The sequence below is a fragment of the Vagococcus penaei genome (assembly GCF_001998885.1).
Taxonomy (GTDB): domain Bacteria; phylum Bacillota; class Bacilli; order Lactobacillales; family Vagococcaceae; genus Vagococcus; species Vagococcus penaei.
In genome coordinates, this window is the sequence record NZ_CP019609.1 from 1,038,087 (window position 1) to 1,095,757 (window position 57,671).

Consider the following 57,671-nt stretch of genomic DNA (forward strand, 5'->3'; position numbering starts at 1 on the left):
TGATTTCTCGATTAAATAAATCAAGAATTAAACAGACATAGTGCCAACGATTGCCAACCTTGACATAAGTTAAATCGGCGACAACTTTTTCTAATGGCATAACGGAGTTAAAATGACGTTTTAATTGATTGGTTATTTTAGACTCATTCACATTAGAAGATACCACCTTAAAATAAGCTTTCGTATACACAGAAACGAGGTTTCTGTGTCGCATAATCCTTCTAATTTTTCTTCTACTGAGAATGATGCCTTCTAAACTAAGTGCTTTTTTTATTTTACGAGCGCCATAAGCTTTTTTATTTTGGCGAAAAATCATTTCCACAATTTCTTCTAGTTCACTTTCTAGTAATGGCTTCTTTTCCTGATAATAGTAAGTTTGTCTTGATATTTTAAGGACTCGGCACATCGCTGATATAGAATATTTATGTTTGTTGGCTTTAATTACTTGCCTTTTCGTCCGAATATCAGCGCCGCTTGCTTTAAAATATCATTTTCCATTTCAAGCATTTTAAGTTCTTTTCTGAGTTTGATTAATTCCTTTTGTTCAGGTGTTAAATTATCTTTTTCTTTGAATGAACCTGTGGTTGTTCCTTGTTTTACCCACCTATCAAAAGTTGAAGGAGTTAACTCATAGTCACGAATAATATCTATTCTAGGTTTTCCTGATTGGTAAAGATCTACCATTTGTTGTTTAAATTCTTTGGTAAAAGTTCTTCTTGGTTTACGTTCTAACATGACATTTCCTCCAGTGTGTTTTCTTATTCTCATCACACCTTATTTTTTCTGTCTAGTCAAGTGTAGCCTATCCATTACTTATCTCGAGTATAAACATAGCTAAATGTTCATTTACATTCTCCTATCCTTTAATGACCTGTTGACCTAAAAACTAGCCAAAAAAATACAGTCACTTATTCCGATAGGTTTATCGAAAAAATAACTGCTCAGTATTTATTGTTTCCTAATTCACAAGTTTCCAACTACCCTAAAAATTTTTGAATTGTTTCGCTCTATTTTGATATAAAAAAAACGATTATCCCTACCATTACAGTAGCAATACCAGATAAAAATTGGCCAATTCCAGAAGCTTGACCAGTTAAAATAAAATCAACTAGTCCTTTAATTTTTTTATTATTTTTAAAATCTGTTTTAATTCTATAAACTCCCCAAGCTGTTAATAAACTACCAAATAGTATTAAAATGATACTAGGCATTACAATCATTCCTTTCTTTTTTTAATATAACAAATATTTAATACTTTTAAATGGTACTAAAGACAGATTTTATTATTTTTTTTATAATAAATTATTTATTTTATAAATGCTATTTATTTATTTTAAATAACAAAATTAATTTAATTATGTACTCTAAACCTATCAAAATCCCCCTAATTATCATATACTATCTGACCTACTACCTATTAAAACTTAAACCAATACCGATTAACCCACTTATTAGCGACTACATCATATAGCTTGTTTTCTAACAGATCCCTATTCGTTAAAATAATGCGATTTGAGCCTATATTACTCTCATCACAAGTAACTAAAATTTGACTTAAATCTATCTTTTCCGCTTCTTTAAGTGTGGCCTTTAATATCGCTTTCCCATAACCTTTTTGTCTTTCAGACAAACAAATCACGTGCCAAATATACCCACCATCAGGAAGTTTAATAAGCATAATAGAATCTAAAATAGGACGTCCATTTAATCTATCATACTTATCTTTGGCAAGTAGATAAATAAAATTAAAATCTACATCTTTGTCCAATTCTTTCAAAAGAGGTTCCTTTGAAACTAAAGCCTCTAAAGAATAAAAACCGATTGAAGCACGTTTACTCACATCTTATTTTTTCCACATTAAAGCCAACTCTTTTACTGCATTTTACCAATAAAAAAAAGACAAAGTATCGAAATTAATCAATATTTTGTCTACAGTTTGAAGCACGTTTTATAAAACTTGATTTTTATTTATTCTAAACAATACTATCATTCACTATCATTTCTATTCATAAAATTCATCTTGCTCCCTCGCTTCTTCTAGTTCCCAATCATCTAATATATGATCCCAGTCTTCTACATTACCTTCTGTAATAATCACATCTTCTGGTTCTACCTTAGATGTAACAGACGGATTAGTGACTTCTTGTTTTACCTCACTACTTTCAATTATCTTTTCTTCTTCAGGATAAGCATCTTCATACTCGATATTATAATAAGTTCGATATGATTTTATTCCTATCAGATTATTTTCTTCAGACACTAGTTGCAGTCGAAATTCATCCTCTATCACAGTGACATTGTCTGAAAATTTAAGTTCTACAACTCCTGTCAACTCTCCTGTGGTCTCATCATAAGTAACTTCTTTTAATGGATAAAAATAAAAATAAACTTCATCTGCATTCACACGAAATCGATTTAATTTTAATTCTTTCTTTAGAGGATATTCATCTTCTTCTTCTGAGTCCTTCAAAAATAATTGAAAGGTTACTAAAAACTTCTGTCCATTTTTAAGACGATATCTTTTTTGTGGCTCTTCAGACTCATCAAGCTCACTTTTTTCTCGAATAATCTCATTTCCATCACTGTCTTTAAAAGAATATAATTTAGCAGCGTATTTTAATTTCTCTTGTTTCTTCGCATATTCTTCATTTTCTTTTTCTCGTTTCATAGCTTCTTGTTCTTCTGTTGTTGGTATACTACCCGCAGTTAACATGACAATCGTAAAAACAATCGCTACGAGCCACCCAATCCCCTTGTAACGTTCTGATTCACAAAACAGAGCATAAATAAAAAATAAGCCTAACGGTAAAAATGGATTCATTAAATACCCCGTGAACATATATATAAATAAAATTCCTACAAACATTAAAATAACAAAAAACCATAAACTATATAAAATGGCCATTGTATCAGCAATATTTTGGAAAAACTTCCTTGTAAAATTCATTCATAAACTCCCAACAAACATTTTTTTATAATTATAGAAAATAAGTGACACGTCTTAGCGTTTCACTTTTTGATCTTCCACAACTGCACCCATTTTATCGAAAGCGAGTGAGTTACCCTCCGAAATACCCAATGATCCGCCACCACCAAACTTAGTATCAACTATCCCATCCATTTAATGGGTCTTTTCCCTTAGCACGTAACTGAGCATTTTTAATACGAATTTCTTCAGATTTCAATAATTTTTTCCCGACCATAAAAATCCCTCCATTTCTTTTTAATTTACAATTACTCAGTAAAAAAGACGTCATACAATTAGTTAAATTTCATCAATCAAATCACTAAAAAAACATGGAATTTATTACAAACAATTCATACTTATACCAACCAAAAATAGCGAAATTTCTATGTTATTTACTACTTAACAGTAACTAAATAACTTTTCCCACTTTGGTTTTTATACATCAGTAATCCTTAAGCATTTTGAAAGTAGTAATCAACATATCATCCAACAAACCATTGACATTAATTTGAAAATATTACTTGTCGTTATCAAAAAAGTCTTCAAGATTAGCATAAAATGATAAATTTTATACTGATAGGCATAATGACTAATTGATTTTTTCCTAATTTTTGCTGACACATATAAAATTAGCAAATTCATTCAATGAGGTTCTTATTATAGACTGACTCTAAACACATCTATCATACGATTTCTCAACGTACCATCAGAATCGATAAAAGCTAACAATTAATGTTGCTTAAAAAAATACCTACCACTATACAACCATTGTCTAATCATTGGAATTACCTTTTAAATACGACAAAGTAGTTATAATTAAGACTATGTTCAAAATATCGGATGAATTCTTCGAATTTTAAGCAAGGGGCTTCAAATGATAGCATAATAGCGCACCTCCGATAGCGTCCAGTTTAATACTATAGCTATTTAATACATACTTTATTTCACTTATCATACCACAACCGAAACTTCTATCAGATAAATCATTCGATAAATGATATAATAATTGTACTATTAATAAAAAATGAAAAGAGGGATTTCTATGTCTGATAACCATGGTATAGTACCAAATATTCCGATACCAACACCCGATTCTCATCAGGACGTACCTAAGGAAATCATTTTAAAAGACAATTTTAATCAAGACCGCTTGAAGCACCTAAACGATGGTCCTATTGGGTTTATTTTACCTGACGAGATAAAAGTCAAAGATAAAAAAGAGAAAGGTCGTATTTAGTTAAAGCATTATAAGACAAAATCACTACTTTTTACATCATTTCACAAAAATAGTATGTCAGCCTAATATATTTTATCTAGTTCACCCTTACTAGTTTATTTTAGTTAAAGGTTTTGATGAATTAATTAATATTTCACTCAATGTACTACTAAATGAAAAGCATGCGACACTTGTTTAAACAAGTATCGCATGCTTCAGATTGAAGACAAACCAGTTGCTCATAAAGGGTAATTGGTTTGTTTTTTTGTATCTTATCATTATTTTTGATAAAATTCCCAAAATAGATAAAAAAATAGAGCCCTTCAGGTCTCTTAATTTAAGCATTTTTGCTAATTTTTTAATGTTAAGGCATGCGAAAGTGAGCCCAATTTTCATGTGCATTTTTTCTTTCCCAATTAAATTAGTGTAACGTAAGCCATGAAATTCTTTTGCCGTTCCAAATAATCGCTCAATTGTTTGTTTTCGATTATTATATATAGCTTTCATTCCAAGGGAATGACGTATGTCTTCACAACGTTCCATATCATTTTCCCATAAATGTCGTTGAATTAATTTCCTCTTTTCTTTTGACTCAGTACAATAGGCAATCAAAGGGCATTGACTACAATCAGACGTATTACTTTTGTATTCACGATATCCGTCTCTGTTAGTTGTTGTATAGCTTAAAATTTTCACATTAGGGCAGATATATTGATCGTAGTATTCATCGTAAACATAATCATGTTTTTTATAAAATCCTTTTTTGGTCATAGGTCTTTTATATGGAAAAATAGGTGTTAAATTATTTTGAAATAATAAATGGGCTATACCAGGTGTTTTGTATCCAGCGTCCATTACTAATTTATCTAAGGTAAAGTGACTTTGTAATTTATTATAGATATCGATGAATGTCCGACTATCATGTTGATTACCAGGATGAGTTGTATATCCTAAAACCCAACCATTCTTGTCACATGCTACTTGTGCAGCATAAGCAAAAACCTGTTTATGCTCTCCTTTATGGAACCAACCACTCTCATCATCTGTTTTACTAATTTTTTTATGTTTTACCTGATTTTCACTTTCCTCTCTTCTTTTTAAGGGCTTTTTTAATCTTTTTTCTCTATCTATTTCAACTTCTTTTTGTAGTGATTCCACATAAAAAAGAGTTTCTTCAGTAACTTCGTTACTTTCATATTTTTTATTATTTGCATGTGCTTTTATATGAGTACCATCAATAAATACTTCAGAAGTATCCACTAATTCAGCTTCAATACACTGTTCTAATATGCCGTAAAATATTTGTTCAAAGATATCTGTACCACGAAATCTTCTAGAATAATTTTTGCCAAAGGTTGAGAAGTGAGGAACAGCATCTTCGATATCCAAACCTAAAAACCAGCGATAAGCCATGTTAACCTCAACATCTTTAATAGTTTGTCTCATACTTTTTATACCATAAAGATACTGAATCAACGGAAGTTTAATTAATAGAACCGGATCTATACTAGGGCGGCCATTTGATTCATCGTATTTATCTTCAACTAACTTATAAATAAAATTAAAATCTACATATTTATCAATATCTCTTAATAGATGTTCCTTGGGAACTAAATCTTCTAGAGAATAAAAACCAATTTGATTACGTTTGCTCATATCTTGTTTTTTTAGCATGGAAGCAACTCCTTTTCTCTATTTTACCAAGAAAAAAAGACAAAGTATCAAATTTTTGATACTTTGTCTACAGTCTGAAGCATGCGACACTTGTTTAAACAAGTATCGCATGCTTTTTTTATTAAAATATTGTTAGTGTCGTATTTTTTCTAAATAGCTACTATCTATCGTTCATAATAACTACTTAACTGAACCTAGCATACCTTGAATAAATTGTTTTTGTAATACAAAGAAAACAATAGCAATTGGTAAAGTCGCAATGACAATCCCTGTCATTAACATGCCATAATCTGGGGTGTAAGAAGCACCCATTGCAGATAAAATTAATGGTAATGTTCGTTTTTCTGGCGATTGAAGGACAACTAATGGCCACAAGTAATTATTCCAACTTCCCATAAATGTAATAATCGCTGCTGCTGCATAGATATTTTTCGCTGTCGGCATATATATTTTAAAGAAAATTGCCAACTCCCCTAACCCATCAATCCGTGCCGCTTCAACTAGTGATTTTGGAAATGACTTAATATTTTGCTTAAATAGAAAAATATTAAAGGCGGTACATACGGATGGAACAATGACACTAAATAATGTATTAATCCCAAATGGTGATGGACTTAGTTTAGAAAACATTGTATAAAGAGGAATCATCATCGCCGAAAAAGGAACCATCATAGATAATAATAAAATGTTAAAAATCCGGTCTTTTTTCTTTGAACGAAAAATTTCGAACCCATATCCAGCCATCGAAGATAATAAAAGAGAAAAAACGGTCGTAATTACTGCAATAATTGCAGAATTAATAATAGCTTGTCTAAAGTCTAAATTATTTTCCAAAAGATTAGTAATATTTGTCCACAATTCGCCACCAATCATTAATTTACCGGCAGTAATATCGACAGTCTTATTCGTCATACCTAAAATCATCCAAATAAACGGAAAGATTGATACAAACGATGCAATAATTAAAAAGATATATTTGATGGTAAGATTAATTTTTTTCAACTTAATCATCTCCCGCTATTTTTTTCTGAATAATTGTTAATACAACAATACAAATAACAATGACAAACGAAACCGCTGCTGCATAACCAAAATTAGGTGTGAATTTGAAGCTCAAATTATAAATATACTGTGACAGAGTTGTGGTTGCGTTAGCTGGTCCACCACCTGTAATATTTTGAACTTCGTCAAATAATTGTAACGTCCCAATTGTAGATGTTATTGTTGTAAATAAGATGACCGGTTTTAAATTAGGAATTGTAATTTTGAAAAATTGCTGTAATCGAGAAGCCCCATCAATATCGGCTGCTTCATACATCTCTGGATCAATATTTTGCATGCCTGAAATAAAGAAAATCATATTGTATCCCGTCCATCTCCATGTAATAGAAATGATAATAAGTACTTTGGCCCAGAAAGGATCTGTTAACCATTGTATTGGTTCTGAAATAGCATGAATGTCCATCATTAACTTATTAACTAAGCCGTTGCTAGAAAATAAACTTTTCATGACTAATGAGTATGAAACCAAGGATGTAATACAAGGTAAAAATAAAGCTGTTCGAAAAAGTCCTTTAAATTTTAATTTCTTATCATTCAAAATATGAGAAAAAAGTAATGATAAAAATAACATCATAGGTACTTGAATAATTAAGTATAGAAAAGTGTTGCCAAAAGCCTTTCTAAAAGTTGTGTCATTAATCATGCGTTGATAATTACCTACACCATTAAAACTCATATTAGTTGGTGGTCCTGATTTAAAAGAGGTAATTAATGCCATAACCATTGGAATAAATACTAATAATGAGATCATAATAACTGGGAGGATAATAAACCCGTCTCCATTAGCAAATAAATGACGTTTCTTTTTACTTTTCATTGTGGTTCCTCCTTAACTAATTAAAAAAGTGAAGAGTCTGTATGCTCTTCACTTTAAACATGCTTAATTTGCTAATTGATCTTCAGCTTGCTTTTGAGCATTTTCTAAAACATCTGATACTTTTTTACCATCGATTACTTCTTGTAAACTTTCAGTCAATACAGACTCAATGGCATAAGTGTCTTTACCATAATTAACATTAATTACTTCTGAAGACCAATTTGAGAAATCTTCAAAAACTTTTTGATTATCGTAGAATGCTACGCCTTCTTGGTAAACTGATGATTGACTAGCAGCTTTTAATGTACTAACTAATCCTATCTCTTTAGCTAAAATATCCATTAGTTCAACATTAGAAGCAAATGTTTGTTTCAAGAAATCTTTAGCATTGTCTTCACCTGATACACCTTTAATGACGTACCAACCGCCTCCACCAATACTAGATGTATGTTTTGAGTTAGAATCTCCTTTGATAACAGGAATTGGTGCAATACCCCATTTACCTGATTGGTCTTCAGCACCTTGAATAGTACTTGAATACCAACAACCTTGAATAGCACTAGCAACATTACCAGATTGAACCGCATTTACTCCGCCATCCCAATCTGATACTTGTTCCGCTAAACCTTCTTTTAGAATAGTTGCTTGAATTGTCATTGCATACTCTAATGCTTTATTACCTTTAAGTGTCACTTTTTTACCACTTTCATCTGTAAACCATTTTCCTGTTGACTGCATAATAATTCTTGTTAAACCTAAATCACTAGGGTTCATTGATAGTAATGGGTGATTGGTTTTTTTCTTCACATTACGTCCAATTTCAATTAGCTCTTCCCAATTAATATCTGCTAAATCTTCTGATTTATAACCAGCTTCTTCTAGGTAATCACGACGGTAAAACACCCCTGCTACTCCACTATCAAAAGGAACACCATAAATGTCATCTTTTACTTTATTTACAGCAAATTTGTACGACGCAAAATCATCTTCTTTGACAATATCATTTAATTTAGCGAATGCATCAGGATAAGATGTTAAGTATCCTTGAATTCGATAATCTTCAATTAATACAATATTTGGTAAGCCATCTGTATTACCTGATGCCAAACTAGTATTTAATTTTTGAACAATATCATCTTGTGACATCGTCACAACGTCAACTTTCACATCATCATTTTTATAAAACTTTTTAGCTTCCTCAACTGCTTTGATATTAAAAGTTTCATCCCAAGCCCAAACTGTCACAACGTTATCAGTCTTTTTCTTATCTTTGCCAGATTCTTTTTCATCAGTTTTGCCACCACATGCTACAAGAACAAGTGCTGCCATCATCACTAATAAGCCACTAAAAAACTTTTTCATTTTTCTTCCTCTTTTCATTTTAGATTTCCTACTCAAACTATAACTTTTCAAGTAAGCGTTATCAATAGTTTTAAAAAACAGCTAGAATTTTTTCAAACTTATAAAAATAATACAAACAATCATTAACCCAACGTCTCTAAAAATCATAAAAATTATTTTTTAATTTACATTTAGACGTTAATTGGTATACTTTAGTTAGTTTATTGAAAATGATAAGGGATGAATCAATAATGAATTTAATTACTATTTTAATAGTCGATGATGAAAAAAGTATTCGTGATGGCTTAAAACTGCTTTTACCATGGGAAACACATGGCTTTAGAATCATTGGAGAAGCGGAAAATGGCTTAGATGCTATTAGCAAAATTAAAGAAAACCAACCAGATATTGTGATTACAGACTTGATTATGCCCGAACTTGATGGTTTAAAACTATCGGCAGTTATTCAAGAACAATATCCAGCAATTCACTTTTTAGTATTGAGTAGTTACGATGATTTTCCATATGTATCACAGTCTTTTAAAAATGGTGCGGTTGATTATATTTTAAAACCTACACTGACACCAGATAAACTATTAACAACTTTAATCAATATTTCAAAAAAAATGGCGAAAAAAGAGCAAACTATTTCTCACGAAGAACTACTATCACAGCAATTAAATCGTTTTCTTTCAGGATACGATATTGACAACCAACAAACTATAGAGCGTTATTTTAAATCAAATCAGTACTTTATTTTATATACTAATTTTCTTTGGTATAAAAACAAAGAGCATTTATTACAAACTTGTCAAACTCTTTTGCCCAATAACCTTTCATTAACCAGTCTGCCTTTTACAATCAATAACAACGAGTACGGTTTTATAATCAGTACTAATTTAACCCAAAAAGAATTACTTGATATGGTATCAAGTAATTTGGTCTCTTTACGTTTAGTCGAAAAAAAAGCCTTATTTATTTTAAGTTCACCTATTGATGACATGAGAGAACTAAAAAAACAACTAAATTTTTTAATTTCAGAAGGATACGAACAACGTTTTTATTTTAAACAACATAGTATTATAACACAACAAGAGTTTTTATCTTTAAATGATATGGAGCAATATGATACAAAAAAATATTTACGTTCACTTTTAAATGAAGATTATTTGATGAGTTTATCACGTATAGAAAAACAATTCGATCAGTTAATTATTAAGCTACCACGGCCTACACTCTTAAAACAACAAGCCAGTAGTATTTTTTACACCTTATTTTCCACACTAATTGATGTCTACACTGAAACAACTGAAATAAACAAATTAAAGCAACATTTTTTATTCTCTATTGGTGAGATAGATTACTTGGAGGATTTCTCACTATTTATTCTGACGACTATTCAGCAATTAAAGGATATTATTACTAGAAATAATACAGCAACTATCTATAACGATGAATTACTAAATAACATTGTTACATTTATAGGCAATAATTATCACACAAACTTATCTTTGATTACATTAGCAGAAACATTTCACTTTAATTATTCTTATCTATCAAGCTTTTTCTCTAATCACTTCCATACCAGTTTTTCAGAGTATTTAAATACCGTCCGGTTAAAAGAAGCAAAGCGATTATTACTGGAGTCATCATTTAATATGTCGGAAATAGCAACTGCTTGCGGTTATTCTGATTTAAGTTATTTTTCTAAACTATTTAAAAAATGTTATGGAGCAAGTCCTTCAAAATATCGTCGGGAGAACCAATTATGAATAAGTTAAAACAACGCTTATCATCAAGCGAATTATTTGTAAAAATATTACTAGTTGTTATTTTTTGCATTGTTATTACAAGTTTTTTTACACTATCTATCGTTATTAATCGCTCAAAAAAAACGTACATCGATACCTATCAAGCCTCAACTTTGATTTTACTAGATAAGATCCAAAAAGATTATGATTCTTTAAATGATAATGTCAATCGAATTTTTGATTTGGCAGACAATAGCCAAGTAGTAGAAGATTACCTAACTGCTCAAAATGATCATAGTGGAACTATTATTGAATTCATCAAACAAATGGAATCTACTCGCTCGATTTTCGAAGGAACCCCGTCAAACCTAATGTTAATAGGGAAAAACGGAAAAACATTTGTTCAAAATGGGGGGATCAAGAAACAATCAGCCGATAATTTTTTAACAAGTGAGCTTGTAAATAAACTAAATGAAAGTCAGTCAATTAGCCAGTATGTATATCAAAACTCTGGACCCACTACTGCAACAGAAGATCAGTCAGGCATATTATACGTTAGAAAATTAACACACAATAAGTCTGTTTTTGGTTATGCTATGATTTTTATTGCTGAAAAAGATTTTGGTGCAATTTATGAAGATTTATTAAGTGATACTTTTCATACTGTCTTTATCGTTAATCCCGATAATCAGGTGATTTCATCTACTAATAAAAAAGTATTAGGTCAAACATTGCCTAAAAAATTTTTTCAAGAAACAAATGAATCAGTGACTAAAGTCCCTTTGTATTCTTATCACTTTACACTCTATAATACAGTCGATTTAAATACTTTAATTGCTAATATGAACCTTATCAAACCAACGATTCTAATTGCCGTCTTTGCAATTATTTTAGTTAGCATATTCGCTTTTTTTATTATTCGTAAGGCGACTGCTCCAATTTATCAGCTAATTGAACATATTCCAGCAGTTAAGCAAGGTGATTTCAGTCAAAAAGTCGATGTTGCTGGAACCTATGAAACTCGGCAATTAGGGTTGGCTTACAATATGATGTTAGAAGACTTAGACAGTTACTTTCGCCATATTCTCGAAACAGAAGCCGATAAACGTCTCATTGAATTGCACTCACTTCAGCTACAAATCCAACCACATTTTATTTACAATACATTAACAGCGATAAAATTTTTAATTTGGCAGAATGAAAATGACCGTGCCCTTGAAGCCCTAGATAACTTTATTCATTTATTGCGCTACACTTTAAGTAATAAGGATGAATTCGTTCCTCTCAACCAAGAATTACATGAAATGACTGCATATATTAGCATTTTAAAACTACGTTACGGTAACCGAATTCAGTTTAGTCAATTTATCGATGAGTCCTGCCAAGAAGCACTCATCCCTAAAATGATTTTACAACCCATTATCGAGAATGCTTATCTTCATGCATTTCCTAATGAACAACCCGGTCTCATCCAGCTATTCGCTCGTCAGGTCAATAGCCAATTAATAATCGAAATAATTGATAATGGCATTGGATTCCAAACAACAGAAACGGATAGTTTAAATTCTGATACGCTAAAAACTGCACAACTTCACTACTCTGGGGTCGGACTAAACAATATTCAAGAAAGAATTACCTTAATATACGGGCAAAATGCTACAATAAGGATTGAATCAGTCTCAGAAAAAGGCACACAAATTACATTGAATATACCGTTAATGATTCCTTAAACTGAATGAAGCCTCTCATTATAAAACTATAGCCTGTTCGCCAAACAGCTGGCAAACAGGCTAGTTTATTATATCTCATTCGTGCTTATTTTCTATTCAATAATTGATAAAGCCTTTCTGTTCCCCGAGAAATTGATCGTTTCGCTCTTCGACCAGAGTTATCTTGTGAGCTCGTTACCTCTTGTAATTCATCAATCGATACGCCTAACTCACTACTAATGGCACCTTCGACTACTTGAGTTGCCTGTACTGAATTGGTTACTCTAACTTCAGATTCTTGGTACTTATTTCCTATCATATCCGAAAATTTTATTGCAGTCTGAACTGTTGCAGCTGCACCTGGTTCCATTAAGATATACAATTGATTTTGATGATCTTTGAACCAAAAAATATCATCACTTGCAGACTGATTTACTGGTGAAAAGCTAACCTCTACACTATCTTCTGTATTATCAATAAAAGCTCTCTCTGATTCAGGAATACCTGTTAACTGATCATCCACATAGGCAAATTTAATCTCTGACAGATTCTTAATTCTCATTATGGCTGGAATAGATCCAGTATTACTAATTTTACCCTCTAATGATGTCTCTAATCCAGGTTCAAAATTAATGGGATCATCAACTTGTGGGAAATCAGCCTCTACTTTTAAACTACCAAGTGATATAGTCTGTACAACGTCCTCTTTAACTGTCCACCATGCATAAGTTCCTCCCATTACTAGCGTAAATAAAATAGCTACAACTAAAACTATCTTAAAATAGCCGCTTTTTAGAACGGATACAATCTTATTCTTATTAATCATTGTCTTGTTCTCCTTTTTTTATAAATATATGTGCCAAGTAAATGATGTCCATATTTTTTAATTACAATCATTATCAAAATTACCATTATTATGAGGATTAAAATAGCAGGTTTCGCTAGCAGCACCCATAAAATACCAATATAGGGGATAACAAATTTGACTTTACCAACAATAGTGTCAGCCTCTGTTTTTCTAGAATCAACCTGACTATTTTGATCTCCCTTAGTGATTAAAGTTTTTGTTCCCAAACTGTCCTCGATCATTGCAATACGATGCGTAACAAACTCATCATTTACTTGAACGCTTACTATATCGCCAACTTGCAGTGGATTTTTATCTGCCACTTTAATGGCAATTAAACTATTTTTAGGAATCGCTGCACCCATACTATCACTTAAAACGAGTTTCAATTGATATCCGAAGTAAGTCTTTTGATCAGAAACCCTCACAACTATTACAAAAAATAATAACGTTAATAAACAAAATGTTATCACTAAAGATGCAACATGCTTAACTTTTTTTTGTTATCATTTTAATCCTCTTCATTTCTTACTTAGTGACTCTAACAATGAAACTAACTGTGCGACCATCATCTAACGTTGCCGTTACTTTAGTTAAACCAGCTTTTTTAGCTATTAATTGATTTGTAGCATCTACTTCAACAATCGCTGGTTTTTGAACTGCCCAATTGATGTCTTGATTTGCAAAAATAGTATCGCTTCCCACTTCTGATAATTCTAATAGCCGTGTTTTTCCTATTTTTAAAATCTCTAGTTGTTTGACATTTAGAGTTAACTCAGTACCTTGTCCACTAACTTTATGCTGCTCAATTGTAACAAGTTCCTGTTCCAATTGCATAGTCATCGTGTCCAATTCAGCTTGAGTTACTGCCGCATCATTAAGCATTGCTTTGGCTTTTTCAACGATTGAGTGTAACTGTTGCCAAGCTTCTTTTTGATAATTCGATTCAATTAAAGTCTCACTATTAGTAATTAAGGATTGTAGACCTTGTGCATCAACTTTAGAGCCATCTTTACTTTGTACAGCCAGCCAACTTAAAATTGGATCCTCATTACCTACTTTACTAATCACAACATCAATAAAACCATCTGCTTTCATTGAGAATTCTTGTTGATTTGTCACGTCTTTGTTATCCTGATTTAACGTAATCTGTGATTCGTTTAATCGCTCTTTATTTTTGTAGATACTAACGGTCATTGGACGTTGAGCATTCCACCATTCTTGGTAACCGGTAGTTAACTTATATTGGCCTTTCTTAAGGAATAATCGATAATCAATTGACTTCCCTTTATTAGCCCACCAACCAGTTTCAGCTAAATCCTTGCCTTCGTGAACACCTAAATCGTAGTCCGTATCATTATCAAAAATAGAATCGCCTATGTAACCTGCTTGATTATCTTCACTAAATTTTTGATTGGTTGATTCATTTAACAAGTTTGGATTTTGACTCTTTACAGATTCAAAAAAGGCGGATTTTTTTGTACCACTATCAAAGAAATACACTAAATCGCTTTTAACCACATGAACATCGTGACTAAACTCCCTATTAATTTCTTTTAATTTACCTTTTACTTTCACAACACCAATATCTGATTTTAATTGATTCGATAGCTCCCATTCGACTTCTAACTCTTGCTTTTTCGTTCCATAAGTTATCTCCACTCTCTTAGGTAATTTCGGTAGTATATCATCTGGTGATTGAACAGTTTTAACTAAGTCAGTTGTGACATCGAATAATCCTTTGTTCTCTAATTCTTCTAATGTCCAATTTTCTGCACGTCTAATCGCTAACCTATCTTGATCAAGGAATTCAATTGGTAACCAGACATATCGAGATTCACTTAAATCCCATGGTTGCCATCTGTCACCCATATAAATATATTTTCCATTTTCCGGATCAACTGGAATCACATTCGTACTTTGAGTGTCATATGTCGTATGTCCACCCCAATCAGCTGATGGATCTCCCATACCTGTCCACGGTCCCATAGGATGATCTGCAACAGCATATTGAGCAGGATTGGGCGCCCACCCTGTTAGACCAGAGTTAATTATGTAATACTTTTTCTTATATTTAAACATTGCTGGTGCTTCACGTGACCAGTTAACAAAATTTCTAGTAAAATCTTTGCCCTCAACGGCTTTATCTGGAGAGGTAATCAATTGAGTATAATCATCACTTAGTTTTGATACAAACGTCGTTTTATTTCCTTCTGATGAATAAACAACATAGGCCGTTTGATCATCATCTTTAAACAACGTCATATCTCGAACTGATCCCCGACCATTCCATCCATCAAATCCATAATCACCATTCGGATCATTATGATAATTTAATTTATAACTGCCAAGTAATTTGAATGGTCCTGTTGGCTTGTCACTAATAGCGACACCTGCTTTAGCTTTTCCATAATCGGCATCACTACCTGGAAAACGACCATCTGCATGAAACCAAATGACATATTTTTTAGTTTTTTCATTATAAAGCATTTTGGGTCTTTCCATCACAGTATTATTTCTGTCTAAATCAATAAAAATATCTGATTGTTTTTCTTTGGAATACTCTGCATATAATGTTTTAAAATAATCATCTGTCTCAAATTGTCTATCATCTTCCATAGTTTTTAGAACCACACCCTCATCAGTCCAATTATATAAGTCCGTTGAAGAATACATGTGAATGCCACCTACTGGACGATAATCGTAAGTTTTATCCTCGCCTATCCAATAGTATTTTTCGACACCATCGACTGTCAATTTCTGGATTTGTCCACCATGAGCTTGAATTTTGTTACCATTTGTATCGTACATCAAATCACCTTTCACACCTGTAAAAGCGGTGTAAGGTGATTGTTTTTCTTTTTCTTTAACAGTGGAAACTTTAATATAATTAATTAACGGATCTTGTTTTGAACTGTCTCTGCGTGGACTTTTTATCCCTACATTCAATTGGCCATCTGTTACTTCAGTGACAAATGTCTTACTTTCCCATTGTCCATTATTTAATTCAACATCAGCCGCTACTGTTTGCCCTTCTAACATAATATTAACGAGTCGATTGTCCCAAAAGTGTTTAAATCCAACTGTTACTTCGTACGTATTATCTGCCATATTAGTAAATTTTTGTTGTGGTACATCAAACGTATAACCAAGTATACTATCATATTTATTAAATAACACATCGTCTGCCATATAAAGATAACTTAATCCGACGTCATTGGTATCATCTCCATGCCTGACTCCTTTAGCATATTTTGTTGCTTGATCAATTCCCCAAGAAAAACCTGTTTTAGCATCTTCTCCATATGGTTGATCCATACTTGACTGTAATATTCCCAATTTCTCATTGTTAGGAATAACGGTTGGGTCTTTAGTTCCAGCATTAACAGTGTATAAAATATTGTCATTTTCTTTTAACATACTATCTGTGATGTCTTTCTTTTCTGCATGGACAGTACCATCAAAGCCAATCACTGATGTACCAACTGATAATAAAGAAATAAAACAGGCGGTTTTTAAACAAGTAGAATTAAAAAAAAGCTTTTTTATCATTGCGTTCTTCTCCTTTTATTTTATAAATAGGCCAACTGAAAATTTTTACCCTCCTCTCTCATTATTCATCATAACTTTACAGTTTAACTATTTAGATAGAAAGCGTTTTCTTGAAAACGATAAAATAATTGCAAATTTATAAAAAAAGTCCAAATTTATAACTTTTAATATATTAATTCCTAGAACTATTTCCAAGTAGTCAATACTCTGCTTGAATCTCTTTAACAAATTATTGGAATGGCAACACTTTTTTTGACAAATATTATAAGGTGTCAAAACATTGGTACTGTTATCCGATTACCCTTGACCATGAGCCTCTCAAACTGTGACTCTTTCGCGGTGTGTTGACTTATAAAAATCAACCCGCTATCTCACACGTATCACAGTTTGACTCATCCTCAAGGGAAGCTATCGCTAATCTCTGAGCTCTGATACTAAGCGGAGTGACATAATTCAATGCTCCGTGTATTCTGAAATGATTCCACCAATGAACATAGTCATAAAGAGCCACAGATAATTCTTTTAGTGTCTCAAACTGATTGGGATAAACGAACTCTGCTTTAAAGGATTTATAAGTTGACTCGGCGACGGCATTATCCCAGGGATTTCCTTTTCTACTCAACGATCGCTTGATATTAAATGTATTTAGTATGGTATCAATCACTTGGTTATCAAATTCTTTTCCTCTATCAGTATGAAACAACTGAATGTTTGTTAAGGCGTACGGAATCGTATAAAATGCCTGTTTAACTAATTCGGCATCTTTTGATGCCCCACAACTAAATCCAATGATTTCTCGATTAAATAAATCAAGAATTAAACAGACATAGTGCCAACGATTGCCAACCTTGACATAAGTTAAATCGGCGACAACTTTTTCTAATGGCATAACGGAGTTAAAATGACGTTTTAATTGATTGGTTATTTTAGACTCATTCACATTAGAAGATACCACCTTAAAATAAGCTTTCGTATACACAGAAACGAGGTTTCTGTGTCGCATAATCCTTCTAATTTTTCTTCTACTGAGAATGATGCCTTCTAAACTAAGTGCTTTTTTTATTTTACGAGCGCCATAAGCTTTTTTATTTTGGCGAAAAATCATTTCCACAATTTCTTCTAGTTCACTTTCTAGTAATGGCTTCTTTTCCTGATAATAGTAAGTTTGTCTTGATATTTTAAGGACTCGGCACATCGCTGATATAGAATATTTATGTTTGTTGGCTTTAATTACTTGCCTTTTCGTCCGAATATCAGCGCCGCTTGCTTTAAAATATCATTTTCCATTTCAAGCATTTTAAGTTCTTTTCTGAGTTTGATTAATTCCTTTTGTTCAGGTGTTAAATTATCTTTTTCTTTGAATGAACCTGTGGTTGTTCCTTGTTTTACCCACCTATCAAAAGTTGAAGGAGTTAACTCATAGTCACGAATAATATCTATTCTAGGTTTTCCTGATTGGTAAAGATCTACCATTTGTTGTTTAAATTCTTTGGTAAAAGTTCTTCTTGGTTTACGTTCTAACATGACATTTCCTCCAGTGTGTTTTCTTATTCTCATCACACCTTATTTTTTCTGTCTAGTCAAGTGTAGCCTATCCATATCTTAAATGATAAAGATATTTTTTAATCATAATGATATAGCCAAAAATATTAACTTATAATTATTAAAAATATCAAATTTCAATTGATGAACTTTTAAGGAACTTAATTTTTTAAAGCATTTACATTACGCATTCGCTAACTTTTGACTGTTGTTTTAAATTATTATATTAGAGTTTATGATAAATAATTTATCTATAAAAATATTGATTATCTAAAACTAACCAAACTATTTATTTCACTCTTCTATTTTTATATTTAAAATGGACAAAATAATAAAGTCTAATCTTCTTAAAACATTCTTCATAAAAAAAAGCCTAGATTAGCCATAAATAATTCATATTTTCAGACTAATATATAAGCATAACAACAAAACAACCCTAACAAACTTTTTCATTTTATTTACTCCTCCAAAGTAAATAAACAACTCCTTTTTCCCTTAGTTATAACTAAGGGTTTTTTTATATAAAAAATACAAATAAGGTGCATCCTCTATAGTAAAAATTTAGACGATGCACCTTATTTGTATTCATGCATTACTGAACTGCTACAACTGTTCGTCCTGTATGCGTTCCCGCTAACAATTCCGATACGGTATCTAAAATGGTTGTCAAATCACAATCATTCACACGCAAATTGGCCAATAATTCACGATTCACAGATTCGCTAATACGCGTCCATAAAGCTGCTTTAGTCTCGCCGCTTAGTTGCACTGAATCAACACCAACTAGTGCAATACCACGCAAGATAAATGGTAAAACCGTTGTTGAAAAAGCAATACCACTCGCGTTTCCACACAAAGCTACTGCTCCACCATAATTTACTTTAGGTAACACATTTTCAACTAATGCTCCACCAACCGTATCAATCATGTAGCTAACTTGTTGCTTTTCAAGTGGACGTTTCTTTTCTGACTCTAATTCTGCTGGTGAGATAACTTGTGTCGCACCGATACTCTTTAGGTAATCCACTGTTTCTTCTTTACGGCTAATAGCAATAATATTTTTGTAGCCCAATGAGGCTAATAAAATAATCGCTAAACTACCAACCCCACCTGTTGCCCCACTCACCATAACGGGAGTATCATAATTACCAGCCAAACCTTCCACTTCTAAACGTTGGATAGCATGCATTGCTGTAATCCCTGCTGTACCAAAAAACATACTTTCTTTTTCTGACAAGCCTGTCGGTAACGGTAAAATCCACTCGCTAGGAATGCGTGCGATTTCACTAAGGCCTCCAGTGTGTGATACACCTGTTCCTTGACCAGTCACCACAACTTTATCGCCTACTTTTAACTTATCTGAGGTTGTTTCGATTACTTCACCCGCTAAGTCAATCCCTGGAATCATTGGAAAATGACGAATAACCCCACTTTTTGTTTTTGTTGCTAAAGCATCTTTATAATTAATTGCGGAATAACTGACTTTAATCAGTGTATCCCCTTCTGATAACTGGCTAACATCACACGTTGTTACATCTGCTTGGACTTGACCGTCTGTTTTTGTTAATAAAAGCGCTTTAAATTTATCCATCTGCTCAATCCATTCCTTTCTATTTATGACTACTTTCTATTATATAGGAAATAATCAAAAATAGCATTGCTTAATTCAGAAGTATCTTGTATAATCGCAATGTTAGTAAACATTAAGTTTATTATATATAAACTTTTTCGTTGCAAGAGACTCACGGAATAGTTAAGAAATGAGGAAAATAATGTGTTAATTGGGAAAAAAATCAAGAATTTACGAATTCAAAAAGGCTTGACCCAAGAAGAATTAGGCGAACGAACAGATTTAAGTAAAGGGTATATTTCGCAGTTAGAGCGTGATTTAAGTTCACCTTCTTTGGAAACGTTCTTCTCAATCTTAGAAGTTTTGGGTGTGTCACCAAAAGAATTTTTTGACGAAAAAAAACAAGTTCAACAAGTCGTTTATCAGGAGAACGACTACACAAGTTACGCAGAACCTGATAAAGGCTACATCATTAATTGGTTAGTACCGGATTCAAATGAAAATGAGATGGAACCTATTTTACTGCATTTTGATGCTCATGGTGAATACAAAGAATTTGAACCATCGCTTTCTGATACGTTTGCTTATGTTTTAGTAGGACAAGTCTCGGTTGAGATTGGCTCCGATAAGTACTATGCTAGTAGTGGTGAGACAATTTATTATCGTGCATTAAAACGACACCAATTAAAAAATGCACACGATGGGATTAGTCGTGTTTTAATTATTGCAACAAACTCTTATTTATAAATTTAAAGGTGGGGATACTATGGCAAACAACATTATTCGTTTTGATAATGTTATGAAAGAATTTGATGACACTGTCGTTTTAAAAAATGTCAGTTTCGATATTGAACAAGGAAAATTTTATACATTATTAGGGCCCTCGGGCTGTGGTAAAACAACAATTTTACGCTTAATTGCTGGTTTTTCTGAGCCGACATCTGGCTCCATTTATTTTGGTGATCAAGTTATTAATCAGATTCCAGCCAATAAACGTAAAGTCAATACTGTTTTTCAAGATTATGCCTTATTTCCCCACATGAACGTGTTTGACAATGTGGCATTCGGCCTAAAAATTAAAAAAATGTCAAAACTTGATATTGAAAAAAAAAAGTCTATGAAACCTTACGAATGGTACAACTATCTGGTTTTGAAGAACGTGGTATTAGTGAAATGTCAGGTGGTCAACGTCAACGGGTGGCTATCGCTAGAGCACTGGTTAATGAACCAGAAGTCTTATTACTAGATGAACCATTGTCCGCACTTGATTTAAAATTACGGACTGATATGCAAGCTGAGTTACGTGCCCTACAACAACGTCTAGGAATTACCTTTATTTTTGTAACTCATGACCAAGAAGAAGCTTTAGCAATGAGTGATGAGATTTTCGTCTTAAATGCTGGAAAAATTGAGCAAAGTGGGACACCTGTTGATATTTACGATGAACCAATCAACCGGTTTGTGGCTGATTTTATTGGTGAAAGTAATATTGTACGTGGGACAATGATTAAAGATAATTTAGTGTCATTTGTTGGACATGAATTTGAATGTGTTGATAGTGGAATGAAGCCAAATGAAACGGTCGATATTGTGATGCGACCAGAAGATTTAACGATTGTTCCTGCTGACCAAGGCAAACTAAAAGCAACAGTTGAAACGGTCTTATTCCGTGGTGTCCATTACGAAATCTTTTGTATTGATATGGAAGGCAATGAATGGATGGTGCATTCAACTAGACGTGCTGAAGCTGGCAAGCATATTGGGCTAATGTTTGAACCAGAAGATATCCATGTCATGCGTTTAGGTGAGTCTGAAGAAGACTTTGATGCACGATTAGAAAGTTATGATGAAGATTAAGGGGGTCTTGGGACAGTGAAAACGAAAAAATTCTATGCAATTCCTTATATGCTGTGGATTTTATTATTTGTTATCGCACCAGTCTTACTAATCATTTATCAATCCTTTTTTGATATTAATGGTGCATTTACACTTAGTAATTACCAACAGTATTTTACATCAGGTACTTATTTAAAAATGACGTTTAACTCCGTCTTTTACGCGTTTATTATTACCGTTGTTACCTTACTAATCAGTTATCCAACGGCCTATTTATTAAATAAAACCAAACATAAGCAGTTATGGTTGATGCTGATTATTTTACCAACATGGATTAATTTATTATTAAAAGCTTATGCCTTTATTGGTATTTTTAGTATTAATGGTGGCATCAATAATTTCTTTTCATTTATTGGTATTGGGCCACAACAAATTTTATTTACCGATTTTAGTTTTATTTTTGTTGCTGCTTACATTGAAATTCCTTTTATGATTATGCCGATTTTCAATGCTTTAGACGAAATCAATCCATCTCTCGTCTCTGCTAGTCGTGATTTAGGAGCTAACAGTCTTGAAACTTTCCGCCGTGTCATTTTACCTTTATCACTAAAAGGGGTGAAAAGTGGTATCCAGGCAGTCTTTATTCCTTCCCTAAGCTTGTTCATGTTGACGCGCTTAATCGGTGGTAACCGGGTAATCACACTAGGTACTGCTATCGAGCAACATTTCTTAGTCACTCAAAACTGGGGTATGGGATCAACCATTGGTGTGATTTTGATTATTGCGATGATTATCATTATGTTCTTAACTGGAGAACGTCGTAAAGGAGGCCGCTTGAAATGACCAACCGCAAAAAAATTAAATGGGCGAATTTGTATTTAATTTTGGTCTTTGTTCTACTTTATATTCCAATTTTTTACTTAATTTTTTACTCATTCAATAGTGGTTCAACAATGTCGTCCTTTGAAGGCTTTACGTTAGATCATTATCAAACCTTAATGGAAGATACTAGGCTCTTAACCATTGCAATTAATACATTCTTTTTAGCCTTCTCATCGGCCTTACTTGCAACGATTATCGGAACATTTGGTGCGATGGGCATTTATTATACTAAAAAACGTCGGTCGCGTAATACCTTATTAAGTTTGAATAATATTTTAATGGTCTCACCAGACGTTATTATTGGTGCAAGCTTTTTAATTTTCTTCACCTTTTTAGGATTTAAATTAGGCTTTATTTCCGTCCTTCTATCACACATTGCATTTAGTATTCCGATTGTGGTATTGATGGTTTTACCAAAAATGTATGAAATGAATGAGTCGTTGATTGATGCGGCACGTGACTTAGGAGCTAATAATTGGCAAGTCTTACGTCAAATTATTCTTCCCTACTTAACTCCTGGAATTATTGCCGGTTACTTTATGGCTTTCACCTACTCATTAGATGATTTCGCTGTAACCTTTTTCGTGACTGGTAATGGTTTTAGTACCTTATCGGTAGAAATTTATTCACGAGCCCGTCAAGGCATCAGTCTTGAAATTAATGCCTTAAGTACCCTACTCTTTATTTTATCAATGATTTTAGTTGTCGGTTATTATTTCATTAGTAAAGACAATAAACCAAGACGTCACAAGAAACGTTTAGCTAAATCTTAAAGGAGGGACACAGATGAAAAAATTAAACTCACTGCTGATTGGGATTGTCGCAATCATCATTCTATTAGGTGTCACTTCTCTACGTTTAGAACGTTCACAAGGTGTCGCTAGTGGTAAAGTGTTAACCATTTATAACTGGGGTGACTACATTGACCCAGCACTCATCAAAAAATTTGAAAAAGAATATGGCTACAAAGTCATTTATGAAACATTTGATTCAAACGAAGCTATGATTACTAAAATTCAACAAGGTGGAACAGCTTACGACTTGACGATTCCTAGTGAATACATGATTCAAAAAATGATGAAACAAGATGTTTTAGTTAAACTAGATCATTCTCGAATTAAAGGATTAGAAAATGTCGATGACCGCTTTTTAGACTTGGATTTTGATCCTGGCAATCAATACTCAATTCCCTATTTTTGGGGAACATTAGGCATTGTCTACAACGATCAATTTGTAGATAAAGGTAGTATTAACCATTGGAATGACCTATGGAAACCTGAATTAAAGAATAATGTCATGTTAATTGATGGTGCTCGTGAGGTCATGGGCTTAGCACTTAACAGTGATGGTCATTCGCTAAACAGTAAGAACATTCATCAATTAAATTCTGCTGAAGAAAAATTAACTGGTTTGACGACTAATGTCAAAGCCATTGTTGCTGATGAAATTAAGATGTATATGATTAATAATGAAAGTGCAGCAGCTGTAACTTTCTCTGGAGAAGCCTCTGAAATGCTTGATGGCAATGAGCACTTACATTATGTGATACCTGACGAAGGCTCTAATCTTTGGTTTGATAATATGGTTATCCCTAAAACGGCTAAAAATATTGACGGAGCCTATGATTTTATTAACTTCATGCTTATTCCAGAAAATGCCGCAGCGAATGCCGAGTATATTGGTTACTCTACACCGAATAAAAAAGCTAAGGCACTAATGCCTAAAGAAATTACAGAAGATGAACAATTCTATCCAGATGATAAAACAATTGAAAATCTAGAAGTCTATGAAGATTTGGGTACTAAGTATTTAGAGATTTATAATGATCTATTCTTGCAATTTAAAATGTATCGTAAATAATAAAAATAAGCCCCGTAAAGGATTAAGCCAATTGCTCAATCTTTTACGGGGCATTCTGTTTATAAATAAATCAAAAAACTAGCAGCAAAGTCTATCTAATCCTTATCTAACTTTGGTGTATCTGTTAAAGTAATATAATTAGCTATTTTCCCTTCACTCTCAAAGACAATGATCTCATTTTGTCCTGTCTTCAACAATGGTCCAGGAATATATAATCTTTGTTGTGGCCCGATTTCCCAGAAACGACCAATATTAACACCATTAACAGTCACAAAGCCCTTACCCCAACCTGTTAAATCAATAAATGTGTCACCAACTTCATCAATTTCTACGTCAAATTGGTAGAAACCTGGTTGTCCAGCATGCCAAGCTTTTGAAAAATCTAATTGGTCTAAATTATCCATTGGTAGTGAAGAAATCTTCCAATCACTTTGGAATGCCCCATTGATAATGACCCCATCTTGAATACCTTTTTGTTGATGGTTCATTTTTACAGAGTAATTCACACGTCCCATATTTTCCACTAAAATACCTAATTTATTTTCCACAGCCGTTAATTCAAAGCTACGTTTATCGTTTAATTCTAAATCATATTGTGTGCATAACCACTCGTCATTAATGAACGTCAATGCTCGGTCATTTGCGCCAATCAGTCTGTAGTCTTCAATCTCACGAGCTGGACCAATGTGACTTTCATAATAAATATAGCCTGTTGCTTGATTAATTTGTTCCATCGTTAAAGGATAATTAGACGTAATTGTCTCACTTAAATTCGACAAGTTTTCAAATAAACTCGTTTGTTTTTGGACCGTCAATGAACCATATGCCCGCTTGTGGATAACTGTGGATAACTCTACTTTTGGAATATCTGTATACTTAGCGATAACTTTTTGGAATTCATGATATTTAGGGGTAATATCGCCCCATTCAGTGAGTAACGCATCGTAATCATAACTCGTTACGTCTGGTGTTAAACGATCATAATAATTAGCTCCATTCATGAATCCAAAATTCGTTCCACCGTGGAACATATAAATATTCACAGAGCCTTCACTTAATATATCATCTAATTCCGCTGCTGCAGTCGGGCCATCCATAGTATGATGTGCCTCATCTCCCCATGCATCAAACCAGCCAATCCAAAATTCCATTACCATCAATGGGCGTTTCTCACCATGGAATTCTTTGAGACGTTTAAAATATTGTTTGATTTTAGAACCACAGTTAATCGTTGGTAGCGCACGTTCTGGGATTGTTCCATTCTCTAGCATGTCGCCCCATGGTCCATCTGATGTCACGAGTGGCACATCAACACCATATTTTTCCATTAAATCAGCCATCTTATTCAGGTATGACCGGTCATTAGAATAGCTACCGTATTCATTCTCAACTTGCATCATGATGATTGGGCCACCATGTGTAATTTGCAAATCAACAACTTGTTTAAATAACTCTTGGAAATAAGTTTCAATCTTTTCCATAAAAATCGGATTATCAAAACGAATTTTTAAATCCGGATTTTTTTGCAACCAATATGGAAGACCACCAAATTCCCATTCCGCACAAATATATGGTGCTGGGCGTAAAATCACGTGTAATCCTAATTTGCCAGCTATTTGAATAAATTGGCGTAAATTGACTTGTCGCTCAAAATGAAATTCCCCTTCATGTGGCTCGTGTAAATTCCAAGGGACATATGTTTCGACAGTATTACAACCTAACGCTTTTAACTTTTCTAATCGATCTTGCCAATATTCTGGTACAACTCGAAAATAATGAATGGCACCTGAAATAATTTTGATAGGTTCGTTATTTAAATAAAATTCATCTTTAATATCAAAAGTCTGTGTCATTAGTTTTCTCTCCTTACAATTACACAATCATACACGGCTAACGGTTGATTGTTAGTTAAATACTTATCTGATAACATATCATATGCTCCGACAAATTCTTGTGGTAACATTTGGGATTGGTTGGTAAAATTCATGACAAAATAATACTGATGTGTCTCACTTTCACGACACGTGATTTCTAAATCTGTTGCATCATTAACCACTCGTTGTAGTGATAATTGCGCAATAATATCATTAACTAATTTATGCAGAGATGTGGTATCCAATTCTGTCCCAACATACCATGCTTGACCTTTCCCGAAGGAATGCTTTGTCGCAAAGGGGTATGTTTCATAAAAGTTGCTCGTATAGTGACCCAAACTGGTAGCTCCTTCTAAATGGATAATGTCACATAACAGATGAGCATGACCTGTCGTCCCATCTTCAAAAGCAATCGTATTGCTTTGCTCTGGTGCAAGGGCATCAATTTCTTCCACCCAAATACCTAACATTTCGCGTAACGGTCCAGGATAGCCACCTAAATGAACATTATCCGATTGGTCAACAATCCCACTCATAAAGGTTGTGATAAGATGACCACCTGAGGCAACATAGGATTGAATATTATTAGCTACCTCATCTGTCACCATATACAAGACTGGAGCGATTACTAGTGAATAGTTTGACAAATCTGCGGTAGGCTCTATTAAATCAACCCCAATATTTTGCTGATAAAACGCGGCATAATACTGATGAATTTGTGCCACATAAGTCAAATCTTTATTTGGCCCACTAGTATATTCGAGCGCCCAATAATTATCCCAATCAAAGATAATCGCAACTTTATTGCGTGATTGAGTACCCATTAATTCTGTCCCAATAGTTGCTAGCTCTTTACCTAATGCTTGAACTTCATTAAACACACGAGTTTTAGTCGTTCCACCAACGTGTTCAATTACCGCACCATGAAATTTCTCACAAGCACCTTTTGACCGTCGTAATTGGAAAAACTGAATGGTATCCGCCCCATGCGCAATCGATTGATAACTTTGAGCACGCATCTGCCCAGGTTTTTTTAATGAGTTATAGGGTTGCCAGTTTTGTTGACTCGGAGTTTGTTCCATTAACATAAATGGTTGCTGCTTTAACCCTCGCATTAAGTCATGTGTCATTGCAACCTGACTCCAAGGAGTGTCATAGGCAGGGTAATTATCCCAAGACACAATATCCATCTCTTTTGCCCACTTAAAGTAATCTAAGCCTTTATAAGTCCCCATTAAGTTGGTCGTAATTGGTGTCGTGGTATCAACCGCACGTATAGCATCACGTTCCAATTTAAAATTGTTTAATAGACTATCTGACATGAAACGGCGATAATCTAAAGAGATACCTGCAAATGCCGTATTTTGCTCGTCTAATCCTTCACTCAAATAATTGGGTACCACAATATCATCCCAGTCATAAATAGTATGGCCCCAAAAAGCTAAATTCCACGCATCATTGATTGACTCAATAGTTTGATACTTTTCTTTCAACCATACACGAAAGGCTTTTTGACAATTAGCACAGAAACACTCGCCACCATACTCATTATTAATATGCCAACAACTTACATAGGGCTCACCGCCATAGCGTTCTGCTAATTTAGAAACAAGTGCTTGTGCATATTTTTGGTAAACCAAACTATTGGGACACGCATTATGGCGCTGACCAAAAACATGTTGACGTCCATAAAAATCGACTCGGCCAACTTCAGGATAACGTTTAAACAACCAAGCAGGTAAAGCTGCCGTAGCTGTTCCCATCACAATTTCTTTTTTCTCTTGTTGCAATAAAGCCACAATTGCGTCTAATTCAGAAAAGTCGTAATCGCTTTCACTTTTCTGTAATCTTGCCCATGAAAACACGTTAATGGTTGCACTATTTATATGTGCGTCATTAAAGGCTTGCATGTCTTCTTGCCAAATCTCTTTTGGCCATTGATTCGGATTATAGTCTCCGCCATATAAAAATTGATTAAATACTTGCATTATCTGTCTTACCTCCTATTTTCCTAATTCACTAATAGTGTACCGACTTTTATCAGAAAGATGTATAATAGAGTAAACTAAAAAATATAAGATTATGAAACTAGGAAGGTGTTTCTATGCCTATTTATTTCCAACTCAATCAGCAACAACTGCCTTTCACTTTAGAAAGCGTTGGCCATAACTGGTACCAAGTCTACATTAATCGGCCCGAGGGCTATCCCTACTATCATTGGCTACAAACAGAATCCGGTATAGGTGAAGTCTGGATTCAACAAAAAAAATTCGTTTAACGTGTGGTGAAGGGATTTTGATTGCCCCTTTTATCCCACATATTTATTTTTCCATTGATAACTGGCAAACAAAATTCGCAACGTTTAATGGCGAATTTAGTCCTTATTTTTCTGAAATTACACAAGTCCCTACATTTGCGATTGCTAATGATACGTCAAACTTTAACTTTTCAAATTGGATTGATGAATTAATTCATGAACACTTAGCTAATCGACTAATTGAAACTAATTTATCAACAAAATGTTATGACTTTCTACTACAATTTCGACACTTGCAACAACATAATAAAGAACAACAACATCCGCTATTTCAACAATTTGTTTTTCCAACACTGATAGAAATTGAAACAAATTATGCTAGTCAATTAACTAGTCAACAGCTTGCTCAGAAACTTTTTATTACGCCACAATATTTAAGCCGACTATTTAAACGGTTCTTAAATCAAAGTCCTTATCAATACCTCACTGACTATCGTATGAATCGAGCGAAAGAATTACTAATAAATGATTTGTATTTAGATATTCAAGACATTGCGCTACGCGTCGGTTTTATGTCTACTAGCCAATTCATTCAGCTTTTTAAACAACGAACTAGCTACACACCAAATCAATTCAGACAACTATTCTACTCATCCTCAACAAAAAAAGGATAGCTTTTGGGCTATCCTTTTAAGATTCAGATAATCAAATTAAGTCATAGCGTTTGAACTAACGGTGAGTAGTAAACCAATTTTCAATTTCAGCTAAACGTGATAAGCGTAAATTTGGTAAACCATTACGTGACAATCCGTGACTTGATTCTGGATACATCACTAACTTAGTCGGTACACCAGCTTTTTTCAAGCCCACATAAAACTGTTGCCCTTGTTCCAATGGACAACGTAAATCGTCTTCACTGTGCATCACAAGTGTCGGTGTGTTGACTTTATTCACATAGGCAAGTGGTGATAAACGCCAAAGCTCATCGACTTTTGATAAATCACGTTGTAATTGGAATTCAACAAAGAAGGCACCCACGTCACTCGCACCATAAAAACTAACCCAGTTAGAGATAGACCGTTGTGTAATAGCTGCTTTAAAGCGGTTCGTATGGCCGACAATCCAGTTAGTCATAAAGCCTCCATAACTACCACCAATAACATAAACGTCCGTTTCATCTATTTCTGGGTGTTCCGCTAATACAGTATCCAATCCGTTCATTAGATCCTGATAATCTTTATTACCATAGTCTCCTAAAATAGCTGCAACAAATTCTTGTCCATAGCCTTGTCCGCCACGTGGGTTAAGTAAAATCACGCCATAACCATTCGCAGCATGCACTTGCATCTCATGGAAGAATGTCTCCCCATAACAGACTTGTGGGCCACCATGAATATACAACATGGCTGGATGTTTTGAACTTGATGTCACTGGTGGTAAATACCAGCCTTGAATTTTCCAATCATCGACGCTCTTATACCAAAACTCTTGCGGTTGGCTTAATGTGATGTCTTTAAGCCAAACAGTATTAGGATTATAGAGTGGTGTGACAACTTTTGTCTTAAGAGATAAGGTTGCCAAGATACTTGGTTCGGTTGGCGTTGAATAACCAACTAATAGTGTGTCCTCATTAATCACAGCAGCATCTGTAAAATGATAAACACCACTAGATACTTTAGTTAACACTTTTGTCGTCAACTCTAAATTATACCAATCAATGCGGCCATTTGTCGTAATTGGAACGGCCACATAATCATCTGTTAACCAATGGGGCATAACACCTTGATTAGCTTGCTGTGTGTCACTAATAATCGCATCACCAATTTCTTCATCAAAGTCATCTGTTAATGCTGTTAGTGTGTCTGTCAGCAAATCATAAGCATATAGCTTTGTTTGTGTTACAAATGCATAACTGAAATCATTCCCTGCTAGCAGACAGGTTGTACCATTTGGTGCCATCTCAACAAACGTAAAGTTACCCTTTGGATAGTCTGTCGTCAACGACCGTTGTGTTTTTTGTGCGATATCATAGTAATAAACTGTGGTGCCGTATACCCAGTCGTTTGTATAATCTAAGTCATCCGAAATAATTAAATAAGATTCATCTGTTGCTACATATGCTAAAGCTTTTCGGCGTTCATTCGTACTAATCAATGTCTCTATTTTAGTCGCTACGTCAATTTTTTTAATCAAGTAACTCGCAACAACTTTCTTCAAACCTGACCCATCTAATTGATAGCTCAAACGCTCTGTTGTATATGGTTGAACAAATTTTGGTTTTTCTTCTGTTATCGGTGTCGTTGTTTCGTAATATAGACTTGCTCCTGTACTTGTCCACTCATAAGTCATCACACCTTCAGCTTCTTTGGTTAACGCAAAGGCACGTCCACCTGTTAATGACATCAGATAAATTTGTTGTTTTTCTTGCGCATCTTTTGCTAAAAAACTGACCCACTTATGATTTGGTGACACTTTTAAAGAACCTGTCACACCACTTTCTAATCCCCAAACTTGGCGCTCTTTTGTCCCCTGATGAATACTAACAATCTCATGACAATAGGTATTTTTTTCTTCATCAAGTCGTGTTTCTAAAAATAAAGCCATGTCATTGACATAAACTGGTTGTCCGATTGTTTTTAATTGAAATAAATCTGTCGCTTGAACTGTCTTCACATCTCTCACCCTTTATCATTTAATTATCATAATCATACCATTTAATTTTAATTTGTACACCAAAGAAAAGCGTCGATTATCAAAATAGATAATCGACGCTTTCTACAAGATTATTCTTATTAACCACAAAATAAAAATCATGTTTACCAATTAGGTTCGTAGAAATTCCCCATAATCGTGACATTTTCAGCAATACTAATAAATGCCTTAGGATCCGCTTCACGCATTGCAAATTGTAGCAATGGAATTTGGTCACGTGTAATAATTGAGATTAAAATCGTTTCTTTTTCTCGATTATACGCCCCTTCAACATCATTAATAATGGTAATCCCCCGACGAATACGTGTTTGGAATTCCTCAATCACGCGGTCAGCCTGTGTTGTCACAATCATTACCTGCATTTTCTTTTGTCGGGTATAAACCATATCAACAACCTTACCATTGACAAAAATAGAAAAGGCACTGTAAAAAGCATATGGCCAACCAAATAGAAATCCTGACATTAAAATAATACATGTATTAAAGATAATATTTAACGACCCTACATTACGTCCAGTTGCTTTACGAATCGACACACTCACAATATCAAGACCACCCGATGATAATCCACCTTTTAAAGCTAATCCCACGCCTAAGCCACAAATTCCCCCACCAAAAATGGCACAGATAATTGGGTCTTTTGACAAGGTTGTAATCGGGACAATCTGAATGAAAAATGACGTCATAAAGACCGAAATCATCGTAAAAATCGTAAATCGTCTGCTAATTTTAAACCAAGCGAGAATAAATAATGGAATATTTAAGCAATAAAGAACTACCCCCATTGGTAGATGTGTTCCCGAAAGCTTTTGTGTCAACGTCACAATAATTTGTCCTAAACCTGTTACACCACTGGCGTAAATATGCCCTGGTTGCCAGAACATATTTAACGCAATAGCCTGTAAAATACCATTTACAATAGCCATGGAAATTTTTTCCATATAAATACTACCGCCAAGGCCATCTTTCCAGTTTTTGAATGTTGTCATCATGATTTTTATTACTCCTTAATAATCAGCGCACTCAATCGTTTACTTGTCGTCAGTCGTTACATCTAATCCTAATTCAAATAATTGCAATGGTGACACAGCACTTGGTGCTGCAGTCATTAAGTCCATCGCTCGACCATTTTTAGGGAAAGCAATTACTTCACGGATATTATCCTTTTTAGCTAATAGCATCACTAAGCGGTCTAAACCTAATGCAATACCGCCATGTGGTGGAAATCCGTATTCTAAAGCATCCATTAAGAAACCAAACTGTTCTTGTGCAGATTCTTTTGTAAAGCCTAACGCAGCAAACATATCTTCTTGGATCGAACGTTGGAAAATTCTTAGTGATCCGCCACCTAGCTCATAACCATTTAAAACCACATCATATGCTTCAGCATACACTTTTTCTGGCGCTGTTTTCAGTAGCTCAACATCACTCGCTTTTGGTAACGTAAATGGGTGATGAGCCGCTGTATAGCGACCTGCTTCTTCGTCATATTCTAATAATGGCCAATCAACAACCCATAAGAAATTAAACTTATCTTGGTCAATCAAGTCTAACTCTTTTCCTAAACGATTACGCAATGCACCTAATGCAGCTGCAACAATGCTAGCTTTATCAGCACAGAACATCAATAAATCGCCCACTTCTGCCCCTGTTACTTCTTTTAATTCATCCTCAATTTCAGTTAAGAATTTAGCGATTGGTCCTTTCAAGCCATCTTCTTCAACTTTAACCCAAGCTAATCCCTTAGCTCCAAATTGGCCTAACCATGCACCTAAATTATCCATATCTTTACGTGAATATTTCGCAGCAGCACCTTTAGCGTTTAAAGCTTTCACAGATCCACCAGATTCAATCGCCGATGTAAAGACTTTAAATCCAGCAGGCTTAACAACATCTGCCACATCAATTAATTCCATGTCAAAACGCGTATCAGGCTTGTCACTACCATATCGTGCCATTGCATCATCATAAGTCATGCGTGGGAAAGGTAACGTGATTTCTTGACCCATCACTTCTTTCATCACACGAGCCAACATATTTTCTGTGTACGTTTGAATTTCTTCAGCCGTTAAGAAACTAGTTTCGATGTCAACTTGGGTAAATTCTGGTTGACGATCACCACGTAAATCTTCATCACGGAAACAACGTACGATTTGGTAATAACGATCAATTCCTGCACCCATTAATAATTGTTTTGTTGTTTGTGGTGATTGTGGTAGTGCGTAGAAGTGACCTGGATGGACACGAGATGGGACTAAATAGTCACGTGCGCCTTCTGGTGTTGATTTAGCCAAGTAAGGTGTTTCAACATCAATAAAACCATTATCATTTAAATAGTCACGAATGACACGTGATGTTTGGTGGCGTAAGCGCAATGTTTGATACATTTCTGGACGTCTTAAATCCATATAACGATACTTCATACGGACATCATCACTCACGACTTGGTCACTATCCACTGAAAATGGTGGTGTTTTAGCTTTATTTAAAATAGTAATACCAGTTGCCATCACTTCAATATGACCTGTTGCCATCTTAGGGTTGACTGCGGCAGTGTCACGACGTAAGACAGTTCCTGTTACTTCAATGACGTATTCACTACGACACTCATCAGCGATTTCCCATGCGCTTTTAGATTTTTCAGGATTAAAGACAATCTGGACAATCCCTTCACGGTCACGTAAATCGATAAAGATTAGCCCACCTAAATCACGACGTTTTTGAACCCAACCTTTTAAAGTAACTTCTTTTTCTAAATCATTTTCAGATACTAAACCACAATAAGTTGTTCTTTTTCCCATTTATTTTCTCTCCTCACATTTTTTAACTAATAAAAAAGTCCCTGCTAGTCATAAAAAACCAACAAGGACGAATGATATACACACGCGGTACCACCTATTTTTAAAATAGTCATTAAACTATTTTATCTCACACGATTAACGCTCGCTACGGAATGCCTTTTAAACATTCATCTCCAGAGTGTCTTTCCTTTTTTCATAGGTTGCTTTCAGCCACGGCTCACCTTCTCTAACGTAAATAAAAAAAGTACTTCCTCTTTCATTGATATTACCATCTATTATTACATAAATTACTAAATTTCACACAAAATGTCAAGTATCTTCGGCTTTATATTTCTACTCAATCGACAATATTTTTGCTATAATTAGATATATTACAAAAGAATGAGGAGCTAGCGTGAGAAATTCAGAAAATCAAAAAAATACAATTCGTTTATTTTTACTAAATATTGCTGTTGTCGGTATTGTGCTACTCGGTTTTTATTTCATGCGTGGCAACAATCAAATTGTGACAGTTCAAACTGTCGCCTTAAATGTTCGTAATAGTCCAACGGTGGATGCAAAAATTATTTCACAAGTTCATCAAGAAGATAGAGTAACTATTAAAGATCGAAAAGATAACTGGTACCAAATTCAGTTACCTGATAAAACAACTGGTTGGGTTCCCGACTGGCTAATTTTTGATGGTACATCAGGGCCTTATACTAGTTTACCTGGTGTCATCACACAAAGTAAAGTAGCCTTGAAAAAAGACCGTGAATCTAGTGCCAAAACAATCACCCACTTAAAACGTAAACAAGCTGTTACCATGACTTTAGAACTAAATGGATGGGTCAGAGTTCATACAAGTGACAATCAATTTGGTTGGGTGAAATCTGAGGACGTTGCCGTTCGTAAAGGACAATTCCCTTCTCTCAAGGAAAAACAAGCACTCTATGTCGCGCTTAATGATGTTACCTTAAGGAATGAAGCCTCCCTTAACTCTGAATCACTTGGCAATTTAACTTACGGAACTGACGTTGAATTTATTGGCGAAGCTAACAACTGGTATCAAGTCCGAACTAAAAAGGGGACAGAAGGTTATTTACAAAAATGGGAACTGGCAAATTTCAAACTGTCCCCAGATGATAAACGTCCGGCCACACCAATGGCTGAATATGTGGTCATGTTAGACCCTGGCCATGGCGGCAGTGATCCAGGTGCTGAATCAAACGATGGCAAAGTTTTTGAGAAAAATGTAACCTTAGCAACTGCTCAAACAGTCAAAGCTTACCTTGAAAATGAAGGCTTTAAAGTGTTAATGACTCGTGAGAAAGATGACTTTGTCCCATTACATCAAATTGCTACAAAAAGTAATGAAAGTGCTGCAGACGTCTTTATTAGCATGCACTATGATTCAACTGAATTACCAAACCAAGGTTCCGGTACAACAACGTTCTATCGTCAGGAAACGGATAAGCAATTAGCCAATATTATTAATAACAAGTTAGCTAATCAATTACCGCTAAATAATCGTGGTTTTGGTAATCAAGATTATCAAGTTTTACGAGAAAATAAAAAGCCGGCTATCTTGATTGAACTAGGTTATATGAACAATGACACAGATGCACAATATGCACAGAGTAAAAAGTATCATACCTTTGTTGCTAAAGCAATCTACTCTGGTCTAGTCGACTACTTTAAACCAACTGATAGTCTGACAACTAATTAGCTAGAAAACAAATAAATAAGCGTGATTATGAAGCTTTATCACTTCATAATCACGCTTATTTTTAATTATTTGCTTTAAATTGGAATAAAGCCCCAAATGATTGCTGCTAAAGCTCCACCAACAAACGGTCCCACGACTGGTACCCAAGCGTAACCCCAATTAGACTCACCTTTATTTTTAATTGGTAAAATTTGGTGAGCAATACGTGGTCCTAAATCCCGTGCTGGGTTAATCGCATATCCTGTAGGTCCTCCTAACGATAGACCGATGGAAACAATTAACAAACCAACTACAACAGGATTTAATCCACCTGCAAATTCTGATTGTGAAAATGCCAATAATGAAAAGACTAAAACAAACGTTCCAATCAACTCAGTAATCATGTTAGCAATTGGACTTGAAATAGCTGGTCCAGTTGCAAAGACGCCTAAAATTGTTCCAGAATCTTCTGTTGCTTCCCAATGTGGCATATAAGTAATCCAAACCAAAATCCCACCAACAATTGCTCCAGCAGTTTGAGCTAAAATAAATGGCACTACTAAGCCCCAATCAAAATTACCTGACATTGCCATTCCTAAAGTTACGGCTGGATTAATATGTGCTGGTCCCATGTAACCTGAAGCAAATACTGCTACGGTTACGGCTAAGCCCCAACCTAATGTAATAGCAACCCAACCAGCATCTTTGGCTTTACTTTTCGCTAAACTTACACCTGCAACGACACCATCACCTAACAGGACCAAAATCATTGTCCCTAAAAACTCACTAAAAATTTGTACACCTTCTGTACCCATTTCATTTCCTCCTTAATAAAAATAACCCAGTATTATAATATAATTGCTTAAGATAACAACAGTTAACAAGATAGACTTGTTAACTGTTGTTTCAAAATTAATGCCTATTTATCTGTTTTTCGTAAATATTTAAAGGCTTTAGTTGCTTTAACTGCTTCTTTCCAACCACCATATAAGAAATCACGTTCTTCTTCAGGCATGTCAGGTGTAAAGATTTTACCTTCACCACGAAATTCTTTCAATTCATCTAAATCTTTCCAGAAGCCAACTGCTAGACCAGCTAGATAAGCAGCTCCTAATGCTGTTGTCTCTAAATCTGGTGCACGTTGGACATCAATCTCAAGAATATCTGCTTGGAATTGCATTAAAACATCATTTTTAGCTGCTCCACCATCAACTTTTAGCAATGGAATATCAATATCAGCATCAGCTTTCATGGTATCAATCACATCTTTTGATTGGTAAGCAACAGCTTGCAAGGTTGCTTTAACAAAGTCTTCTTTAGTTGTGCCACGTGTCAAACCAAAGACTGCTCCACGTGCATCAGAATCCCAATATGGTGCACCAAGTCCAGTAAATGCTGGAACAACATAAACCATATTGTCATCTGTTGATGCTTTAGCGATTTCTTCTGATTCAGGTGCAGATTCAATCATTCTTAAACCATCTCGTAACCATTGAATCGCTGAACCTGCGACAAAGATTGATCCTTCTAATGCATAATAAACTTTGCCATTGATTCCATAAGCAATTGTCGTTAATAATTTATTTTTAGATAACTGTGCTTTTTCACCAGTATTCATCACGATAAACGCACCTGTACCATATGTGTTCTTAATCATGCCTGGTTCAAATGCTAACTGACCAAATAAAGCAGCTTGTTGATCTCCTGCCATACCTGAGATTGGCACTTCACTACCATAGAAGTGATAGCTTTGTGTATAGCCATAAACTTCAGAGTTACTCTTAACTTCAGGCAATAATGCTGTTGGAATATTTAATAATTCTAATATTTCAGTGTCCCATTTTAATTCATGGATGTTATACATCATTGTTCGAGCTGCATTTGAATAATCTGTCACATGGACATCACCATTCGTTAATTTCCACAATAACCATGTGTCAATTGTACCAAATGCTAATTCACCTTTTTCTGCGCGTTCTTGTGCACCTTCGACATTGTCCAAAATCCAACGCACTTTAGTTGCTGAAAAATAAGCATCCACAACTAAACCTGTCTTCTCGTGAATCATCTCAGTGTAGCCATTCGCTGTTAATTCCTCAGCAATCCCTGCTGACTGACGTGATTGCCAAACAATTGCGTTATAAATTGGTTTACCAGTTTTACGATCCCAAATAACTGTTGTCTCACGTTGGTTAGTAATCCCAATAGCTTTAACTTCTGTTGGTCGAATACCCGATTCAATTAAAGCGCCCGCAATTACTGATTGGACAGAATTCCAAATTTCATTAGGATTGTGTTCAACCCAACCTGATTTAGGGAAGTATTGCGTAAATTCTTTTTGAGCTACAGCTGCCTTATTTCCCTCTTTGTCAAACAGGATTGCTCGAGAGCTTGTTGTACCTTGGTCAATCGCTAAAATGTATTTTTTTTCAGTCATACATGATTCCTCCTATTTAAGATAGCGCTTTCTTTGCGTATTATAATCATACCCTTTTATGTAACAACAATTCCGTCATTTATTTTTTTTATTTTAAAATTATTGACGGAATTGTTATTCTGTAACTACTAACATTCTCTAAAACCTCAATCATAAGTATATATCTGTTAGTACAGCCGCATATTTTTCATGGTAAATTTGTCGAATGTACTGTTTAATTTGTGCAATATCAAAACTCGTTCCTAACTCTGACAAAACATAATGATGCGTTTGATAACGACATGACTGTTCATTGGTAATAATTAAGTCATACGTTTGACTCGCACAATACTCTTGGCAAACAACTCCATTCAAACTGTTAAGTTGTACACTTATCATTTGGAAGGCAGCTTCTTTAAATAAGTGTGTTGTATTTAAGTCGATTCCAACCATGATGTTCCGACTAATTTGACGATCAACTAATAAAAGAGTACATAAATATTTTAATTCTGTTAAATAATCTAGACCAGTTATTGGAGCCGCTTTGGGTAATAAACGATCACGGGCAACCGTCAATAAATGAGTCGATAACCTCTTAATATTATGACTCGATAAAGACTCCTCTAGTTGCCAAAAGTGCGACGTTGATGAGACTTCAATATCACCTTTAAAAAAATAAAGCCTTGGGTGATTGGATGCGAGTTGGTAATACGTCCATGCTTCTAATTCACTTGTCAATTGGATAGGTCGATAATAGCGCAAGACACACTCCAAAACAAGAGTATCAGTTATCGCAGTAGGCGTCGCATGGGAGCGCTCGTAATTATACTCTTTAAAATCTTCTTCCGATAAAATAGACATAGATAGAATAAAAATAAATTGCATTATGGCCTCTTCTTCTTCTAATTCTAGTGCATAATGTCCTAATGATCGAAAAACAAGTTCACGCAACGTTAAATAGAGCGGGTCATTTTGATAGGGTTGAAATAATTGAGGTAATTTGCCAAATTTTTTGTGGCGATAACCCATGCGCTTTTGCGAAATGGTTACCCATAAATTTAAACGTGTCTTACTTTCTTTAGACAACGATTGAAATAATTTTTTCTCTAATAAGCTGACAAGTGGATGAGTTGGTAGTTTTTTATGTTCTGGAAAATTATGATCGATGCACCAAAATAATTGAAAATAGAAATAACGAATTTGATGTTCATCACCTACTAATTTACCTTGCCAAATCATTAAGTCAAACTCAGTCAAACAGCTGTTCAGCTCTTTAATTTTTCTAAATAGCGTTGATTCACTAATCTTAAGATTAGATGCTAAAGCAACTGTCGAAAATTCGGGATTTGAAAATAGATAGGTCATAATTTTATATTTGAGGGAATCTTGATAAAAGTCTTTTTCAACTTGTTTTAATGAAAAGTTATGCGATAACGTGATAGCTAGTATTTCACCATCAAAATCAAGTGTAATCGCATCTTGGTATTTTTTTAAATACTCAATCAACTCGGTGATATATGTTTCTAATGACGCTTTTGATAAGTTTAGATAGGCTACCATCTCCTGAAAACGCATTGTGCCACCTGAAATAATTAATTTTTTTAACAACAATATTTGTTTAGCTTCTTTTTTTCTAAGAAATCATTATAGTTCACACTCATCAACATCCTTTTGTCGAAAAATATCAGAAAATTTCAGTGAATTGGTGTACTGCGGTTGATAAAAATAATTGCCCGTTTTAAACTCATCAATTGTCAACTCTTGCTCTACAGCTAAAGCATAGACATTTATTTTATCTAAAATTGGTGATTTGGACATCAGTTGAGCTCCTAATATCACATGACTCGTTTGATCAATAACGATTTTGACACGCATCACTTTTTGCCTAGTACCCACAGCCGAAAGTTCTAGAAGGTCAATTCGACTAATGACAGGTGCATCATGATACATATAGGCTTCTTCTTCTGTTAAACCACAACTGGCTAAATAATAATCAAAAAGATAAGTCCCAATTGTTCGAACGACTGGTGTCATTTTTTCTTGCAACGACACTAAATTTTTCGCGCATAACTCACCTGTTTGGATGGCATGACTAATTAGTGGCATATAAATTTTTTCATTAGTTCCTTTTAATGGTAATTGAATTAAGTCCCCAATCGCAAAAACTCCAGGAATTGACGTTTCAAGATATTCATTAGTCGCTAATGTTCGATCACTATTTTTTTGTAACGCGTCAAAAAAATCAACATCTCGTGGACGAACATTCGTTGCTAAAACAACCGTATCAACTTCATATTCCTGACGTTGTGTTGTCACCTTAAATCGCTTAGGTGGGCATATTTTTTTGACTTGTTTCACCGTTTCTCTAGAATATAACGTCACTTGAGGATACGTTTTTAAATGGGTTAAAAATGGTTGCAGAAAATCATCGTCAAAATATTTTGACAATGGATAAGATAAACTTTCCAATAGAACAAGCTTTTTATTACTATAACGTAATGAGCTAGCTAATTCCATTCCAGCCTGACCCGCACCAACAATCGCAACACTATCGCTTTGAAGCAACTGCTTCAAACTATACTCAGCCGATGTGACGTCTTTGTAAGTCAATACATCTTGGTAATCGTCTTTTAAGCGTGAAGACAGCTGTTGAGAGCCTGTTGCTAAAACTAATCGATCATAGGTAAAATTTCCTCTTGTCGTTATAACTTCGTTGTTTTCATAATCAATCGACATCACAATGGTATCTAATTCAAGTTGCACTCCAGCAGCCAATAAATCTTGCGCTTGTAAAAAATACGCCTCTTGCAATGATGCAATCGTATGATTAAAATACAAGCTTAACCCACAAGGTAAATATCCCAATTTTTTTTCTTTATCAATCAGACAGACCGAGGCCGTTGGATACAATTCTTTTGCCTTAAGTGCACAATGAACTCCTCCAAATGACCCTCCAACAATGACAATATTCATTTAATTCCCCCCTAAGCACTCTCCAAATAATCCTAGTCAAAAAAGAGCTGAAGCCCTTCAAATAGACTTCAAACTCTAACGCTTTATTTATGATCAGTATCAAAGATAATGGTTACAGGACCATCATTATCAATCGCTACAGTCATGTGTTCACCAAACTGACCCTCAGCTACTCTTAGGCCTTCTGCACGTAAGCCTTCATTAAAATAATGATACAACTCACGTGCAATATCTGGGGCTGCCGATTTACTAAAACTTGGGCGATTGCCTTTTTTGGTATCAGCTAATAACGTAAATTGCGAAATCGATAAAATTGCGCCGTTCACTTGGTGAATATCTAAGTTCATCTTACCAGCTTCATCTTCAAACACTCGTAACTTACTAATCTTTTTAATCAGGTAGTCCGCTTCAACTTGAGTATCCCCTTCTTGAACGCCAACCAATAGAACGTAACCGTGTTGAATCTCACCAACGACGTCAACACCTACAGTCACGCAACCTTTTGTCACTTTTTGTAATACGACCTTCATGAATTCTCACACTCCAGACTATCCCGTGGTTCGTCTAACACTATGAACATCGGGAATTGTTTTAATTTTATCGACAATTTTTTCTAAGTGAGCTAAGTTCTGTGCACCGACAGTTAGATGAATAACGGCCATTTTATTTTTTAGTGGCCTAGCGTCAACGCCCATTAACTTTTTAGTATGTGCATTAACAACCAATAAAATATCATTTAACAACCCAGAACGATTATACCCATAAATCTCTAAATTCGATTTGTATTCTTGTGTGCTACTTGATGCAGTATCTTCCCACTCAACATCAATTTGACGTTGTTGTACTTCAGGTGAGTTTTTCATATTTGGACAATCTTTGCGGTGAATCGAAATCCCCCGACCTTTTGTAATATATCCAACAATGTCATCACCCGGTACCGGATTACAGCAACGACTCAAACGAACTAAAAGGTTATCCGCTCCTTGAATCACGACACCACCCTCATGACGAATCGTCATACGCTCAGGATCTTTTTTCTGTACCGACTGTGTCATTAATTCATCGGCTTCTTCTTGTTGCTTTTTTATGCCACGTTCATGGCGTTCTTTTTCAGTCAAACGATTAAAGACAACTTGGGCTGTCACTTCACCAAAGCCAATACCAGCAAATAAATCATCGGCTTGTTGGTAATTAAAGCGTTCTAATACATCACTAAGTTTTTCTTTGGTTAGAAACTCTTTAGGTTGGAAGTGATTGTCACTCAAATATTTTTCGAGTGCTAACTTCCCTTTCTCAATGTTTTCTTCTCGGTCTTTAACTTTAAAGAAACGTTTGATTTTATTACGTGCTTTTGTCGTAGCAACTAAATTCACCCAGTCACGACTCGGACCAAAGGAGTTACTTGACGTCAAGACTTCAATAATATCGCCATTTTTCAATTTATAATCTAATGGCACCATCTTACCATTGACCTTTGCACCGGTCGTTTTGTTACCAATCTCGGTATGAATATGATACGCAAAGTCTAGCGGACCTGAACCTTGTGGCAGTTCAGTTGCATCACCCTTTGGAGTGAAAACATAGACTTTGTCACTAAAAATATCGCCTTTAACACTTTCCATAAAGTCAGATGCATCATACGATTCATCTTGTAACTCAATGATTTCACGTAATAAACTAATTTGATTAGCCGATTTATTATCTTGCTTATCCGTTTTACCTTCTTTATATGCCCAGTGAGCCGCCACCCCAAACTCCGCAATCGCATGCATTTCATGTGTCCGAATTTGGATTTCAACTGGGTTTCCTTTTGGCCCAATTACAGTTGTATGAAGTGATTGGTACATATTGGTTTTTGGCACTGCAATGTAATCTTTAAAACGTCCAGGCAATGGCTTCCATTTCGTATGAATTGCCCCTAAAACGGCATAGCAATCTTTGATAGTGTCGACAATAACCCGAATCGCCAATAAATCATAGATTTCATCAAATTCTTTTTTCTTATCTGTCATTTTACGATAAATGGAATAAATATGTTTTGGTCGACCATAAATATCCCCATTAATGCCTAATTCTTCCGTTGATGACTGAATCTCATCTACCGCCTCTTTCACATAAGCTTCACGTTCAGCACGCTTGGATTTCATCAGATTAACAATGCGGTAATACTGACGAGGATTTAAATAGCGTAATGATCGGTCTTCAAGTTCCCATTTGATTAAGCTAATCCCCAAACGGTGTGCTAGTGGTGCGTAAATTTCTAAGGTTTCTTTGGCAATCCGACGTTGCTTATCTTCACGTAAATGCTTAAGCGTCCGCATATTATGCACACGGTCAGCTAACTTCACCATGATTACTCGTAAATCTTGGGCCATCGCTAATAACATCTTGCGGTGATTCTCCGCTAATTGTTCTTCATGTGATTTGTATTTAATTTTTCCTAATTTAGTGACCCCATCAACTAGCATGGCTACGTCATCACCAAATTCTTCTCGTAAGTCATCTAGCGTGATATCAGTATCTTCTACTACATCGTGTAAAAAACCAGTCGCAACAGTATGTGGATCCATGTTAATATCAGCTAAAATCCCCGCCACTTGAATCGGGTGAATAATGTAGGGTTCTCCTGATTTACGAAACTGTTCTTTGTGGGCTTCTGTTGCATAATCACATGCCTTTTGCACGAATGCGACATGTTCAGGGCTCATATAAGTCGAAATCATTTTAATGACTTCTGGTGCAGTTAGATCTTTTTCTTGCGGCATGTTTATCTCCCCTTACTTATTAAAAAAAAGTACTGAGTCAGTACTTTTCACGTTCATTAGTTATAAGTCTATTATACCTTATTTTTAGACAGTATTTCAATGATTAGCCAGTAGTTCCCACTGATAACTCATTGCTGCTAGAACATACAGCGGTGCCGTCTCAGCTCGCAAAATACGTGGACCTAAACCACAAACTTGACCACCATGTGTTATTAATAAGTTTATTTCATCTGGCGTTAAGCCACCTTCTGGACCAAAGATAACTAACAATCGTTGACCAGGTTGACACGCCGCAATCGCACGCGCAAAGGTTGCTTGCTCACCTTCCTTTGCCGACTCTTCATACGCCACAAGGACCACGTCATAGCTTGGTAATTCTTTGACTAAAGTTGCCATATTCGCTAACAGACGTACATCGGGTTGCATTTGTCGATGTGATTGCTCGGCTGCTTCCTTACAAATTTTTGTTAATCGTTGCTCTTTTTTGGCTAATTTTTTATCATCCCACTTCACAACGGATGTCTTACCAGAAAAACCAAGCAACTCAGACATACCTAGTTCGGTCGCTTTTTGGGCAACTAATTCAAGTTTATCACCTTTTGTGTAAGCGCAAGCCAGAGTCACATGACAGGGTAACTCCTTTTCCATAGTCTCTTGACTGATTTCAATCAATTCAACTTCAGTTGGGGTAATTTGCTGAATCTCCGCAATCACAGTTCGTTTATCACGAAATGATAGATAACAACGACTACCAACTACCATCCGCATCACGTGAACGGCATGATGGTAATCATCCCCTGTTAAACGTAATGACGGTAGCGCTTCTGTATAAGTGCTTTCTAAAAAATATCGTTGCATGAGCTTACTCCTCGATTTTTTTTGTTAAAATAAAGGCATACCAATCACGTTGTTTAAACGTTTGATCAACATCAAATCCATTTGCCGTCACGACATCTAAGACTGACGCAACTTTATCTTCAATAATACCAGAAATAATAAAATACCCATCATCGGCTAATTGGCGATAAGCATCTGGAACCATTAAAATAATGATATCCGCTAAAATATTAGCTACAATAACATTCGCTTTAATATCAATTCCTTCTAATAAATTATTCGCTGATACATGTACATCGGCTGCAATCGGATTTAATGCCATATTTTCTTTAGCTGCACGCACTGCTACTTCATCTAAGTCATACGCATAGACCTCATTTGCACCTAAGTATTTACTTGCAATACTTAAGACACCTGAACCTGTCCCAACATCAATCACCGTTTCACCACCACGTAAAACGACTTCTAATGCTTGTAGCGTTAGTCTAGTTGTCGGATGAGTTCCCGTTCCAAAAGCCATACCTGGGTCTAACGTAATAATGTGTTCATCAGCAGAATGTGGTGTGTAGTCTTGCCAATCAGGAACAATCGTTAAATAACGGCTAATCAATACTGGATGGTAGTATTTTTTCCAAGCAGTTGCCCAATCACTTTCGACAACTTCTTCAATCGATACATCATTCACTCCAATATCAAGACCAAAAGATGCTAGCTCTGTAATACGAGATTGGATACTTGGTAAAACTTCAGGTAAAAAAATCGTTTCTGGAAAATAAGCGACCACTTTCGCTCCCTCTTGGATATGGTTAATAGTTGAGATATCCATTAGTTCACCAAATGGATCGCTCTCAAAATTCACAATATCTAACGCATCCTCAATGGCTACTCCGTTAGCACCTGACTCCATCATAATATTTGAAATTGCATCAACAGACTCACTTGCTGTCAATACAGATGCTTGATTCCATTTCATCTGTCTACCTCTTTCTTAGTAACTTGGATATGGGACATAGTTGCCATCGTCCACTTGACTTAAACGCTCAGCAAACTCATCTGCATGCCAATGTAACTCAAAAACAGCTTGGCTATCATCTGTTAAAAAATCTAATAAATCACTTTGTCCAGTTTCAGCAACTTCGGCCAAGTATGCTGCATAAGTATCAATAAACGCTTTAGATAAGCCTTTTTTCTTATCAAAGCCATGCGTCATTAAGTACTCGTCTGTGTCAATAGTAGGAGCTTTGTCAGTTAAATAAAATAGTGTGCTATCTTGGAACTCAATGACATCTTCTTCTGAAATAACACCCTCATCGTCTTCGATAGCTTCATGTTGTTGGTTTTCAGCATATAAGGCAATAATAACCTCAATGGTGTGTTGACGTTTGTCCCAATCAATCGCAAAATCAATATCGCCTAATGCACGTTCTAACGCTGTTTCTAAATAAGTTAATACCGTCTCTTTTGTCATAGTTTCTCTCATTCTCTATTAGTTTTCTTCTATCATACAAGAGAATACTAACTTTGCCAATGACTTTTCATTTACGTCAAACACGAAAAACACTCAAATGTCCTTTTCAAAAAACAACAACTTTAATATATTTGTGCAATTAAACGTTGAAAATAGAAGAAAAAGAATTTTTTATATGAAAACAGGTGGTTTTATTTCAGTTATATCAAAATAGCGTGTATAATAAACTTATATTAAAGATAACGGAGGGATGTCATCATGACAGAATTAAAAAAACAAATTACAAAATTAGTGAATGAAGCAAAAAAAGAAACTGACCGTTTAGAAGATCGCCGCCAAGAAAATTTAGGTAATTCAATTGATTTCATTGAAAACGAAATACAAATTCAACGTTTAGCTGCAACAATCGAAGCTTACGAAGAAGTATTAGACTTAATGTAATATGACTTAAAAAACGCCCTCCATTTATGGAAGGCGTTTTTTATCTAATTAGTCACTATAACACAGATTAACCATAAAAAGACGCTAAAAAGGAATATTTCCATTTTTTAGCGTCTTGCTCTTTTTATTTAAGTAGTTTAGCGTTTTGTAGTAATTCTTCTACAAATGTGCCTTTAATTTTTTTCAATTCATGATGTTCCACACGTTTCATTAACCAAGGTAATTTTACTTGAGTCATGTCTTTTTTATCATTTAAATAATACGTTGCTTTCATCAATTCGCGAATATCATAAGATGATGCAAAGACTTCTGGAACTCCACGGTCAATGTCTAATAATGTATAGACTGCTTCCATCGCTGTTCGTACAGAGTATTCTGTCGTGAACACTGTATCACGCTCTGTTTCAGCAAAGTTACCGATGAACGCTAAGTTTTTAGAATGATTTGGCACAACTAATGGACGATCACCCAATGCACGTGGCATAAAGTAAGACGTAATGTATGGCATATAAGTTGGCACCACATTACATGATTCTTTTGCTAAGCTGTCAATTTTATCTGCCGGTACACCCATTTGATACAACCATTCTTGTGCGATTTCCGTTCCCGTACACTCCGTAATTGGTTTTTCAATGTAGTCACCTTTTGTATCAGATAATAACGCATATACCCAAACAACTAATTGATCTTTTGGTTGTTTTTTAAAGTGTGGTTGACGATTTAAGGTATAACTCATCTTCCAACCAGAATCAATCGCATGCACAATCCCACCAGTCACAACTTTTCCAGCATATGGATTACGTTTACTAATTTTTTCAATATATGGAGCAATTTGATCATCTAAAGTAGTCACAGTTGCAGACACAAACCAAGCCGCATCAGGAATACCTTCACAGAATTTTTCTGGACGGCCAAATTCTTTATTTTGTGCTGCTAAGTTTTTCCATAAATTCCAGCTACCACCTAATTCTTTCGAAACTGGCGCTGGTGTCGTGTTGTTACCATAAGTTGAGCTTTCAGTAATAGAGCCGTTAGTTACAAACACTAAGTCATTTTCAGTTAATGCAACTTCTTTTTTCTCACCATCCACTTCTAGTAATAGTTTTTCCGCAACTTTCGCTGTATCAGAACTATTAACAATAATATTTTCGACTTTAGTATTATATTGCACTGTCACACCATGCTCTTTCAGATAAGCTACTAATGGTAAGACAAGAGATTCATACTGATTATACTTGGTAAATTTCAATGATGAAAAATCAGCCAATGCATCAATATGGTGAATAAAGCGCATTAAATAGCGTCGCATTTCCATTGCAGAATGCCATTCTTCAAAAGCAAACATTGTACACCAATATGTCCAGAAGTTTGATTCAAAGAAATCTTTAGTAAAGACTTGATTGATCCGTTTATCTTGAAGATTTTCTTCTTTAGTCAAGCATAAATCTAAAATTTCTTTAATCGCTTTTTCAGTTAGTAAAAGTTGCCCATCTGTCGGTAGTTGTTTTCCTTGATTATGAATAATACGGCAATGTGATGAGTTAGGGTCTTCTTTATTTAACCAATAAAACTCATCTAATACAGAAGCATCTTCAATTTCTAAAGAGGGAATTGAACGGAATAAATCCCACAAACATTCGAAATGACTTTCCATCTCACGACCACCACGAATAACAAAACCATAATGATCTTTGTCAACACCATCTAGCGACCCACCCGCAATTGGTAATTCTTCTAAAATAGTGATCTTATTGCCTGGAACTTGCCCATCTCTAATTAAAAATGCTGACGCAGCTAATGAGGCTAATCCAGAACCCACCATATAAACCTTGTTGATATCATCAGCCTTAGCTGGTTTAACAGGTCGTGCAAATGCTTCATAATTTCCATTACTTCTGTACATAATAATGCCTCCATTTTTGAAAATATTTTTATATCATGTGTCTATTTACATTATACATCATGCGACTAATTTAATCTAATATTTTCTGTCGTTTAATAAGTTTATTTTTAAAAATAACCTAAATCACCAGCTTAATCATCGTCAATGATTTTACCCAAAGTTCTTAATGGAGTGCACTCTTTCAAGTTTAATCAACCTGTTAACTGAAATTGAAATAAGTAAACCGATAAAAGTTGCTAAAACACGATAAATAATATAATGCGAATCGCTGTCAGGTGCAACTAATAACACAATTGTCAACATCGTAATAATCGCCCCTTGATTTGGTGTAGATGATTTTGTTCCACCAGATCAAATCGCCGCAATATACGTGAAAAAGGTAGTAATAACAAATTAACTAGTAACTCGTGTTCCGTCTTTCCAGCAATGTACAAGACTACCGACCCTAGCAAGCAACCGATGATTGTTCCAGATAAACGGTATCTAAAAAATACCCATGCATCAGCTGTTTTAGGCCGAATACCAATGACCGCATTAATTAAAGTAATCGGTAACAAGTGTTTATTGTCACCTTACTTAGATAAAGTGTAACCAGCAATCCCGATAAATACTACTAGGCTAACTTTCAACGTATTAGTTTCCAAAAATTTCTTTCATATATCTACCGCCACCACTTTTTAATACACACTTTACATGATGTGTCAGATTATTATCAAACCTAGCTACTTCTGACTGACGCTAAATTCAATTAATGCTATACTTAAGAAAACAAGAGGAGGACTTTTTCATGCAAAAACCATTAGCATTTAGAATGCGTCCAACGACAATTGATGAAGTTGTCGGACAACAGCATTTAGTAGGTGACGGTAAAATAATTCGCCGAATGGTAGACGCGAATCGCCTATCCTCAATGATTTTATACGGACCACCTGGTACCGGAAAAACGAGTATCGCAAGTGCCATTGCTGGCTCAACTAAATTTGCCTTTCGGACTTTAAATGCTGCGACTGATAGCAAAAAAGACTTACAAGTTGTTGTCGAAGAAGCCAAAATGAGTGGGACTGTCATCTTACTTTTAGATGAGATTCACCGTTTAGATAAACCAAAGCAAGATTTTCTATTGCCTCATCTTGAAAATGGACGTGTCGTATTGATTGGTGCAACAACTGAAAATCCTTATATTACGATTAATCCGGCAATCCGTAGTCGGACACAAATTTTTGAAGTCAAAGCACTCTCTGAGCAAGATATCGAACAAGCTTTAGACCGTGCACTAATAGATCAAACAAATGGTCTAGGAAATTTAGCGATTAATCTCACACCAGAAGCACGGCTTCATTTAACACGAGCGACGAATGGTGACTTACGTAGTGCTTTAAATGGCTTAGAGTTGGCTGCCATGTCGACCCCGCCAAATAACAATGGTATCATTCAACTAACACTCTCGATTTTAGAGGAATGCGTTCAAAAAAAAGCACTCTATCATGATAAAGATGGCGATGCTCATTATGATGTTATCTCTGCCTTTCAAAAATCAATTCGCGGTAGTGACGTACATGCTGCAATGCACTACCTTGCACGATTAGTTGAAGCAGGCGAATTGGTAACTATTTGCCGACGTCTATTAGTTATCGCTTATGAAGATGTCGGACTAGCTAATCCGGGAGCTTGCAGTCGAACGGTCTCAGCTGTACAAGCTGCAGAAAAACTGGGCTTACCTGAAGCGCGAATCCCTTTAGCCGAAGCCATCATTGATTTATGCTTATCCCCTAAATCAAATTCAAGCGTTGAAGCCATCGACCGAGCCTTAGCTGATATCCATCAAGGGATGATTGGTGATGTACCTAATCACTTGAAAGACGGACATTATCAAGGTGCTAACGAACTTGGACGTGGTGTTGGCTATCTCTATCCGCATGATTATCCTAACGGTTGGGTAAAGCAACAATACTTGCCAGATAAATTAAGCAATAAACATTACTACCAACCCAAAAATTCTGGTAAATATGAAACCGCCTTAGCTGAACAATTAGCTAAAATTGAACAAGCTAAAAAAAATTAAGATTCTAGTGAGTTAACCAGTTATAATTGCCGAATAAATTTTCTTGTGTTACTATTAATATATAGGATATCTGTGATGTTCGCCGAGTGTTAAATAGTGTTGACCGAACAAATCGTCTTACCTTGGGAACTCAAACGTTACTAAGGAAAACAGGCCTTTTCTCTTGGTAGTTTGAGGTAGTAACTAGAGTTCCCACCTGCATATACAGCGGGTTCAACCTCACCACACTCATTAACGGCATCGACGGATATTCTTTTTTTATACAATCATAGTGTTCATAACTAGGGGCTTCGGTGCCTTTTTTTTATTGACGCTAAATTCATTTCACAGAGGTGGCCATATGTTGTATCAATTATTAATTTTTATTCCTGCACTTATATTATTACTTATCGGTTGGTACATTAGTAAACATCAAACGACTTTATTAACACTCTTCACACAAAATAATCAAAAAACTTTAAAGTCAGTGTATCAATCTTTTTTTATTTTAGGTCTTATTGGATTACCACTAGGATTTTTCTTTCCATCACGCATAATCGCTCTAACTTATGTTATTATTATATTAGTTATATCTGCTAGTGTTGGCTATCGCTTAGCTAAAAACTGGTCATAACGGATTTAAGAAAGGGTGTTTCATATGTTGAAAGAGTACAAAAAAATACTTGTTGCTGTTGATGGGTCTCATGAATCTGAGTTAGCGTTTAAAAAAGCGACGCAAGTAGCACGCCGAAATAATGCTGTTTTAGTTATTGCTCATATTATTGATATTCGCGCCTTTGAGTCGGTTTCATCTTTTGATGAATCTTTAGCTGAAGAAGCTGCAAATATTGCGCGTGAAACTTTAGACGCCTATATTACATATGCCAAAGAACAAGGTATTCAACATGCAGAGTATGTCATTGAGTATGGTTCGCCAAAAGTTTTATTGGCAAAAAATCTTCAACACGAACATGATATTGACCTTATCTTACTTGGAGCAACCGGACTAAATACAATGGAACGTATTTTTATTGGGTCTGTTTCAAGTTACGTTGCCCGTAATGCACACTGCGATGTTTTGATTGTGCGGACAGATTTAGATAATCGCCCAATACCAAAAATGAAAAAAGCTAAAAAATAATTGGACAGAAAAAAACCAGACGTTTCTTAAAACGTCTGGTCAGATTGAAGACAAACCAGTTGCTCATAAAGGGTAATTGGTTTGTTTTTTTGTATCTTATCATTATTTTTGATAAAATTCCCAAAATAGATAAAAAAATAGAGCCCTTCAGGTCTCTTAATTTAAGCATTTTTGCTAATTTTTTAATGTTAAGGCATGCGAAAGTGAGCCCAATTTTCATGTGCATTTTTTCTTTCCCAATTAAATTAGTGTAACGTAAGCCATGAAATTCTTTTGCCGTTCCAAATAATCGCTCAATTGTTTGTTTTCGATTATTATATATAGCTTTCATTCCAAGGGAATGACGTATGTCTTCACAACGTTCCATATCATTTTCCCATAAATGTCGTTGAATTAATTTCCTCTTTTCTTTTGACTCAGTACAATAGGCAATCAAAGGGCATTGACTACAATCAGACGTATTACTTTTGTATTCACGATATCCGTCTCTGTTAGTTGTTGTATAGCTTAAAATTTTCACATTAGGGCAGATATATTGATCGTAGTATTCATCGTAAACATAATCATGTTTTTTATAAAATCCTTTTTTGGTCATAGGTCTTTTATATGGAAAAATAGGTGTTAAATTATTTTGAAATAATAAATGGGCTATACCAGGTGTTTTGTATCCAGCGTCCATTACTAATTTATCTAAGGTAAAGTGACTTTGTAATTTATTATAGATATCGATGAATGTCCGACTATCATGTTGATTACCAGGATGAGTTGTATATCCTAAAACCCAACCATTCTTGTCACATGCTACTTGTGCAGCATAAGCAAAAACCTGTTTATGCTCTCCTTTATGGAACCAACCACTCTCATCATCTGTTTTACTAATTTTTTTATGTTTTACCTGATTTTCACTTTCCTCTCTTCTTTTTAAGGGCTTTTTTAATCTTTTTTCTCTATCTATTTCAACTTCTTTTTGTAGTGATTCCACATAAAAAAGAGTTTCTTCAGTAACTTCGTTACTTTCATATTTTTTATTATTTGCATGTGCTTTTATATGAGTACCATCAATAAATACTTCAGAAGTATCCACTAATTCAGCTTCAATACACTGTTCTAATATGCCGTAAAATATTTGTTCAAAGATATCTGTACCACGAAATCTTCTAGAATAATTTTTGCCAAAGGTTGAGAAGTGAGGAACAGCATCTTCGATATCCAAACCTAAAAACCAGCGATAAGCCATGTTAACCTCAACATCTTTAATAGTTTGTCTCATACTTTTTATACCATAAAGATACTGAATCAACGGAAGTTTAATTAATAGAACCGGATCTATACTAGGGCGGCCATTTGATTCATCGTATTTATCTTCAACTAACTTATAAATAAAATTAAAATCTACATATTTATCAATATCTCTTAATAGATGTTCCTTGGGAACTAAATCTTCTAGAGAATAAAAACCAATTTGATTACGTTTGCTCATATCTTGTTTTTTTAGCATGGAAGCAACTCCTTTTCTCTATTTTACCAAGAAAAAAAGACAAAGTATCAAATTTTTGATACTTTGTCTACAGTCTGACCAGACGTTTCTTAAAACGTCTGGTTTTTTTATTAAAATAAGGCCATTATGGCGCCACCTATGGCTCCTAAAATAACAACTAGCCACGAAGGAATTTTCAAATATGTTAATAAACTAAACAGGCAGGCGGCAAATACAAAGTCACGTGACTGAATAATGGTGCTTTGCCAAATTGGTTGATAAAAAGCGGCAATTAATAAACCCACAACTGCGGCATTAACTCCCATCAATGCACCTTTTATTTTCGGAAGTTGACGAACCAATTCCCAAAAAGGGAGCACACCTAAAATTAATAAACCGCCCGGTAAAAAAATCGCTAACGTTGCTAATAATCCACCTTGCCAACTGGCTAAAATTGTACCTAAATATGTCGCAAATGTGAATAATGGTCCTGGTACAGCTTGGGTTACACCATAGCCAGCTAAAAATGTTTCTGGATGGATAAGTCCAGTTGTCACAAATTCTCGTTCAAAAAGTGGTAGTACAACATGTCCACCGCCAAAGACAAGCGCACCCGAACGATAAAAACTATCAAATATCGCCACCATCTTTGAATTAGTCATTTCCTGAAAAAGTGGTAAACCAATCAGTAGCACCACAAATAATATTAAGCAACTAATTCCAAATCGTCGGGAGATAACTTTTGATGTCACTGATGAGTTATTTTCCGTCAATTGGATGGGTAAACTTTGATAAAACAATAAACCTAAAAGTCCTGACATGAAAATGACGCTTAATTGACTAAGTGTTGTTTCCCATAGTAATGTGATACTTAATGCTAACAAGGCTATCATTTTTCTTTTTAAATCCGGTACTAATTTTTTTGCCATTTCAACAATTGCTTGTGCTACAATTGCCACTGCTACAATTTTTAATCCGTGAATCCACCCGGTTTTCCCGATGGCGGTCCCTTCAAAAAATAAAGCAAATACCATAAGCACTAAAACTGATGGCAGTGTGAAACCCATAAAAGCAACCAGACCACCCAAGACTCCAGCACGCATGGAACCAATACCAATACCTACTTGACTGCTAGCTGGTCCTGGTAAAAATTGGCACAAAGCAACTAAATCAGCATAACTTTCTTCATCTAGCCATTTCCGTTTTTGCACATACTCATGGTGAAAATAACCAAGGTGTGCAACTGGTCCCCCAAATGATGTTAAGCCTAATTTGGTCGATACTAAAAAAATCTCGACTAACTGTCGCAAATTACTTTTAAACATTGGTCTCACCATTTTCCATTACTTTATTCATTATATCATCAAGCATTTTTTGTCATCCTTTTTTACTTAACTAATCAATAACTTTAGTGTAATAATTCTTAGTCCAAGTTGCCACTTTCCTGTCTGATTTTACTTAACCTTTACATACCATGATATTTTAAGCACACTTTTCTTCTTAAATAAGCAAAAAAAATAGCATCTCCGACAAGAGATACTATCTTTTTTATTTAATAGCTAGTTATTATATTTATGACTAGTTATTTTTTAATGTTTCCACATCGCGAGCAATCATTAACTCTTCATCAGTTGGAATTAATAAAACTTTTACTTTAGAATCATCTGTAGAGATAAAGCGCTCATCACCACGAACATTATTTTTCTCTTCGTCTAATTCACAACCAAACCATGTTAAACCATTGATAACATTACGACGCATTTCAACATCGTTTTCACCAATACCAGCTGTAAAGACAATAGCATCCACACCATTCATTGTTGCAACATAGCTACCAATGTATTTACGTACACGGTCTTCAAAAATTTCAATTGCAACTTTTGCACGTGAGTCTGTCTCTTGTGCTTCTAATAAGTCACGCATATCACTTGAAACGCCAGATAAACCTAATAAACCAGATTTTTTATTTAAGATATCAACCATTTCTTTAATGTCAGTGATATTTAATTTATCCATTAAGTAAGGTAATAATGACGCATCAATGTCACCTGAACGAGTACCCATTGTTAAACCAGCTAATGGTGTGAAGCCCATTGATGTATCGATTGATTTACCGCCATCAACTGCAGTAATTGATGCACCGTTACCTAAGTGACATGTAATGATTTTTGTTTCTTCTAGTGGTTTGCCCAACATTTCAGCCGCACGTTCTGACACATAACGATGACTTGTTCCGTGAGCACCATATTTACGTGCGCCAAACTCATCATAATATTCCATTGGGATACTGTATAGGTAGTTCACATCTGGCATTGTAGTATGGAATGATGTATCAAATACACCAACGTTTAATGTGTTTGGTAATAATTTTTGGAAAACACGAATAACTTTTGCTTCCGCTGGATTATGTAATGGCGCAAATTCAGCTAATTCGTCAACTAATTTTAATGCAGCATCATCAATAATTGCTGATTCTTTAAAATGTTCTCCACCTGCAACAATACGGTGACCCGCTCCAGTAATTTCTTCTAAAGATTCAATAATATTTAATTCTGTTAATTGGTCTAACAACATGTGAATCGCTGTTTCGTGGTCAACGATGTCTTTAACAACTTCGTATTTATCACCTTCACCATATTTAATTGTAAAGATTGAATCGTTTAAACCGATTCTTTCCACGATTCCTTTTGCGACTACAACTTCTTCTGGCATAGTATAAAGTTGCCATTTTAGACTTGAGCTTCCCGCGTTAATTGCAATTGTTTTTGACATTTTTCATTCTCCCTTAAAGTATAATGTTTTTTTCTCGCCACGAGCGGAATTGTTTTACAAACGCAACCACTGCCTGACTATCTTTCAACGATGGTAATTCTGCTAACAAAACTTCTTTAGCTTGTTGTGCTGATTCACCAGGGTTTTGAACCACAATAATTGATTTACTCATGCTTTTATGTTTGAACAATGAGTTTGGTAATTGTAGTACTGCTTGCAAATAAACTTCTTTTAACAACCATGTTTTTAGCTCTGCTGCTTGCTCAGATTCTAAAAAGTTTGTTGGCAATAGAAACAAACCGAACCCATTTGGTTTAACGTGTGTCATGGCTTTCTCCATCAATAAATGATGTGCATAGCTATGCCCATCTTTATGTGACGTTTGAAATTCTTTGGCACGATCATCATCAGGATAGAAGCCAATCGGTAAATCGGCGACCGCAAAATCAACCGGATCAATTAATAAAGGATGCAGGCTGTCTTGGTGTGTTAATTCAACATCTAACCCCAACCAATCACGATTGACAGAACTAATACTTAAAAGCGTATCATCGACATCAACACCAAAACCAGTTGTTTGATACCCTGCTAAATTCAAATTAGCCATAATTGTATAAAGCAAGTTCCCTGTCCCAACAACAGGATCTAAAACGGATACATTCTTTTTACCTGTCGTCAATTGCTCAAACATATACACAAATAAAAAGCCTAATCCATCTGGTGTTAATTGATGATTTGCTTGGACGTTATCCTTCATTAACCCTTGGAGCAAAACCAATTGGGTGATTTTACGCTTTTCTTCAGCTGTTAGTGATAAGTCACTCAACTGTTGATAGTTCGCTTCTAGCTTAGCTACTTCTTCTTTTGTTGGTACGTTGTCGATGACTCTAGCTTGTCGACCATCAAGAAAATTTTCTTGATTTTCGATATACGCATCAAAAAAAGAGGCATCTAATGTTTGTTGCAATATACCTACAGACTCATTGATTAATTGAAAACCTTTTTCAATCTCTGTCTGAGACATACACCTCACCTCTTCCATCACATTGTAACAAAAGTCCTTTACTGTTTCATTTTAGCGAATGAAAACGAATAATTCAAGGTTAAAGGCACAGAAAAAGAATAAGAAAAATTTTTCTTATTCTTGTGAATTAATTTTAATTTCTCTGGTAAGTTTAAAATCATTGTTTAAAACAGTTGTTATCTGAACCTTTTTATCCTTATTCCTTGCTTTTATATGGACTTTACCGACATTGTAAACAAGTTCAGTATTCTGTACTACTGTCATCTCGTTGATCTTAGTAATTGCCATATTTTCAATAATTAATGCTGTGTAATAATTTTTTTCTTCAAGATAAAAAGATTGTCGTGCTTGGCTATCTTCAATCACGAATAAATACATGGTACTAATCATTGTTAACAGTACCAATAGGCTTAAAAAAATCCCACCTTGATTATTTTTCACAATATAAAAAAAAG

At 34.8% G+C, this 57,671-nt stretch carries 49 protein-coding genes, 1 other RNA gene, 1 pseudogene and 1 other annotated feature (2 of these 52 cut by a window edge); of the genes and pseudogenes, 17 read left to right on the top strand and 34 right to left on the bottom strand.

Going from position 1 to position 57,671, the window contains the following annotated elements; all coding sequences use genetic code 11:
- The 4 genes from BW732_RS04860 to BW732_RS04875 all read right to left on the bottom strand — a co-directional run.
- A protein-coding gene (locus tag BW732_RS04860) for an IS3 family transposase (protein WP_152023772.1) occupies positions 1 to 735 on the bottom strand; the annotation gives its coding sequence in 2 pieces (ribosomal slippage) (positions 1 to 456 and positions 456 to 735; 1,167 coding nt in all); it reaches 431 nt to the left of the window's first position.
- Positions 736 to 1,007: 272 nt separating this feature from the next.
- Positions 1,008 to 1,211 carry a hypothetical protein gene (locus tag BW732_RS04865; RefSeq protein WP_077275728.1) on the bottom strand — a complete coding sequence of 68 codons (204 nt, stop codon included), beginning with the start codon at positions 1,209 to 1,211 and terminating at the stop codon, positions 1,008 to 1,010.
- A gap of 206 nt (positions 1,212 to 1,417) precedes the next feature.
- A complete protein-coding gene (locus BW732_RS11775; protein WP_077275729.1) occupies positions 1,418 to 1,840 on the bottom strand; it encodes a GNAT family N-acetyltransferase in 423 nt (140 codons plus the stop codon).
- A 162-nt stretch (positions 1,841 to 2,002) separates the two neighbouring features.
- A complete protein-coding gene (locus BW732_RS04875; RefSeq protein ID WP_077275730.1) occupies positions 2,003 to 2,947 on the bottom strand; it encodes a hypothetical protein in 945 nt (314 codons plus the stop codon).
- A 1,063-nt stretch (positions 2,948 to 4,010) separates the two neighbouring features.
- On the opposite strand from BW732_RS04875, the gene BW732_RS04880 reads away from it, so the two are divergent.
- The gene (locus BW732_RS04880; protein WP_077275731.1) at positions 4,011 to 4,205 is read left to right on the top strand and encodes a hypothetical protein; all 195 of its coding nucleotides are present in this window, start codon (positions 4,011 to 4,013) and stop codon (positions 4,203 to 4,205) included.
- A gap of 174 nt (positions 4,206 to 4,379) precedes the next feature.
- On the opposite strand, the gene BW732_RS04885 is transcribed toward BW732_RS04880, so the two are convergent.
- The 4 genes from BW732_RS04885 to BW732_RS04900 all read right to left on the bottom strand — a co-directional run bounded on the left by BW732_RS04885 (position 4,380) and on the right by BW732_RS04900 (position 9,099).
- A complete protein-coding gene (locus BW732_RS04885; RefSeq protein ID WP_077275732.1) occupies positions 4,380 to 5,858 on the bottom strand; it encodes an IS1182 family transposase in 1,479 nt (492 codons plus the stop codon).
- A 180-nt stretch (positions 5,859 to 6,038) separates the two neighbouring features.
- Positions 6,039 to 6,860, bottom strand: coding sequence for a carbohydrate ABC transporter permease (locus BW732_RS04890; RefSeq protein ID WP_228414979.1), 822 nt, complete (start codon positions 6,858 to 6,860; stop codon positions 6,039 to 6,041).
- A 1-nt stretch (position 6,861) separates the two neighbouring features.
- Positions 6,862 to 7,737, bottom strand: coding sequence for a carbohydrate ABC transporter permease (locus BW732_RS04895; protein ID WP_077275734.1), 876 nt, complete (start codon positions 7,735 to 7,737; stop codon positions 6,862 to 6,864).
- 63 nt (positions 7,738 to 7,800) lie between these two features.
- Complete coding sequence (locus BW732_RS04900; protein ID WP_077275735.1) at positions 7,801 to 9,099, bottom strand: ABC transporter substrate-binding protein; 1,299 nt, start codon at positions 9,097 to 9,099, stop codon at positions 7,801 to 7,803.
- Positions 9,100 to 9,329: 230 nt separating this feature from the next.
- On the opposite strand from BW732_RS04900, the gene BW732_RS04905 reads away from it, so the two are divergent.
- Complete coding sequence (locus BW732_RS04905; protein WP_161485518.1) at positions 9,330 to 10,850, top strand: response regulator transcription factor; 1,521 nt, start codon at positions 9,330 to 9,332, stop codon at positions 10,848 to 10,850.
- On the top strand, positions 10,847 to 12,559 hold the full coding sequence (locus BW732_RS04910) for a sensor histidine kinase (protein WP_077275737.1): 1,713 nt from the start codon (positions 10,847 to 10,849) through the stop codon (positions 12,557 to 12,559). The genes BW732_RS04905 and BW732_RS04910 overlap by 4 nt, the downstream gene beginning before the upstream one ends.
- Before the next feature lie 85 nt (positions 12,560 to 12,644).
- On the opposite strand, the gene BW732_RS04915 is transcribed toward BW732_RS04910, so the two are convergent.
- The 5 genes from BW732_RS04915 to BW732_RS04935 form a co-directional block, all read right to left on the bottom strand.
- Positions 12,645 to 13,364, bottom strand: coding sequence for a TasA family protein (locus BW732_RS04915; protein ID WP_077275738.1), 720 nt, complete (start codon positions 13,362 to 13,364; stop codon positions 12,645 to 12,647).
- Positions 13,361 to 13,858 (bottom strand): signal peptidase I, encoded by a 498-nt coding sequence (locus BW732_RS04920; protein WP_077275739.1) that lies wholly within the window; start codon positions 13,856 to 13,858, stop codon positions 13,361 to 13,363. The genes BW732_RS04915 and BW732_RS04920 overlap by 4 nt, the downstream gene beginning before the upstream one ends.
- A gap of 55 nt (positions 13,859 to 13,913) precedes the next feature.
- Positions 13,914 to 16,937 (bottom strand): Ig-like domain-containing protein, encoded by a 3,024-nt coding sequence (locus BW732_RS04925; protein WP_077275740.1) that lies wholly within the window; start codon positions 16,935 to 16,937, stop codon positions 13,914 to 13,916.
- A gap of 358 nt (positions 16,938 to 17,295) precedes the next feature.
- Positions 17,296 to 18,461 (bottom strand): IS3 family transposase gene (locus tag BW732_RS04930; RefSeq protein WP_126844577.1). Its coding sequence is split into 2 segments (ribosomal slippage): positions 17,296 to 18,182 and positions 18,182 to 18,461, totalling 1,167 coding nucleotides; the frame shifts between segments, so codons are not numbered across the junction.
- A gap of 610 nt (positions 18,462 to 19,071) precedes the next feature.
- Entirely contained in the window at positions 19,072 to 20,070 is a 999-nt protein-coding gene (locus BW732_RS04935) for an acrylyl-CoA reductase family protein (RefSeq protein WP_077275741.1), read from the bottom strand.
- Positions 20,071 to 20,253: 183 nt separating this feature from the next.
- Here BW732_RS04935 and BW732_RS04940 point away from each other — a divergent pair, with 183 nt between their 5' ends.
- From BW732_RS04940 to BW732_RS04960, 5 genes and pseudogenes are all read left to right on the top strand, one after another.
- On the top strand, positions 20,254 to 20,796 hold the full coding sequence (locus tag BW732_RS04940) for a helix-turn-helix domain-containing protein (protein WP_077275742.1): 543 nt from the start codon (positions 20,254 to 20,256) through the stop codon (positions 20,794 to 20,796).
- Positions 20,797 to 20,815: 19 nt separating this feature from the next.
- Positions 20,816 to 21,906 (top strand): annotated as a pseudogene (locus tag BW732_RS04945) (ABC transporter ATP-binding protein).
- 48 nt (positions 21,907 to 21,954) lie between these two features.
- A complete protein-coding gene (locus BW732_RS04950) occupies positions 21,955 to 22,728 on the top strand; it encodes an ABC transporter permease (RefSeq protein WP_418369032.1) in 774 nt (257 codons plus the stop codon).
- Positions 22,725 to 23,540, top strand: a complete 816-nt coding sequence (locus BW732_RS04955) for an ABC transporter permease (protein ID WP_077275744.1) — start codon at positions 22,725 to 22,727, stop codon at positions 23,538 to 23,540. Before BW732_RS04950 ends, BW732_RS04955 begins: the two co-directional genes overlap by 4 nt.
- Before the next feature lie 13 nt (positions 23,541 to 23,553).
- The gene (locus BW732_RS04960; protein ID WP_077275745.1) at positions 23,554 to 24,627 is read left to right on the top strand and encodes an ABC transporter substrate-binding protein; all 1,074 of its coding nucleotides are present in this window, start codon (positions 23,554 to 23,556) and stop codon (positions 24,625 to 24,627) included.
- A gap of 95 nt (positions 24,628 to 24,722) precedes the next feature.
- Here BW732_RS04960 and BW732_RS04965 read toward each other — a convergent pair whose 3' ends face one another.
- Complete coding sequence (locus BW732_RS04965; RefSeq protein ID WP_077275746.1) at positions 24,723 to 26,480, bottom strand: glycoside hydrolase family 35 protein; 1,758 nt, start codon at positions 26,478 to 26,480, stop codon at positions 24,723 to 24,725.
- Positions 26,480 to 28,492, bottom strand: a complete 2,013-nt coding sequence (locus BW732_RS04970) for a beta-galactosidase (RefSeq protein WP_179946112.1) — start codon at positions 28,490 to 28,492, stop codon at positions 26,480 to 26,482. The genes BW732_RS04965 and BW732_RS04970 overlap by 1 nt, the downstream gene beginning before the upstream one ends.
- 113 nt (positions 28,493 to 28,605) lie before the next feature.
- Between BW732_RS04970 and BW732_RS11395 the strand changes: the two genes are divergently transcribed.
- Positions 28,606 to 28,779 (top strand): hypothetical protein, encoded by a 174-nt coding sequence (locus BW732_RS11395; RefSeq protein WP_161485519.1) that lies wholly within the window; start codon positions 28,606 to 28,608, stop codon positions 28,777 to 28,779.
- 17 nt (positions 28,780 to 28,796) lie between these two features.
- The gene (locus BW732_RS04975; protein ID WP_161485520.1) at positions 28,797 to 29,432 is read left to right on the top strand and encodes an AraC family transcriptional regulator; all 636 of its coding nucleotides are present in this window, start codon (positions 28,797 to 28,799) and stop codon (positions 29,430 to 29,432) included.
- A gap of 55 nt (positions 29,433 to 29,487) precedes the next feature.
- Here BW732_RS04975 and BW732_RS04980 read toward each other — a convergent pair whose 3' ends face one another.
- The 3 genes from BW732_RS04980 to aspS all read right to left on the bottom strand — a co-directional run bounded on the left by BW732_RS04980 (position 29,488) and on the right by aspS (position 34,271).
- A complete protein-coding gene (locus BW732_RS04980) occupies positions 29,488 to 31,431 on the bottom strand; it encodes an alpha/beta hydrolase family protein (protein ID WP_228414980.1) in 1,944 nt (647 codons plus the stop codon).
- Positions 31,432 to 31,574: 143 nt separating this feature from the next.
- The gene (locus BW732_RS04985) at positions 31,575 to 32,462 is read right to left on the bottom strand and encodes a YitT family protein (RefSeq protein ID WP_077275749.1); all 888 of its coding nucleotides are present in this window, start codon (positions 32,460 to 32,462) and stop codon (positions 31,575 to 31,577) included.
- Between the two features lie 39 nt (positions 32,463 to 32,501).
- On the bottom strand, positions 32,502 to 34,271 hold the full coding sequence (gene aspS, locus BW732_RS04990; RefSeq protein ID WP_077275750.1) for an aspartate--tRNA ligase: 1,770 nt from the start codon (positions 34,269 to 34,271) through the stop codon (positions 32,502 to 32,504).
- 60 nt (positions 34,272 to 34,331) lie between these two features.
- Positions 34,332 to 34,540 (bottom strand) — a binding site (T-box leader).
- Between the two features lie 125 nt (positions 34,541 to 34,665).
- Between aspS and BW732_RS04995 the strand changes: the two genes are divergently transcribed.
- Positions 34,666 to 35,979 carry an N-acetylmuramoyl-L-alanine amidase gene (locus BW732_RS04995; RefSeq protein WP_077275751.1) on the top strand — a complete coding sequence of 438 codons (1,314 nt, stop codon included), beginning with the start codon at positions 34,666 to 34,668 and terminating at the stop codon, positions 35,977 to 35,979.
- 74 nt (positions 35,980 to 36,053) lie between these two features.
- On the opposite strand, the gene BW732_RS05000 is transcribed toward BW732_RS04995, so the two are convergent.
- The 9 genes from BW732_RS05000 to BW732_RS05040 form a co-directional block, all read right to left on the bottom strand.
- Positions 36,054 to 36,773 (bottom strand): MIP/aquaporin family protein, encoded by a 720-nt coding sequence (locus BW732_RS05000; RefSeq protein WP_077275752.1) that lies wholly within the window; start codon positions 36,771 to 36,773, stop codon positions 36,054 to 36,056.
- 104 nt (positions 36,774 to 36,877) lie between these two features.
- Complete coding sequence (gene glpK, locus BW732_RS05005) at positions 36,878 to 38,395, bottom strand: glycerol kinase GlpK (protein WP_077275753.1); 1,518 nt, start codon at positions 38,393 to 38,395, stop codon at positions 36,878 to 36,880.
- 150 nt (positions 38,396 to 38,545) lie between these two features.
- Positions 38,546 to 39,985: a helix-turn-helix domain-containing protein gene (locus BW732_RS05010; protein WP_152023773.1), complete on the bottom strand. Its 1,440-nt coding sequence runs from the start codon at positions 39,983 to 39,985 to the stop codon at positions 38,546 to 38,548.
- 33 nt (positions 39,986 to 40,018) lie between these two features.
- Positions 40,019 to 41,347 carry an NAD(P)/FAD-dependent oxidoreductase gene (locus tag BW732_RS05015; RefSeq protein WP_077275755.1) on the bottom strand — a complete coding sequence of 443 codons (1,329 nt, stop codon included), beginning with the start codon at positions 41,345 to 41,347 and terminating at the stop codon, positions 40,019 to 40,021.
- 83 nt (positions 41,348 to 41,430) lie between these two features.
- Positions 41,431 to 41,877 carry a D-aminoacyl-tRNA deacylase gene (gene dtd, locus BW732_RS05020; protein ID WP_077275756.1) on the bottom strand — a complete coding sequence of 149 codons (447 nt, stop codon included), beginning with the start codon at positions 41,875 to 41,877 and terminating at the stop codon, positions 41,431 to 41,433.
- A gap of 18 nt (positions 41,878 to 41,895) precedes the next feature.
- Positions 41,896 to 44,112 (bottom strand): RelA/SpoT family protein, encoded by a 2,217-nt coding sequence (locus BW732_RS05025; RefSeq protein WP_077275757.1) that lies wholly within the window; start codon positions 44,110 to 44,112, stop codon positions 41,896 to 41,898.
- Between the two features lie 96 nt (positions 44,113 to 44,208).
- Positions 44,209 to 44,970 carry a 16S rRNA (uracil(1498)-N(3))-methyltransferase gene (locus BW732_RS05030; RefSeq protein ID WP_077275758.1) on the bottom strand — a complete coding sequence of 254 codons (762 nt, stop codon included), beginning with the start codon at positions 44,968 to 44,970 and terminating at the stop codon, positions 44,209 to 44,211.
- A gap of 4 nt (positions 44,971 to 44,974) precedes the next feature.
- Complete coding sequence (gene prmA, locus BW732_RS05035) at positions 44,975 to 45,922, bottom strand: 50S ribosomal protein L11 methyltransferase (RefSeq protein WP_077275759.1); 948 nt, start codon at positions 45,920 to 45,922, stop codon at positions 44,975 to 44,977.
- 15 nt (positions 45,923 to 45,937) lie between these two features.
- Positions 45,938 to 46,417: a DUF3013 family protein gene (locus tag BW732_RS05040; protein ID WP_161485521.1), complete on the bottom strand. Its 480-nt coding sequence runs from the start codon at positions 46,415 to 46,417 to the stop codon at positions 45,938 to 45,940.
- Positions 46,418 to 46,675: 258 nt separating this feature from the next.
- Between BW732_RS05040 and BW732_RS05045 the strand changes: the two genes are divergently transcribed.
- The gene (locus BW732_RS05045; RefSeq protein ID WP_077275761.1) at positions 46,676 to 46,858 is read left to right on the top strand and encodes a hypothetical protein; all 183 of its coding nucleotides are present in this window, start codon (positions 46,676 to 46,678) and stop codon (positions 46,856 to 46,858) included.
- A gap of 124 nt (positions 46,859 to 46,982) precedes the next feature.
- On the opposite strand, the gene BW732_RS05050 is transcribed toward BW732_RS05045, so the two are convergent.
- A complete protein-coding gene (locus tag BW732_RS05050; protein WP_077275762.1) occupies positions 46,983 to 48,761 on the bottom strand; it encodes an oleate hydratase in 1,779 nt (592 codons plus the stop codon).
- A gap of 459 nt (positions 48,762 to 49,220) precedes the next feature.
- On the opposite strand from BW732_RS05050, the gene BW732_RS11710 reads away from it, so the two are divergent.
- The 5 genes from BW732_RS11710 to BW732_RS05075 all read left to right on the top strand — a co-directional run bounded on the left by BW732_RS11710 (position 49,221) and on the right by BW732_RS05075 (position 51,943).
- Positions 49,221 to 49,352, top strand: coding sequence for a hypothetical protein (locus BW732_RS11710; protein ID WP_257787335.1), 132 nt, complete (start codon positions 49,221 to 49,223; stop codon positions 49,350 to 49,352).
- A gap of 196 nt (positions 49,353 to 49,548) precedes the next feature.
- Positions 49,549 to 50,823 carry a replication-associated recombination protein A gene (locus BW732_RS05060; RefSeq protein ID WP_077275764.1) on the top strand — a complete coding sequence of 425 codons (1,275 nt, stop codon included), beginning with the start codon at positions 49,549 to 49,551 and terminating at the stop codon, positions 50,821 to 50,823.
- A gap of 64 nt (positions 50,824 to 50,887) precedes the next feature.
- Positions 50,888 to 51,077, top strand: a non-coding RNA gene (gene ssrS, locus BW732_RS05065) — 6S RNA.
- A gap of 86 nt (positions 51,078 to 51,163) precedes the next feature.
- Positions 51,164 to 51,436: a hypothetical protein gene (locus tag BW732_RS05070; RefSeq protein WP_126844491.1), complete on the top strand. Its 273-nt coding sequence runs from the start codon at positions 51,164 to 51,166 to the stop codon at positions 51,434 to 51,436.
- Between the two features lie 24 nt (positions 51,437 to 51,460).
- Entirely contained in the window at positions 51,461 to 51,943 is a 483-nt protein-coding gene (locus tag BW732_RS05075) for a universal stress protein (protein WP_077275766.1), read from the top strand.
- Here the strand turns inward: BW732_RS05075 and BW732_RS05080 are convergent.
- The 6 genes from BW732_RS05080 to BW732_RS05105 all read right to left on the bottom strand — a co-directional run.
- Complete coding sequence (locus tag BW732_RS05080; protein ID WP_077275767.1) at positions 51,933 to 53,441, bottom strand: IS1182 family transposase; 1,509 nt, start codon at positions 53,439 to 53,441, stop codon at positions 51,933 to 51,935. The two genes, BW732_RS05075 and BW732_RS05080, sit on opposite strands and share 11 nt — an antisense overlap.
- 110 nt (positions 53,442 to 53,551) lie before the next feature.
- Positions 53,552 to 54,745 carry a chromate transporter gene (locus BW732_RS05085; protein ID WP_211329920.1) on the bottom strand — a complete coding sequence of 398 codons (1,194 nt, stop codon included), beginning with the start codon at positions 54,743 to 54,745 and terminating at the stop codon, positions 53,552 to 53,554.
- Between the two features lie 253 nt (positions 54,746 to 54,998).
- Complete coding sequence (locus tag BW732_RS05090; RefSeq protein WP_077275769.1) at positions 54,999 to 56,192, bottom strand: acetate/propionate family kinase; 1,194 nt, start codon at positions 56,190 to 56,192, stop codon at positions 54,999 to 55,001.
- A gap of 13 nt (positions 56,193 to 56,205) precedes the next feature.
- Positions 56,206 to 57,216 carry a class I SAM-dependent methyltransferase gene (locus BW732_RS05095; RefSeq protein WP_077275770.1) on the bottom strand — a complete coding sequence of 337 codons (1,011 nt, stop codon included), beginning with the start codon at positions 57,214 to 57,216 and terminating at the stop codon, positions 56,206 to 56,208.
- 114 nt (positions 57,217 to 57,330) lie between these two features.
- Complete coding sequence (comGG, locus tag BW732_RS05100) at positions 57,331 to 57,657, bottom strand: competence type IV pilus minor pilin ComGG (protein ID WP_077275771.1); 327 nt, start codon at positions 57,655 to 57,657, stop codon at positions 57,331 to 57,333.
- Positions 57,647 to 57,671, bottom strand: the 3' portion of a protein-coding gene (locus tag BW732_RS05105) for a prepilin-type N-terminal cleavage/methylation domain-containing protein (protein WP_077275772.1). 407 nt of this gene lie beyond the right edge of the window; the window shows 25 of its 432 coding nt (coding positions 408-432); the start codon falls outside the window, past its right edge; its stop codon occupies positions 57,647 to 57,649. The genes comGG and BW732_RS05105 overlap by 11 nt, the downstream gene beginning before the upstream one ends.

Excerpts from the sequence above, each read along its gene's own strand:
- BW732_RS04865 (WP_077275728.1), bottom strand. The coding sequence starts at position 1,211 with ATGCCTAGTATCATTTTAATACTATTTGGTAGTTTATTAACAGCTTGG.
- BW732_RS04875 (WP_077275730.1), bottom strand. The coding sequence starts at position 2,947 with ATGAATTTTACAAGGAAGTTTTTCCAAAATATTGCTGATACAATGGCC.
- BW732_RS04880 (WP_077275731.1), top strand. The coding sequence starts at position 4,011 with ATGTCTGATAACCATGGTATAGTACCAAATATTCCGATACCAACACCC.
- BW732_RS04885 (WP_077275732.1), bottom strand. The coding sequence starts at position 5,858 with ATGCTAAAAAAACAAGATATGAGCAAACGTAATCAAATTGGTTTTTAT.
- BW732_RS04895 (WP_077275734.1), bottom strand. The coding sequence starts at position 7,737 with ATGAAAAGTAAAAAGAAACGTCATTTATTTGCTAATGGAGACGGGTTT.
- BW732_RS04900 (WP_077275735.1), bottom strand. The coding sequence starts at position 9,099 with ATGAAAAAGTTTTTTAGTGGCTTATTAGTGATGATGGCAGCACTTGTT.
- BW732_RS04905 (WP_161485518.1), top strand. The coding sequence starts at position 9,330 with ATGAATTTAATTACTATTTTAATAGTCGATGATGAAAAAAGTATTCGT.
- BW732_RS04910 (WP_077275737.1), top strand. The coding sequence starts at position 10,847 with ATGAATAAGTTAAAACAACGCTTATCATCAAGCGAATTATTTGTAAAA.
- BW732_RS04915 (WP_077275738.1), bottom strand. The coding sequence starts at position 13,364 with ATGATTAATAAGAATAAGATTGTATCCGTTCTAAAAAGCGGCTATTTT.
- BW732_RS04925 (WP_077275740.1), bottom strand. The coding sequence starts at position 16,937 with ATGATAAAAAAGCTTTTTTTTAATTCTACTTGTTTAAAAACCGCCTGT.
- BW732_RS04935 (WP_077275741.1), bottom strand. The coding sequence starts at position 20,070 with ATGGATAAATTTAAAGCGCTTTTATTAACAAAAACAGACGGTCAAGTC.
- BW732_RS04950 (WP_418369032.1), top strand. The coding sequence starts at position 21,955 with ATGCTGTGGATTTTATTATTTGTTATCGCACCAGTCTTACTAATCATT.
- BW732_RS04955 (WP_077275744.1), top strand. The coding sequence starts at position 22,725 with ATGACCAACCGCAAAAAAATTAAATGGGCGAATTTGTATTTAATTTTG.
- BW732_RS04960 (WP_077275745.1), top strand. The coding sequence starts at position 23,554 with ATGAAAAAATTAAACTCACTGCTGATTGGGATTGTCGCAATCATCATT.
- BW732_RS04965 (WP_077275746.1), bottom strand. The coding sequence starts at position 26,480 with ATGACACAGACTTTTGATATTAAAGATGAATTTTATTTAAATAACGAA.
- BW732_RS11395 (WP_161485519.1), top strand. The coding sequence starts at position 28,606 with ATGCCTATTTATTTCCAACTCAATCAGCAACAACTGCCTTTCACTTTA.
- BW732_RS04985 (WP_077275749.1), bottom strand. The coding sequence starts at position 32,462 with ATGATGACAACATTCAAAAACTGGAAAGATGGCCTTGGCGGTAGTATT.
- aspS (WP_077275750.1), bottom strand. The coding sequence starts at position 34,271 with ATGGGAAAAAGAACAACTTATTGTGGTTTAGTATCTGAAAATGATTTA.
- BW732_RS05000 (WP_077275752.1), bottom strand. The coding sequence starts at position 36,773 with ATGGGTACAGAAGGTGTACAAATTTTTAGTGAGTTTTTAGGGACAATG.
- glpK (WP_077275753.1), bottom strand. The coding sequence starts at position 38,395 with ATGACTGAAAAAAAATACATTTTAGCGATTGACCAAGGTACAACAAGC.
- BW732_RS05015 (WP_077275755.1), bottom strand. The coding sequence starts at position 41,347 with ATGAATATTGTCATTGTTGGAGGGTCATTTGGAGGAGTTCATTGTGCA.
- dtd (WP_077275756.1), bottom strand. The coding sequence starts at position 41,877 with ATGAAGGTCGTATTACAAAAAGTGACAAAAGGTTGCGTGACTGTAGGT.
- BW732_RS05025 (WP_077275757.1), bottom strand. The coding sequence starts at position 44,112 with ATGCCGCAAGAAAAAGATCTAACTGCACCAGAAGTCATTAAAATGATT.
- BW732_RS05030 (WP_077275758.1), bottom strand. The coding sequence starts at position 44,970 with ATGCAACGATATTTTTTAGAAAGCACTTATACAGAAGCGCTACCGTCA.
- prmA (WP_077275759.1), bottom strand. The coding sequence starts at position 45,922 with ATGAAATGGAATCAAGCATCTGTATTGACAGCAAGTGAGTCTGTTGAT.
- BW732_RS05040 (WP_161485521.1), bottom strand. The coding sequence starts at position 46,417 with ATGACAAAAGAGACGGTATTAACTTATTTAGAAACAGCGTTAGAACGT.
- BW732_RS05045 (WP_077275761.1), top strand. The coding sequence starts at position 46,676 with ATGACAGAATTAAAAAAACAAATTACAAAATTAGTGAATGAAGCAAAA.
- BW732_RS05050 (WP_077275762.1), bottom strand. The coding sequence starts at position 48,761 with ATGTACAGAAGTAATGGAAATTATGAAGCATTTGCACGACCTGTTAAA.
- BW732_RS11710 (WP_257787335.1), top strand. The coding sequence starts at position 49,221 with ATGATTGTTCCAGATAAACGGTATCTAAAAAATACCCATGCATCAGCT.
- BW732_RS05060 (WP_077275764.1), top strand. The coding sequence starts at position 49,549 with ATGCAAAAACCATTAGCATTTAGAATGCGTCCAACGACAATTGATGAA.
- BW732_RS05070 (WP_126844491.1), top strand. The coding sequence starts at position 51,164 with ATGTTGTATCAATTATTAATTTTTATTCCTGCACTTATATTATTACTT.
- BW732_RS05075 (WP_077275766.1), top strand. The coding sequence starts at position 51,461 with ATGTTGAAAGAGTACAAAAAAATACTTGTTGCTGTTGATGGGTCTCAT.
- BW732_RS05080 (WP_077275767.1), bottom strand. The coding sequence starts at position 53,441 with ATGCTAAAAAAACAAGATATGAGCAAACGTAATCAAATTGGTTTTTAT.
- BW732_RS05085 (WP_211329920.1), bottom strand. The coding sequence starts at position 54,745 with ATGTTTAAAAGTAATTTGCGACAGTTAGTCGAGATTTTTTTAGTATCG.
- BW732_RS05090 (WP_077275769.1), bottom strand. The coding sequence starts at position 56,192 with ATGTCAAAAACAATTGCAATTAACGCGGGAAGCTCAAGTCTAAAATGG.
- BW732_RS05095 (WP_077275770.1), bottom strand. The coding sequence starts at position 57,216 with ATGTCTCAGACAGAGATTGAAAAAGGTTTTCAATTAATCAATGAGTCT.